The organism is Myroides sp. N17-2 (genome assembly GCF_002286775.1).
GTDB lineage: Bacteria > Bacteroidota > Bacteroidia > Flavobacteriales > Flavobacteriaceae > Flavobacterium.
In genome coordinates this window covers 1-57671 of sequence record NZ_NSGJ01000001.1, presented here as the reverse complement: position 1 = coordinate 57671, position 57671 = coordinate 1, and the positions used below count along the sequence as shown (strand labels likewise).

Below are 57671 nucleotides of genomic sequence, written 5' to 3'. Positions count from 1 at the left end.
GGAATACTTTTAGCCCTTCCTCTTCTAACTTATCAAGAGCGTCTAAGTTTACGTTTTCTATCTCGATAGTCAAGGTGTCAACTGTCTTACCAAAGCGATAAACAGTCTCAAAATCCATTAAATCCCCTTGAAAGAATTGGTGCGCACCATATTGTGCAGGTGCATCTTTGCTAGGATCTAATACATTAGTCGCGATGTCAAATTTGCGAGTGTCAGATAGGAGCATCTTTCCTAATTGACCTCCTCCTAATATTCCCAAACGGAAATCAGTAGAAAAGTAATTCATTGTGTAGTTGTATTGTTATTGAGCAAAGATAAATTAAAAATATAAAAGAGGCTGTTTAAAATTTACTCACCAAAAGGTTTGCTTTTTTATTGTGAAAATAGCTCTTGAATACAGTGAGTTTTACTATTTGTATAAGTTTGAGAAAGGAAATAAAAGATGAACAGTAAAATTGTAGAGATAAGATTAGAATCTAAGTAATAAATAATTTTATGTTAAGTTGTTGGTTTTTAGGGTTTTTGAGTGGTAAAAATACAGTGGTCGCATAATGGTCGCATAGTGGTCGCATAATGGTCACATAGTTTTGGCACTTTTTGATGCGACCATTATGCCATCAAACTTCTATCATTGTGCTATCAGTATATTTTGATATGTGGTGTGGTGCATTGTGATTACTGTGTGGACGTGGATGGTACGGATTACTCTATCACCACGCCGCCTGTCCCATTTACTAAAAGCATCTACTAGATGTTTTCTTAACGATCTGTCCTGCGCTAGCGCAAGGTTTGTGGATGTAGATTGTGGCAACTGTGTAGAGTCTTATGTGAGAGGTTTCATTCTTCAATATGAAATGGAATGTGGCGATAGTATTTCCGCTTGCTATGTTCTCCTGACGTAAGAAAGGATCTCATTATACGTGATAAGTATTACTCAATGTATTGTGAATATAATCGCTATATATTGGCGTTTGTTTTGTATGGGAAGGTGAATAGGAAGTTTAAAAACCTTTTGTTTTAAGACAGTAATTGTCAATGTGTTATTGCTTATAAAAATAAATGAGAAATTGTGGTTGTTTGATTTTTGATAATTATTTGAGGGGTTCTTTGTTTTTGCGACATTTGTTGTTTTTATTTTATAATTAATGTGAATTATTGATATTAAGTTTAATTTAGTGTGTTTTGTTTGGTTTTTGCTTAGTTGTTATTTGTAAAGTTTTATTAAATAAATATTTTTAAGTTAAAAAAATTAACTTATATTTGAAACAACAAGCGAGTTAAAGAAGGACTCGTTTGAAATTGGAAATTACGTTTTAAGTAGTGAAAATAATCTCAACAATGAAACTATAAACTTTGGTTTTAGAGTTAGATTGAATTAGTTTGTTTTAGGCGTAGCGTTTTTTAAAACGCTACGTTTTTTTTATTTCAAAAACGGAATAGTACAAATGGTTAATAACTTGATTATAGATACGTGTTTTTTTAATTTTAGAGGTAATTCCTTTGCATAGAAACGAATAAAGCTGTATTCTTTTTGTATATTTGCAAATTACGAACAACTTCAACACAATGGAAATACAAGTATTAGATAAAGTGTTCGTTCCTTTTATATCAGCGGAACGAATCGATACTAGATTGCGTGAAATCGCAAAACAGATAGAAGCGGATATGAATGGTGATGTTCCTGTATTCATAGGGGTTCTGAACGGATCGTTTATGGTTGTTTCTGATTTAGTGAAGTATTATGAAGGAGCCTGTGAGATGAGCTTTATTAAAATGGCTTCTTATATTGGGACACAATCGACTAACCAAGTTAATCAATTACTAGGACTTGATATTGATGTTACTGATAGACGCATAATTATTTTAGAAGATATCGTGGATACAGGTAATACTTTAGTAGCGCTTAAGAAGTTATTTGATCAACATCGTCCAAAAGAAATACGTATTTTTACACTATGTCTTAAACCAGAAGCGTATAAAAAGGATATTCCTTTAGATTATGTAGCGTTTGAGATTGAGAATAAGTTTATCGTAGGATATGGAATGGATTACGATAAGCATGGTAGAAACCTACCAGAGATATACCAAATTAAAGAATAAAGATTAGACTAACAGAATAAACAGTAGATAATGATTGCAATAGTTTTATTTGGAAAACCAGGGGCTGGGAAAGGTACACAAGCTGAGTTTTTAAAAGAAAAATACAATTTAACACATATCTCTACAGGAGATGTTTTTCGTTATAATTTAAAGAATGGTACGGATTTAGGTAAACAGGCTCAGGTATATATGTCAGAGGCTAAGTTAGTTCCAGATGAAATAACGATCAATATGCTAGCTAATGAAGTGGAAAAGAATATGGATAAAGATGGTTTTTTATTCGATGGTTTTCCACGTACAATAAAACAAGCAGAAGCATTAGAGGCATTACTTAAAGAAAAAAATATTAGACTTGCTGGTACTGTAGCACTAGAGGCTAATGATGATATCTTGGTAGCACGTATCTTAGAAAGAGGAAAGACTAGCGGTAGAGCAGATGATCAAGATGAAGCTAAGATAAGATATCGTTATACAGAGTATAATGAAAATACAGCACCATTAATAAAGTATTACCAAGATAAGAATGTATTTCACGCTGTAGATGGTATCGGTAGTATCGAAGAAATTACAGGACGATTAAGTAAAGTTATAGATACTTTAATATAACGTACTCTATTACATTAATTAAAAAATATTACCTTTGCCGCCCGATTCCGATTGTATGGGATAGTTTAGGGTTAAAAAATTATAGGAAATGACTGAAGGGAATTTTGTCGATTACGTAAAGATATATGTGGCTTCTGGTAAGGGAGGTAAGGGGTCTATGCACTTACACAGAGAAAAGTTTATAGAAAAAGGAGGACCTGATGGAGGTGATGGTGGTCGTGGTGGTCACGTTTATATTGTAGGAAACGAAGGTCTATGGACGTTATTTCACCTTAAATTTGCTCGTCATATTAAGGCGGGACACGGTGGAGATGGTGGAAGTTCTCGTAGTACGGGATCTGATGGTGACGATAGGATTATCGAAGTGCCATTAGGAACTGTAGTAAAGGACAAAGAAACAGGAGAAGTATTATTCGAAATAACTGAGCACGGTGAGAAGAGAATCGTGGTAGCAGGTGGTAAAGGAGGGTTAGGTAACTGGCACTTTAGATCATCTACTAACCAGACTCCTCGTTATTCGCAGCCAGGGATGCCTATTAATGAAATGGACGTCGTATTAGAATTAAAAGTATTAGCTGATGTAGGATTAGTAGGATTCCCAAATGCAGGTAAATCTACTCTGTTATCAGTACTTACTTCTGCAAAACCAAAGATAGCTGATTACCCTTTCACAACGTTAAAACCGAATTTAGGTATCGTATCTTATAGAGATTTTAAATCTTTTGTTATAGCTGATATTCCTGGTATTATCGAGGGAGCGGCTGAAGGAAAAGGTTTAGGTCACTACTTCTTAAGACACATTGAAAGAAACTCAACATTACTGTTTATGGTACCTGCTGATGCAGAAGATATCGCCAAAGAGTATGAGATTTTAGTTGATGAACTTAGAAGATATAATCCAGAGATGCTGGATAAAGACCGTCTTTTAGTAATTACGAAATGTGATATGCTAGACGACGAGTTACAAGGAGAGTTAAAAGAGCAGTTAGATGCTGAATTAAACGAAGTACCATATATGTTTATTTCTTCTGTTGCTCAACAAGGGTTGACAGAGCTAAAGGATAAATTATGGGAAATGTTGAATAGATAATATTTTATTAAGAGAATAGTCTTCTATTCTCTAATAAGGAGACTAAGGGTGAGAAAAATGTATTGGTAATTATTGTATTACTGATGGTTAGACGTTAATTTCTGTTTTTTTTTGTATATATTTACGACAAACTGAAAATATATATTTAGAGAAATAAAAAAAATATGCTAACATTACTTTTTCTCACTTTTGTTCTTGCTTTTGTAGTACTATTTCTAAAAAAGTTCGTACAAAGTAAATTTGTTGCATTAATATCCCTACTTCCATTTTCAATTTTTTTATATCTATTATCTTTTTTACGTTCTGTAAAAGATGGAGTGAATAGTGTGCTATATACATCTGAGTGGGTACCGTCATTAGGTATCAATTTAGATTTTAAGATAGATGGATTATCGCTGTTATTTGGATTATTGATTTCAGGAATTGGAACGCTGGTATATTTATATGCATCTTCTTATTTAAGAGGGCATCCTCTGCTACATCGATTTATTTGTTACCTCACTATCTTTATGGGGGCGATGTTAGGAGTGGTTACTTCTGATAACCTTATAACCTTATTTGTTTTTTGGGAACTTACTAGTATAAGTTCGTTCTTCTTAATTGGATTCAACAATGAAGAAGAAGAGTCTAGAGCTAGTGCTCTATGGGCTTTAGCAATAACTGGATTAGGAGGTTTCTTTTTACTGACATTTGGTGTAATATTAGGGACTGTATCAGGTACCTACACGATAAGTGAATTACTTACACAAGGTGACGTATTAAAAGAGAATCCATACTATTTATTCATAATCATTCTTTTATTCGTAGCTGCCTTTACGAAGTCAGCGCAGTTTCCATTTCACTTTTGGTTACCAGGAGCGATGAAAGCACCTACTCCAGTATCGGCCTATTTGCACTCAGCGACTATGGTGAAAGCAGGGGTTTACTTACTAGCTAGATTTACTCCAATCTTAGGAGGGACTATGGAATGGAGTACGATATTATTAGTCGTAGGTGGAGTGACGATGACTTTCGGAGCTTTTCACAGTGTGTTTAGAAAGGATATGAAAGGTATATTAGCCTATTCTACTATTTCCGCATTAGGACTATTAGTATTCTTATTAGGGATAGGTACGGAATTAGCATTATATGCTGTGTCTGTATTTGTATTAGCACACGCTTTATACAAAGCAGCTTTCTTCTTAATTACGGGAATTATAGATCACGCATTACATACTCGAGATATTACTGAGTTAGGTGGATTGCGTAAATACTTTCCTCTGCTAGCAGTAGCAGGTGGGGTAGCTGCATTATCGTGTGCAGGTATACCTTTAACTTTTGGATTTATTGGAAAGGAGTTAATCTACGAAAGTGGATTACATTATCATGATTATAATCTTTCTTTAGTATTAGTAGGAGCATTGTTCTTTACTAATGTTTTCTTGACAGGTTCAGGGTTTTTAATAGGTATTAAACCATTCTTTGGCAAACCAGTTAAAGAGTTCTGTGTTTCACATAAGCCAGATTGGCGATTGTTAGCACCACCTATTGTATTAGGATTCTTTACCCTGTTATTAGGGATATTACCTGTGATAGCTTACAAAGAGATTATTCTTGCAACGTTTAGTGCTATCAATGGTAGTATGGTGGAAATGCCACTAGCGATATGGCATGGAGTAAATACAAGTTTGCTTTTAAGTGGATGTACTATTGTTTTAGGAACAGGAGTGTACTTCGCTTTCAAATGCTGGAAAAACTCAATGAGTGTTGTTGAGCGATTTGAAGTAGTATCACCTAAGCATATTTTCTCTATTATCATTGAGTTCTTTAGAATCTTAGCTTATCGATATACTTGGATTTTTCACAATGGATATTTGAGATCGTATCTAGCAGTGATTATTGTATTCTTTATAGGGTTAGTAGGATATAAACTTTTTACAGATGTACCATTAGCTGTTAATACAGTTGGGTTATCCGAATTTAGGGTATATGAACTAGTCGTGTTTTTGATTACGGTGGCAGCTGTATTATTTGCAATCAATACATCCTCTCGTTTAACGGCTATCGCAGCTACAGGAGTAGTGGGATATTGTATCTGTTTAATATTTGTGTTCTATGGAGCACCTGATTTAGGGATGACACAGTTCGCCATAGATACATTGACAACAGTATTGTTCCTACTTGTGATGTTTAAACTTCCAGCATTCTTAAAGCTTGGAAATAGCAAGATACAGTTTAGGGATGCTATTATAGCAATCTCTTTTGGTACACTGATTTCGATTATTACATTACAAGCATTAGTATCACCAGCGGATAAAGATATTAGTCGTTTCTATGCAGAAAATGCTTATGTATTAGCGAAAGGTAAAAATGTGGTTAATGTCATATTAGTAGACTTCAGAGGATTTGATACGATGATAGAAGGTATTGTATTATCTATCGCCGCTTTGGGAGTGTTCAGTATGCTAAAATATAAGGAAGATGAAGATTAAACCAAAACACGACGTTAGAAAGTTAAATTCGACTATTCTTAGAACAGCGACGAATTACTTGTTACCACTGTTATTATTGTTTTCTCTTTTTGTATTATTAAGAGGGCATTACCTATCAGGTGGAGGATTTGTGGGTGGACTTATAGCATCTATTGCTTTTGTATTACATTCATTAGCTTATACCACTCGATTAACATTGCGATTGTTCCAAGTACCTCCGCGTACTTTAATTCCTATAGGGTTGACATTATCTTTTATTAGTGGGTTCTTACCTGTAGTATTAGGGAAGTCATTTATGACAGGAGTGTGGTTTGCAGATAAAGTAGCGGTTATCGGTTCTGTAGGAACTGCTTTGTTTTTTGATATAGGAGTTTATTTAGTAGTAATCGGAGTAGTCTTGACGATATTGTTGACTATTTCAGAAGATGAATAAAAGATAGAATTATGGAGTTACTTTTAGTAGTATTAGTAGGGGTCTTATATTCTGCAGGTATATATTTGATTTTACGTAGAAGTATGGTCAAATTATTATTAGGGTTTATGATGTTAGGTAATGGAGCTAATATTCTTATCTTCTTAATGGGGGAGCTTACTAAAGGTAAGGCACCTATTATAAATGGTGAGAGTACAAACTTCACAGATGCTTATGCAGACCCTGTACCACAAGCATTAATATTGACAGCTATTGTAATTAGTTTTGGGTTAACTGCCTTCGCGATTATATTGTTGAAGAAAGTACACGAGACTACAGGAACAGACGATTTGGACTCACTTAATATACAAGATTTAGATATATGATTTCGAACTTTATATTAGCTCCCATATTCGTACATATGTTGACGGCGATCGTATTGTTATTCTTTTGGAAGAATGTACGTGCGCAAAAAACGATTAGTGTAATAGGTAACGTTATCGGCTTCTTTATAAGCTGGAGATTGTTTGCCTTGATTTGGGAGAATGGAAATATAACAATGCAAATGGGAGGTTGGCAAGCTCCATTTGGAATAACATTCGTAGGCGATACTCTTAGTGCAACTATGGTAATGCTTACAGCTATCGTCTCATTAGCGGTGGGAGTTTATTCAACGGCAGGTATAAATACAAGTCGTATACGCTATGGGTACTTTTTTATCTATCACTTCCTGATTATGGGATTGATGGGAGCTTTCTTAACTGGAGATATCTTTAACCTATATGTATGGTTTGAGGTAGTGATTATCTCTTCATTTGTCTTATTGACATTGGGAGGTAAAAAGAGACAGATGGAAGGAGCTGTAAAATATGTAACGATGAATATGTTAGCGTCAGCTATATTTCTGACAGCTATCGGTATATTATATGGTATCACAGGAAGTTTGAATATTGCCGACTTACCAGAGCACGTAGCAGCAGTAGAGAATAGAGGCCTTGTCACTGTGACAGCACTATTATTCTTTGTTGGGTTTGGTATTAAGTCAGCGGTATTTCCTATGTACTTTTGGTTGCCATCATCTTATCATACCCCGCCATCAGCTATCGGAGCAGTGTTCGGTGGATTGTTGACTAAGATGGGTGTGTATTCTATGATTAGGGTATTCACAGTGGTATTTAAGCCAGATGATTTTATGTTGCAGGTATTTGTCGTAATAGCAATATTAACGATGATAAGTGGTGCTTTAGGAGTAATCAATAAGCGTAATATTAGAAGGATTCTTTCTTATTTTATCGTTTGTCATATTGGTTATTTAATAGCAGGGATAGGGATGTATACAGAACTAGCATTCGTTGGAGTTGTGTTCTATTTAATCCACGACGTAATCGTTAAGAGTAATTTCTTTATGATGAATGGTCTGATACAAAAGATTCGTGAGACACAAGATATCTATCGTTTAGGAGGGTTTTATAAAGACTATCCTAAGTTGTCTATTGTGTTTGCTATCATCTTGTTTTCTTTAGCAGGTATTCCACCATTATCTGGGTTCTGGCCAAAGATTATGTTGTTTCAAGAAGCGTTCAAACAAGAGCATTATGTATTATTAGCGACGATGATCTTCGCTAGTTTTATCACTTTGTTTATTGTGGCTCGTATTTGGGCAGAAGTGTTTTGGAAAGATTTGCCTAAACCAAATGCAGAGGAAGTGGATCATTTTGCTCCATTTCACAAGAAAGGGCAATGGGCATTAGTAGTTCCTGTGGTGGGACTTGCAGTAGTATCATTGCTAATAGGATTTAAGGCATCATTTGTTTTTGAAGTAGCTCAACGAGTAGCTTATGAATTGATGAACCCATCAATCTATATTGATTCTGTAATGCATCATTTAAAATAGAAGAGTTATGCTAAAGTATTTTTTACTTAATTTATTACTGATGTTTGTCTGGGTAGCATTAACTGGACAACTGAATTACTCCAACTTTATCTTTGGTAGTGTCGCAGGTTTCTTCATTCTATGGATGTTGACACGCCGTTCTAAAGATGTGGATAAGCAGTACTTCTATCGCGTGCCTAAGATATTGATCTTTATCTTATACTTTTTGTATGATATGATGGAGGCGAACTTAAGAGTAGCGATAGATGTAATGACCCCTAAATATCATACTACACCTGGTATTATCAAATATCACTTAGATGCTAAGACTGATTTTGAGATTACAATGTTGACCAATATTATCGCATTGACACCTGGAACGATGGTAATCGATATAGCTGAAGATAAGAGTTATGTGTATATACATACAATGTATCTAACAGATAAAAAGAAGTTCATCAAGAACTTAAAGAAAAGAACAGAAACTAAACTATTAGAGATATTACGATGACAGTAGAAGAGTATTTTATATATGTGATAATGCCCATATTAAGTTTGTCTTTAGTCCTTATATTTATTCGTTTTTTAAAAGGACCTACTGTAGCAGATAGAGTAGTAGCATTGGATTTGCTGATTACTGTAGGAGTTGGTGTTATCGGTGTATTTAGTTTGATAGCAGATGATCCTGTGTTTTTAGACGTAGCGATGATTCTTGCACTGATTGCCTTTTTGAGTACAGTAGCTTTTTCTAATTACTTAATAAAGAGAAATAGAGATGATTGATATGTTTATTATGATATTAAGCACTGTAGGAGCAGTGTTTGTATTGATAGCTTCTATCGGAATAGTGAGGATGCCTGATTTTTATACAAGACTATCGATTACGATTAAAGCAGCTACATTAGGTATAGGTTGTATTTTAACAGGAGCAGCAATACACTTTGCAGAGTTCTCTACGACAACTAAAGTACTTGCGATCGTTTTCTTCTTGTTTATTACTTCACCTGTTGCGGCATTCTTGATTGCAAGGAGTGCATATATAACAGGGATAAAGTTGTGGAAAAGGTCTGTTGTAGATGAATTGCAAGACAAATATGACAATAGAAATAATATTCCGCGTAGCTGTCCTAAAGACGAAAGTGAGGAATAAGTGACATAATTTGAATAATTACCCTAATAGAAGACGAAATTGTTGAATAACATTTATCTTCGCATTTCTAACATACTAATTAATATGAAAAAAATAATTTTATTTTTAACTGCATTTATCCTAGCGATACCTACAACGGTAAAGGCTGATGAGGGAATGTGGTTCTTGATGTTTATAGAGCGCTTGAATCAGCGTGATATGCAAAAGATGGGACTTAAGTTAACGTCTGAAGAGATTTATAGTATTAATAATCATTCATTAAAAGATGCTATAGTTCAATTCGATGGAGGATGTACTGCTGAGATTATTTCTAATCAAGGTTTAGTGTTGACTAATCACCACTGTGGATATGATAAGATCGCTAATCTATCAACTCCGGAGGATGATATCTTAACAAATGGTTTCTGGGCAAAAGACAAAGCAACTGAGCGTCAAGCAAAGGGATTGTCAGTTCGTTTCTTCGTTAGAATGGATGACGTTTCTAAACGTATCTTAAGTGTTGTTAATGATAAAATGACAGAGTTAGAAAGAGAGAAAGCTATCAATCAAGAAATAGCTAAGATTCAAAAAGAGAATGATGGAGATGGTAAATATACTGTGTCTGTAAAATCTTTCTTTCAAGGGAATGAGTTTTATTACTTCGTATACCAAGATTACAATGATGTACGTTTAGTAGGAACACCTCCTAATAGCATCGGTAAATTCGGTGGAGATACTGATAACTGGGAGTGGCCACGTCACACTGGAGATTTCTCTTTATTCCGTGTTTACACAGATAAGAATGGTAACCCAGCAGAGTATTCTGCTAATAACGTACCGATGGTACCTAAACACCATTTACCAGTATCTATCACAGGTATTCAAGAGGGTGATTTCTCTATGATCTTAGGATATCCAGGAAGAACAAACAGATGGATGCCAGCTCAAGGTGTAGAACAAAATATCAAATATGCTTATCCAGCTTGGGTAGAAGGATCTAAACTAGGAATGGATGTAATGAAGAAATATATGGCTTCTAATGATGCTGTACGTCTTAATTATGCATCTAAATATGCTGGTGTAGCTAACTACTGGAAAAACCGTCAAGGGATGATTGATGCTTTAACGCAACATCAAACTGTAGCGACTAAAACGAAAGCAGAGGAAGAGTTCCAAAAATGGGCTTCTAAGAAAGAGAATGTTGCTAAGTATGGTAATGTAATCGGTGATATCAATGCGTGGTATAAAGCTACTAATGAGAAATCAAGACACGATAATTACTTAATGACTATGATGCGTACTTCTGGATTAGTGTCTGCTCCATACAGATTAGCTGGAGGAATGGATGCTTATGTAGCTGCTGATGAGAAGAAGAGAGCAGAGATGTTACCAGAATTTAAAGAGTATATTAATAGTATTTATGATGGTAAATATGAGCCTTTAGAAAGAGAAATGCTAGCAAAGCAATTAGCTTTATATGCTACAAAATCTACAGGTTATGAGATAGCTCCTTTTGTAACTCAAATCAATACTGAGTACAATGGTGATTTCGAAAGATATGTGGATGAGATTTTCGAGAAGAGTGTATTTGCTGATATCGAATCTATCGATGCGTTCTTAGCTAATCCTAAAGGTGTAGCTATCTCTCGTGATCCAATGTTCAAATTGTCTCTAGCTATTATGGAGTACAATAGAGCGAAGTCTGATGAATTAGCTGCTTTAGAAGATAAGTTCCAAAAAGCATATAGACTATTCGTAGATGGTGTTCAGAAAAGTAACCCAACAGGTAAATACTATCCAGATGCTAACTCTACATTGCGTTTAACATATGGAACAGTAAAAGATCTTCCTAGAGGAAATAAAGTTAACGATGCTAAAGAGAACTGGTTTACTACCTTAAAAGGAACTATCGCTAAACACAAAGCTGGTGATGAAGAGTTCGCAGTACCTCAAAAGTTAATCGACTTATACAAAGCAAAAGACTATGGTGTGTATGCTGATAAAGCAGGACATATGCCAGTTAACTTCTTAACTAACCACGATATTACAGGAGGTAACTCAGGTTCTCCAGTATTAAATGGAAAAGGAGAGTTGATCGGTCTTGCATTCGATGGTAATATTGAGGCTATGGCTGGAGATGTTATCTATGACCCAAAATTACAACGTACTATAAACGTAGATATACGTTATGTATTATTCATCATAGACAAGTTCGCTGATGCTAAACATATCGTAGATGAGATGACTGTTATTAAATAGTCAACTATGTTAAAATTCAAAACGCCTAATTTATTTAGGCGTTTTTTTTTGTTCATATCTGAACCGTAGTTTAAGTTTACAGTATGAAAAAGTATGTGTTATTTCTATGCCTTTTGCTAGTAGTAGGCTGTGGTTTTAAGAAAGACAATCAAGTAGATACGAAGTTGTCTTTTTACTATTGGCGAACGAATTTTCAACTTGATTCATTAGAACGATCTACTCTAAAAGACTTAGAAGTAGAGAGGTTGTATATCCGCTATTTTGATATTGGACTAAAGGTGGATAATACAATACCTATTCGCCCTATCCAGTTTAAAGATTCTGTTCCTAATCTAGAGATAATACCTGTTGTTTATATTAAGAATGATGTGTTGTTAAACGGAAGAGTGGATCGTGGATTAGCGAAGAAAATTATAGATTATATCAATCAGATTAATAAGCATAATCATATCGTGACAGATGAGATACAACTTGACTGCGACTGGAGTCTAAAGAGTAAAGATTCATTCTTCGAATTGATTGAACAAATAAAGAAAGAGAGCAACTGGGAAGTGTCGTCTACTATCCGATTACACCAAGTGAAATATGCTAGCAAGACTGGTATTCCGAAAGTGAATTATGGAGTACTGATGTATTATAATATGGGAACTATTGCTTCAGACACACTTAACTCTATTTACGATAGAAATATAGGGAAGAAGTATATAGGAGCTCTAGCTGATTATCCATTAGAACTGAAGTATGCTTTACCGATATACGCTTGGGCGATACATACCCGAGAGAATAAAGTGTTGCGTATGATCAGTAGGGTTAGAACAAGTGATGTGGAGAAGATAGCTGCTTTTAAGAAAATGGATAGTATTAGGTATGTCGTAGAAGAAGAAGGGGTGTACTTCGGTCAGCTATTCTTGGTAGGGGATCAGATTAAAGTTGAAACGACAACTAGTGAGCAGTTATTAGAAATGAAACAAGATCTTCAGAAGGCAAGTGGGAAATGTCCATCTGAGATTATATTATATGATTTAAATTCAAGAAATATTCCTTATTATGAAAAAGAAGTTTGGAAAGAGATTATTATATGTAAGTAGTTTATCACTGCTATTGGGAGCAGGGGTTTACTCTTATGGATGTGCTGATGGATGGTGGAGTTATTCGTCTCTATCTAGTTTTACACCAGAAGCGTTTGTAGATAAGTCATACAAGCCTTTATTTTTTGCACCTAGTGAGCGTTTTTACGATGGTGCATATATGTTTAATACAGGGATGTATAATGATGATATAGTAAGTGATTGGGTAAAGTATTTAGGCAATGCTATTCCTGAGGCTGTAGTAAAAGAATGTTTAGTCTCAAACGAGTTTGAGATAGGGACAATGCACACTATTTACAGTGAACTTAAAAAAGGGAAAAAGAGAAGTAGCATCTATGACTTAGATTTAAAGAATAAGAAAGTAGAGAACTTTATTAACTTTTTAAACTTCGCTAAAACAATAGAACAATACTCTGCACAAGACTTTGAATATTGGAATTATGAAAAGCAATTAAGAGATCAATTGCCAAATGATTATGTAGCCAAAGTTCAGAGTTTCTATGAGAAGATGGATAAGAAAGATACTTTCTATATGAACAGAATGTGGTTTCAGGTGATGAAAGCGAAGTTCTATTCAGCAGATAAGGGAAGTGCTATATCTTACTTTGAAACTACAGCGAGTAGCCAACCTCACAATACACTATACTATAGAGCGATGTCTTATGTAGCAGGAGCTCATTATGAGAAGGCAGACTTTATGAAGTCTAATGTGCTATATGCAACGGTATTTGACAAGGAACCTTCTATGCGTCAAGTAGCCTTATATAACTTTAAGCCATTAGATAAACCTACGATGACTAAGATAGTTAATAGTACTTCTGATAAAGAAGTAAAAGCAGCTATTTGGGCGATTATGGGATACTATGGAGATTTAGGAGAATCAATGAAGAATGCTTATGAAGTGAATCCGAAAAGTCCGCATATAGATTATGTATTGACTAGATGGGTGAACCTTCAGGAGCAAGAAGTAAATGTGTTTACAGAGAGTAGTTTTAAATCTCGTGATGAGTACTTCAAAGCTATTAAGAAGAAAATAGATCAGAATACACTGAAGTGGGTTAAGACTATAGCTGATAAACCTCAAGATGTTGCTAACCCTGTACTTTGGAAATTAGCAGCAGGATATATGGATATCTTCCAAGGTGATTATAAAAGTGCTACGAAACAAATCGAAGAAGCAAGTGCTTATGTAAAGAAAGGTGATAAACTACTTGAAGAGCAAGTGAGATTATTTGCACTTATTAATACTGTGTCTCAAATCAAGAAGTTGGATAAGAGTACAGAAGAGAAGTTGCTACCTGAATTAAAATGGGTATATGTTGATTTAGTTAAGAATGACTATAGTGATCCTTTTAGATATGAATATGCAGCAGGATGGATACGTCAGTTTCTGTCTGTGGTATATAAGGAACAAGGTAATGCTATTATGTCTGAGATACTAAATTCAAAAGGAGTAGAGTATTATAAAGACGGCAAGCAGTCAGTGGCTATGGAGAACTTCCTATTGCGTACTAATCATTCTGGGATAGAGTCATTGTTTGCATCACTATATCAGTTTAACTTAAGTGATATATATGAGAGTCGCGCTATTCACCTATTCTATGAAGATAAGATAGATGAGGCAATCGTTGAAATGAAAAAGGCAAAGCCAGTTAAGAAGAAAAATATGTATGATGATGACTATACAGAGATGACGTATAGTTCTAGTCAGCTATATGGCAATCCGTTTAATGGTAAGATTAAGGACTGTAATGACTGTGACCACGCTGCTAAGCAGACTACAGTATATACTAAGTTATCGTTCTTAGAGAAACTAAAAGAGATGGAGAGCAATGTAGCTAATGGTGTAGATGTCTTTAATAATGCAATGCTAGTAGGGAACGCATTCTATAATGTTACATATTTTGGTAACGGACGTAGTTTTTACTATAATAGTATCTGGGATGAGTATGGAAGTAATACAATCAGTACAGGTAACCGTTCTAATATTCTAAATATGCGCAATGCTCGTAAGTATTATGACATCGCTAAAAAGAATACAACAACTAAAGAACAGAAAGCTAAGTTAGCCTACTTCGAAGCTAAATTAGAACGAAATGATTTCTATACTTTGACATACCACAGTGGTGATTACTACAGTGGTGGATGGGGAGATGCTGTTATGTTTAAGAAGTGGAAAGGATTCGTAGACTTAAAGAATAATTATAGTGATACGAAGTATTACCAGGAGGTAATCAAGGAATGTGGTTACTTTAGAAAATATTTAGGAATAGAATAAAATACAACCCATAAAAAAAGCTCAAGGTGACTTGAGCTTTTTTTTATGGGTTGTATTTTGATAAAAGCCTATAGTATTACCAACGGTAAAAAGGCTATTAAAAAGAATATACTTATGAGGATGATATCAATAGTGATCAATACTCTACTAGTCCATCGGTATGGAAGTAATGAAATCAGTATTCTACTTATCCAACAGTATAAGAAAAACAAAAATATCTTTATACTATAAGGATTGATAAGATATGTAGTATTACCTCTGTTGTGAAGTATAGAGATAAAGTCTCTAGTAAGTCCTCTGCTTTTACATAAGTATTCAGGTAAGCTTTCGCAAGATGATTTGATCCGCAATTCGTTAATATCTAAACTATCTATAAAGTATAGATATAGAAACATTACGGAGAGTAATACTGCAAAACTTACATTGATGATAAAATACGGAGAACTCTTCTTCACTGATAACTATTGGTTAGTATCTTGTGCAGTAGTATCAGTATCTTCAGTAAATATTTCTACATCAGTATCCTCAGCTTCCTCTTCTTGATAATAAGGCTCTTCTATAGAATCAGTAGTATCATAATAATCGTGATTATTAAGATCTTTTTGTAGTTGACTAGTAAAACCACCTAATAGAATTCCCCAAAACAGACCAATTAATAAGGCAACACCTCCAATGGCTAAACCTGCAATAGCAAGACCTTTTGGTTCTCCTGTTTTTTTAGCTTGAACTAATACCACAATAGAAGCAATTATAGGGACTAGTGCAATAAAAATAGCGAAGTACCCAAAACAAGGTATGAATGAGACAACTAGTGCTATTATAGCGAATACTAATGATATGATTCCTAATACAGATGTTTGCTGTGTTGGAGCAGGAGGAGGGTAATTATTGTTTTGCATAGTTTTTTTTGATAAAGATATTAATATTCTTTTAACAGTCAAGGTGGATTGATGAAAATCAGTAATAAGATATTTAAATCAAAAGAGTGTTAAATGTAATAAAGTCGTATTTTTACGTATTGAATTAGAATACTAAAAGTCAAAAGAAATATATAATGCGTATACATTTTATCGCAATTGGAGGAAGTGCAATGCACAACCTAGCTTTAGCTTTACATGCTAAAGGAGATATAGTGACAGGTAGTGATGATACTATCTTCGAACCTTCTAAATCTAGATTAGCTGCTAAAGGATTATTGCCTAAAGAAGAAGGATGGTATCCAGAGAAGATAACAAATGATATAGATGTTATTATACTTGGTATGCACGCTAAAGGTGATAACCCTGAGTTATTAAAAGCGAAAGAATTAGGACTGACTATATACTCTTACCCAGAGTTTATCTATGAGCATTCTAAGAATAAGACTCGTGTAGTTATCGGTGGTTCACACGGAAAGACTACCATTACTTCTATGATATTACACGTGATGCACTATCATAATGTAGAGGTAGACTATCTAGTAGGAGCACAGTTAGAAGGATTTGACCGTATGGTTAATCTTACTTCTGATAATGAGTTTATGTTGATCGAGGGGGATGAGTATTTATCATCAGCTCTAGATCTTAGACCTAAGTTTCACATCTACCAACCGAATATAGCGTTATTAAGTGGTATCGCTTGGGATCATATTAATGTGTTTCCTACGTTTGATAACTACGTAGAACAATTCAAGATTTTTATTGATAAGATAGTTAACGGAGGTATTCTTGTATATAATGAGGAAGATCCTATCGTAGCGAAGTTAGCAGAAGAGACTGTTAATCCTATCAGAAGAATACCTTATACTACTCCTTCATATTCCATAGAGAATGAACAGACTTACTTAGATACTAATGATGGACCTATGCCATTAGAAGTATTCGGTAAGCATAACTTGAGTAATATCAGTGGTGCGAAGTGGATTTGTCAGAATATGGGAATAGATGAAGAGGATTTTTATGAGGCGATAGCATCATTTAAAGGAGCGTCTAAGCGATTAGAAAAACTTGTAGAAACAGATAATACTGTTATCTATAAAGATTTTGCTCATTCACCTAGTAAAGTGAAAGCAACTACTGAGGCTGTGAAAGCGCAATATCCAAGTAAGAAAGTTATAGCATGTCTTGAATTGCATACTTATAGTAGTCTTAACTCTGCATTCTTATCTCAGTATGAGGGTGCATTAGACAAGGCAGATGAAGCTGTTGTGTTCTACTCATTAGATGCATTAAAGATTAAGAATATGCCAGAGATTTCTCAAGAACAAATGCAAGCCGCGTTTAAACGAGAAGGACTAGCAACTTATACAAATGCAAGTGATTTTAAGAGTTACTTAGATCAACTAGATTTAGCTAACTCAGTATTGTTATTTATGAGTTCAGGTAACTATGGCGGGCTAGATATGCAAGCTTTTAGTGATAACGTAAAGAATAAGTAATAGAGATATCTGTTACGATAATAGATGATGAAAGTCACCAATTACTCCTGTAGTTGGTGACTTTTTTATTGGGAATCAAGTAGATGGAATGTATAGTTTAACCCGGAATACGCGATAGACCTATTAACGAGAATGAATTATACAAAACAGCTCTGAATTTATGAAAAAAGCATACTATAGTATGGTTTTAGAAGAAATGAAAGAGATGTAAAGTAGAATTTGTTCGTAGTATAGGTCGAATGCGGATTCTGGGTTTAAGCTACTCAAAAGATAAAGTAAACATCTTGAATCCTTATCTTTTAGTACAGCCACTTCAACACTTCTTCAACATTACCACAACATTGTTCTATTATAAGTCCTTTTTGTTGAAGGATTCTTGAGCCATTCTGGATGAGCTCTTGTCTCAAATAAATTGCTTAATCCCTAATTTTTAATGTTGATTATAGAATGTTAGCTATGTATGTAATTATTTGAATAGTGGTAGTAATTTTACAATTCCTTTATATCATTTTAATATCCAAGGCTTAGTTTTTGATTCGATTTACTGTTCAAAACTATTGATTATGGAGAACCAAAAGATTACGATAAAACAGTGGGCAGAAGATGATAGACCACGTGAGAAACTAATGTTAAAGGGCAAGACTATTCTAAGTGATGCGGAGTTATTAGCGATACTGATAGGGTCAGGACATAAAGATGAGTCTGCTGTAGATTTATGCAAAAGGATATTGGCAACTTATAATAATAATTTAAGTGTATTAGCTAAGCAGAGTATCTCTAAACTTACTGCATTTAAAGGAATAGGAGAAGCGAAAGCAATTTCTATTATAGCTGCTCTTGAGATAGGACAACGCAGGAGATTAAGTGAGCGAATAGAAGATCCGATGATTAACTCAAGTAGTGATGTATTCGAAATTATGAATCCTGTGATAGGTGATTTAGATCATGAAGAGTTTTGGGTACTTTATCTCAATAATTCGAATAAGGTTAGGTCTAAATTCCCGTTGAGTAAAGGAGGGATAACAGGTACGGTAGTAGATGTACGACTTTTATTTCAAACGGCATTAGAGCAGAAAGCTGTAGGAATTATCTTAGTACATAATCATCCTAGTGGTAAGGTGAAACCTAGTGATGCAGATATTCAAATTACCAAGAAGATAAAGGAAGGAGGAAAGATTATGGATATTCACCTTTTAGATCATTTGATCATCACAGAATATAGTTACTACAGTTTTGCCGATGAAGGAATTTTATAAGTACTTTTGCTATTCAAATAAAAGATTATAAAAATGGGAGTAAAAAGCTTAACAAGTAAGACAGATATCTTCTTTGATCTAGATCATACCCTTTGGGACTTTGAGAAGAATTCTGCTTTAGCTTTTAATGATGTTATTGAGGAGTTGAAATTACCGTTTAGCACAGAGTTATTCTTAAGTCACTATGTTGAGATTAACAATATGTATTGGGATAAATACAGTTTAAACCAAGTGACAAAAGAAGAGTTGCGCATTGGTAGAATTAGAGATACATTTGCTAAATTAGGATATCAGTCTACGAGAGAAGAAATGTTAAAGATGGGAGATGATTATTTAAAAGCAATGCCTAATCACAACTACCTTTTCGATGGTACTATAGAAGTATTAGATTATCTGAAAGAGAAGTATAAGCTTCATATCATCACTAATGGATTTGATGAAGTGCAGACTAAGAAGCTAGATCGTTCAGGTATATCAGGATACTTTAAGACAGTGACTAATTCTGAAATGGCAGGAGTGAGTAAACCTAATCCTGAGATATTTAACTATGCTTTAGATAAGGCAAAGGTTAAAGTAGGAGAATCTGTAATGATAGGAGATAATTTCCTAGCAGATATAGAGGGTGCATTAGGAGTGGGAATGGATGCTATCTATTACAGTCAATCAAAAGATAAGGTAACACCACAGATTTATCACGTACAGAAATTAATAGAATTAAAAGACCTGCTATAGCAGGTCTTTTTGATTTATATCGGACTATATTAATAGTTATATTTAAACTGCCATCTGTTGCGAAGAAATTCTCGAGTACCATTCTCTCTACTATTAGTACCAGGTTCATAGAGAACCGTTCCTTGTATTTCATCTGGTAGAAACTCTTGTTCTACGAAGTTGTTTGTATAGTCATGAGAGTATAGGTATTCTTGTCCATAACCTAGTTCTTTCATTAGTTTAGTTGGTGCATTTCTAAGGTGAATAGGTACAGATAGATCTCCTGTTTGCTTCACTAATTGCTGAGCTTGACCTATAGCTAAATAGGTGGAGTTGCTCTTAGGAGAGGTTGCTAAATAGATGGCGCATTGGCTAAGTAGTATTCTGCTTTCAGGATATCCAATAAAAGAGACTGCCTGAAAGGTGTTGTTTGCCATAATTAAAGCAGTTGGATTAGCATTACCGATATCTTCTGATGCCGCGATAAGTAATCTACGAGCGATAAACTTAACATCTTCACCACCTTCTATCATTCTGGCTAACCAATAGACAGCTCCATTAGGATCACTCCCTCTGATAGACTTAATAAAAGCAGAGACAATATCATAGTGTTGCTCACCAGTCTTGTCATATAGGACAGTATTCTTCTGAACGATCTGCATTACTCTATCATTCGTGATGACTATTTCATCCTCATTGGTAGAGTTAATGATAAGCTCAAAAGTATTCAAGAGTTTACGTCCATCACCTCCAGACATTCTAAATAGTGCTTCTGTCTCAGATAGTGTGATGTTCTTTTTCTTTAATATAGAGTCTTTACTGATCGCACGATCTAGTAGCTGCTGTAAGTCCTCTTTAGTAAAAGCATTTAATGTATAGACTTGACATCTTGATAATAGCGCAGGTATAACCTCGAAGCTTGGGTTTTCTGTAGTAGCACCTATAAGAGTTACCCACCCACGTTCAACAGCAGCGAGAAGAGAATCTTGTTGAGATTTGCTAAAGCGATGTATCTCATCAATGAATAAGATGGGGTTTCTAGGAGTGAATAAACCTCCACTCGACTTTGCTTTCTCTATGACTTCACGGATATCTTTTACACCTGAGTTAATTGCACTAAGCGCATAGAATGGACGCTCGCTTTCCTTAGCTATAATCTCTGCCAAGGTAGTTTTACCTGTACCAGGAGGTCCCCAAAAAATTAAAGAAGGGATAAAACCTATTTTAAGTTGATTGGTTAATATTCCGTTCTCTCCCACTAAATGATCTTGACTTACATAGTCACTTAATGTTTGAGGGCGTACGCGTTCTGCTAAAGGTGCTTCCATGATGGTGATTAAATGTCTTCTTACAAAAATACAATCTCTTTTTCACAATACGATGTTTTTCTACCTCTTCTATACAATTACATCTAGGATGTGAAAGGACTTAAAAGAAGGATATGCTAAAATGGTGTGAACGGAAAAACAATCAACAGCAAAATACAGTATATTTATAGTAGTAAAGGAATTTAATTATGAGTAAAGAAAAATTACCTCCTTTATCTATTAACCTACTATTACTCCCAATATTCTTTATTGTATTGATATGGGGAGTATATTGGGTAGATTGGAATAACTTTTATGAGCTACATGAGTATGGAGTACGGCCTCGTAGAATAGAAGGATTGAAAGGAATTATCTTTAGCCCTTTTATCCATGGAGGACTAAAGCACTTGTATAATAACTCGGTTGCTTTGTTCGTCTTGTTATTGATGTTGCAATATTTCTATAAGAAACAAGCATTAGTAGTTTTAGTCTTTGGAATATTATTATCAGGATTAGGAACATGGATTATAGGTAGAGATAGTTATCATATAGGGGCAAGTGGATTAGTATATGTTTTAGTGAGTTTTATGTTCTTTAAGGGAGTGCAGACACGATATTACAGACTAATGGCTTTATCTCTATTAATAGTTATCTTATACGGAAGTACGATTTGGTATATGTTTCCTGATGTAGAAGAGGGTATTTCGTGGGAGGGACACTTGAGTGGATTTGTTACAGGACTATTCTTAAGTTTTATAGTGGCATCTCCTGATCACATTGAGAAAGGATATAAGTATGAGTGGCAAGATCCTAACTTTGATCCGCAGTCAGATCCTTTTATGAGGTGCTTCGATGAGAATGGCAACTTTATTGTTATTCCAAAAGTTGTAATAGATAAAGATCCTTACAGAAAGACACTACCTGTCTTAGTAAGTTATTATAGTGAGGATAGAGTAAAAACTATAAAAGCACCTTAGAAGGTGCTTTTATAGTTTTTGATTGTAAATTCAATTGCTGTTTCCAGTACTTCCCCCATCGTATTACAGTACTTGAATGCTTTTTCGTGTACATACTCATATAGGTCAGTTTTGAGTTGATCTACATGCTCTTCAGGAGCGATGGTGTCATGCTTCATAACATTAAGAAGATCATCTAGTCGTTCCTTGTTACTTAGCACTCTTCTGACTAATACTGATCGTATCTCTTTTCTGTATTGTTCTATCGAAGTATCTTTAAACTTCTCTAAGACAAGTTGAACGATAGTACTATTCTCTTTAAAGAACTGTGGTAGATAAAACTTTAGGTTACCTTCATAACACTGCTGATCAAAGTCAATAGGGCGTATGCGATATACTACATGATCAAAATCATGTGTAGGAATAATCACATAGTTATAAGAACGCATGTCACCTAAAAGTCCGATTAGGCAACGCTCATTGAACTTTACATATTCTTTTGCTATTTGGGACTTCTCTAATTCACTGCATAGAGCCAGGTGTTCTTTTATAAAGACATCACCGGGAATTCCCATGATATGTTCTTCTATTAATGTATCCTTATGTACAATGTAATTCATTGTATAAGGAGATAGCATTTCTTCTAATTCTAAGCCATAGATACGAGACGCATCGGCTTTTTTAATATAGAAATTAGTATAGATATCATTTAGCTTATTTCTTACTTTAACACGGAATGGCTGCGAGTTACCAAAAGAACAAAAGTCTATAGAGTCAACGGTCAGGTGCTGTAAGGTATCCACATCTCCATCTGAGTGAAGTAGGGTGTATATCTTAGTTAAGCTTGCCTCGATCTCTGTATATTCGTGTTCTGGATAGTAAACTCTTAACCACAGTGTATCATTACCATATTTATCTTCGACACTAATACAACCACTGAACCTTAGTAAATCTTCATATAATATACTCGTTTTAGTTACACGTTTATATTTAGTAAGATAACTAGCTAGTTCTACCGAGACTGGGTAGCTCGGTTTTTTTTGTTGTCTCTTAGTGTCTTTTTCCATGATGATTATCTTCTTTGACGGATAGCTTCATATAAGAAAGCTCCACAAGCAACAGATACATTTAAAGATTCAATCCCTCCAAACATAGGTAGCTTAGCTTTCTCATCGATAATCTTTAATACTGATGGATTGATCCCTTTGTCTTCACTACCCATAATGATAGCTAAAGGCACATTAAGTTCTGCATCATATATTTCTTTTTCTGCTTTCTCCGTAGCACCTAGAGTGATTACACCAGATCCTTGAAGATAGAATACAGCATCTTTAATATGATCTACTTTACAGATAGGAATATTAAATACAGCACCAGCTGAAGTTTTAACTGTATCTCCATTTACAGGAGCTGCACCATTCTTAGAAACAATGATACCGTCAGCACCACAGCATACTGCAGTACGTATGATAGCTCCGAAGTTTCGCGCATCTGATATTTGATCAAGAATAACGAATAGAGGTTTCTCTTTAGCTTCTAATACACCTTCTACTAATGTCTCTAAAGAAACAAAAGAGATAGGAGATATATTAGCCACAGCACCTTGGTGGTTCTTGTTTGTAAGTTTATTAAGCTTTTCGATAGGCACGTACGAAAAGTTAATGTTGTTCTTCTTTAAGCTTTTTAATAAAGAATTCATTAAGTCTCCAGAAGCATCTTTCTGAATGAATACTTTATCAATATCTTTTCCTGCTTCTACGGCTTCGATTATCGCGCGAATACCAAATATTTGATTGTCCTGTTCCATGGGGCAAAGTTAGTTATAATATATTTCTAAAAAACGCGCAAAGATAGATTAATGTAATAGAGCATGTTTAAAATTAGTGTGTATATTTTGTTAATGCCTTTTTTTGACTATGTCTAGGGCCATCTTGTTTTAAAAGATGGTCATGTTATTTAATAAGTAAAAGGATTTTAAAAGCCTAAGTAAAGGCTATAATAATGGAACAGGTTTAAATAGTTTTTTTTGGTAAGATTGAATTTTGATGTGATATATATTATAGGTGAAATTCTTTTTAGTGAGTTGACTAATAATCCTGGCATTAGATAGCTAGAAATCTATTCTACACTAAGAATAATGAAGCTATTGGGATAGTCAAATTACTTTTAGTAAGCTTCTGAGTATATATGTATACTAGTTATAAAACAAATTAGGCTCTAATCCTTTGTTTTTCGAGTTGCTTTTGCTTAGAATGTCTATTTGGTTTAAGATTTCAGTAAAAGAAGGTGTATGTGTAAATGAGTTTACTGATTAAATATCATCATGAATTTCCTATGAATAAAAGGATCCTTCGATAAAATGGTTTGGTAATAGCTTTAAAAACGTGATATTAGTAGAGGTCGGACTGTTTTTTGTAGAAGAAATAATCTTTAACTGTTTTTTAGGGCTATTATGAATTGAATTGTAGCTATTTAAATGTGCTGAATTGATAAAGAATCGTAGATATAATTGTTGATAACTTTTTTGAAATAGTTGAAAAGGAAAGAAAAAGTTATTGAGAGCAGTATTTAGGATTAAAAAAATTAATTATGTTGAAAATTAATGCTTTGTGATTTGAATAATTGAAAAATAGTTATACATTTGCAACCCCGTATATAGTGCGGAATAATATATTGTAGAAATTATTAATAAACATTATGCCAACAATTCAACAATTAGTAAGAACAGGGAGAACCCAATTGACTAAGAAGAGTAAATCGGTTGCTTTGGATTCTTGTCCTCAAAGAAGAGGGGTTTGTACGCGTGTTTATACTACTACACCAAAAAAACCTAACTCTGCAATGCGTAAAGTTGCAAGGGTACGTTTAACAAATGGTAATGAAGTAAACGCATACATCCCAGGTGAAGGACACAATTTACAAGAGCACTCGATAGTATTAGTTAGAGGTGGAAGGGTAAAAGATTTGCCAGGTGTTAGATACCACATTGTACGTGGTGCTTTGGATACTGCAGGAGTAAGCGGTAGAACTCAAAGAAGATCTAAGTACGGAGCAAAACGTCCTAAAGACAAAAAATAATCGTTTAAACGTTTAAGAAGAAGACATGAGAAAAAGACAGGCGAAAAAGAGACCTCTTTTACCAGATCCAAAATTTAATGATCAATTAGTGACGCGTTTTGTGAACAACTTAATGTGGGACGGTAAGAAATCAACGGCTTTTAAAGTATTTTATGATGCTTTAGCAATCGTTGAAGAGAAAAAACAAGATGAAGAAAAAACTTCATTAGAAATCTGGAAAGAAGCGTTAACTAACGTTATGCCACACGTAGAGGTTCGTTCTCGTCGTGTTGGAGGAGCTACATTCCAAATTCCAATGCAAATTCGTCCAGATAGAAAAATCTCTATGGCGATGAAATGGATGATTTTGTATGCTAGAAGAAGAAATGAGAAATCTATGGCTGGAAAATTAGCGTCTGAAATCTTAGCTGCTGCTAAAGAAGAAGGAGCTGCTGTTAAAAAGAGAATGGATACTCATAAAATGGCTGAAGCTAATAAAGCATTCTCTCACTTTAGATTTTAATCCATACAGAAACTATATACAATGGCAAGAGATTTAAAATATACAAGAAACATTGGTATCGCTGCACACATCGATGCTGGTAAGACTACAACTACTGAACGTATTTTGTTCTACACTGGTAAAAACCATAAAATGGGAGAGACTCACGAAGGATCTTCTACTATGGACTGGATGGAGCAAGAGGCTGAAAGAGGGATTACTATTACATCAGCAGCTACTACTTGTACTTGGAATTTCCCAACAACTCAAGGAGCTGTAATACCTGAGTCTATGGAGTACCACTTCAATATTATTGATACTCCTGGACACGTTGACTTTACTGTAGAGGTAAACCGTTCTTTACGTGTATTAGATGGATTAGTATTCTTATTTAGTGCAGTTGATGGTGTTGAGCCTCAATCTGAAACTAACTGGAGATTAGCTGATAACTATAAAGTTCCACGTATGGGATTCGTTAACAAGATGGACCGTCAAGGATCTAACTTCTTAATGGTTTGTCAGCAAGTAAAAGATATGTTGAAATCAAACGCAGTGCCAATCGTTTTACCTATTGGTGATGAAGCAGATTTCAGAGGTATCGTTGACTTAGTTAAAAACCGTGCGATTGTATGGCATGATGAGAATCATGGTTCTACTTTTGACGTGGTAGCTATCCCAGAAGATATGTTGGCTGAAGTAAAACAATACAGAGGTCAGTTAATCGAAGAGATTGCTGCTTATGATGAGAATCTTCTTGAGAAATATATGGAAGATGAGAATTCAATCACAGAGGATGAAATTCACGTTGCTTTACGTGCTGCTACTCTTGATATGAGTATCATCCCTATGACTTGTGGATCATCATTCAAAAATAAAGGAGTTCAGTTCATGTTAGATGCTGTTTGTCGTTATTTACCTTCTCCAATGGATAAGGAAGCTATCGAAGGTACAGATCCTGATACTGAAGAGCCAATTATGCGTAGACCAGCTGTTACTGAGCCTTTCGCTGCATTAGCATTTAAAATCGCTACTGACCCATTCGTAGGTCGTTTAGCTTTCTTTAGAGCTTATTCAGGACACTTAGACGCTGGATCATATGTGTTAAATACTCGTTCTGGTAATAAAGAGCGTATTTCTCGTATCTACCAAATGCACGCTAACAAACAAAACCCAGTAGAATATATTGAAGCTGGAGATATTGGAGCTGCTGTTGGATTTAAAGATATCAAAACTGGAGATACTTTATGTGATGAAAAACATCCTATCGTATTAGAAAGTATGGTATTCCCTGATCCAGTAATCGGTATCGCTATTGAACCAAAAACAAAAGCGGATATGGATAAAATGGGTACTGCTTTAGCTAAATTAGCTGAGGAAGATCCAACTTTTACAGTTAAGACTGACAAAGCGTCTGGACAAACTGTAATCTCTGGAATGGGAGAGTTACACTTAGACGTGTTAATCGACCGTATGAGACGTGAGTTTAAAGTTGAAGTTAATCAAGGAGAACCACAAGTTGAGTACAAAGAAGCTCTTACACGCGATGCACAACATAGAGAAGCTTATAAAAAGCAATCTGGTGGACGTGGTAAATTTGCTGATATTGTTTTCAAAATGGGACCTGCTGATGACGTTGATGGAAAACCATTCGTTGGATTACAGTTCGTAAATGAAGTTAAAGGTGGTAACGTTCCTAAAGAATATATCCCTTCTGTAGAGAAAGGATTTAGAGAGGCGATGAAACAAGGACCTTTAGCTGGATTCGAAATGGATTCAATGAAAGTAACTTTAACTGATGGTTCTTACCACGCGGTTGACTCGGATGCATTATCATTCGAATTAGCAGCTAAAATGGGATATAAAGCTGCTGCTAAAGCTGCTGGAGCGATCATTTTAGAGCCTATCATGAAGTTAGAAGTATTGACTCCTGAAGAGAACATGGGTGATATCGTTGGAGATTTGAACCGTCGTCGTGGACAAATCAACAGTATGGATGACAGAAATGGTGCTAAAGTTGTTAAGGCTTCTGTTCCATTATCAGAGATGTTTGGTTATGTAACTACATTAAGAACATTATCATCTGGTAGAGCTACTTCTACAATGGAGTTCTCTCACTACTCTGAAACACCATCAAACATTTCAGAGGCAGTAATCACTAAAGCAAAAGGAAACGCTTAATTTTAGAGTAAAATGAGTCAAAAAATCAGAATAAAATTAAAATCTTACGATCATATGTTGGTTGATAAATCAGCTGAGAAAATCGTAAAAACTGTAAAAAGTACAGGAGCAGTAGTAACTGGACCTATTCCATTACCTACTCATAAAAAAATCTTTACTGTTCTTCGTTCTCCTCACGTGAACAAGAAAGCTAGAGAGCAGTTTGAATTAAGTTCATACAAAAGATTGTTAGATATCTATTCTTCATCTTCTAAAACTATTGATGCTCTAATGAAATTAGAGTTACCTAGTGGAGTTGAAGTAGAGATCAAAGTGTGATAATTACACGCTAACAGAAAAATCTATAACTAAGTATTAAGATTGTATAGAGGTCTTAATACTTAGTCCCTTTAGAAAAATAAAAGAATTTATAATTAATAATTAATATTATGTCTGGGTTAATTGGTAAAAAAATCGGCATGACAAGTATTTTCGACGAAAATGGAAAAAACATTCCATGTACAGTAATCGAATTAGGTCCAAATGTCGTTACCCAAGTCAGAACCATTGAGGTTGACGGGTATGAAGCGTTACAACTAGGTTTCGATGACAAGACAGAGAAACATGCTACTAAAGCTGAGTTAGGTCACTTTAAGAAAGCTGGAACATCTGCTAAAAGAAAAGTCGTTGAAATTAAGGAATTCGCTGGAGAGTATAAATTAGGTGATGTTATCACTGCTGATTTATTCAACGAAGGAGAGTTTGTAGACGTACAAGGTATTTCAAAAGGTAAAGGTTTCCAAGGGGTAGTTAAACGCCACGGATTTGGTGGAGTTGGACAAGTTACTCACGGACAAAAAAACCGTTTAAGAGCACCTGGATCAGTAGGAGCTTCTTCTTATCCTTCTAGAGTATTCAAAGGAATGCGTATGGCAGGAAGAATGGGAGGAGTAAATGTAACAGTACAAAATCTTAGAGTTTTAAAAGTAGTAGGTGATAAAAATCTACTTGTTGTTAAAGGAGCAATTCCAGGACACAAAAACTCTTACGTAATCGTTCAGAAGTAATGGAAGTAAAAGTTTTAGATATCACAGGAAAAGATACTGGTAGAAAGGTTGAACTTTTAGATTCAGTATTCGGTATAGAACCAAACAATCACGCAGTATATCTTGATGTTAAACAATATTTAGCAAATCAAAGACAAGGTACTCATAAAGCTAAAGAAAGAGCTGAGATATCTGGAAGTACTCGTAAGATTAAAAAACAAAAAGGAACAGGAACTGCGAGAGCAGGAAGTATTAAATCTCCAGTGTTCCGTGGAGGAGGTAGAGTTTTCGGTCCAAGACCAAGAAGTTACTCTTTCAAATTGAACAAAGGTTTAAAACGTTTAGCGAGAAAATCTGCTTTTTCTATCAAAGTAAAAGAATCAAATTTAATCGTTGTTGAGAACTTTAATTTCGAAGCACCAAGTACTAAAGATTTCATCAAAGTATTAAGTGGTTTAGGATTAGAAAATAAAAAATCTCTATTTGTGTTTGGTGAATCAAATAAAAATGTATATTTGTCATCACGCAATTTAGGGAAGGCTGCTGTTGTAACTAACTCTGAATTAAGTACTTACGGTATTTTAAATGCTGGAAGTTTAGTGTTAACTGAGGGTTCTGTAGCAGGAATAGTAGAAAATTTAAGTAAATAATAGGAATATGAGAGTTTTAATTAAGCCTATAATTACAGAAAAAGTAACTAAAGACGGCGAAATATTCGGACGTTTTGCGTTCGTTGTTGATAGAAAAGCAAACAAAATTGAAATTAAAAAAGCGGTTGAGGCTGCTTATGGAGTTTCAGTTGTTAACGTTAATACTATGAACTATGCTGCGAAGCGTTCTGTTAAGTTCACGAAAAGTGGTATGATCAACGCTAAAACTAATGCTTTTAAGAAAGCAATAGTTGAATTGAAAGAAGGAGATAATATAGACTTTTATTCAAATATCTAATAAATAATGTCAGTTAGAAAATTAAAACCTATTACCCCAGGTCAGCGTTTTAGAGTTGTAAATAGTTTTGACGCTATAACAACTGATAAGCCGGAGCGTAGTTTACTAGCACCGAAAAAAAAATCTGGAGGTAGAAATAGTCAAGGAAAAATGACCATGCGCTACATGGGTGGTGGTCATAAACAAAGATACCGTTTAGTTGATTTTAAAAGAACTAAAGTTGGTATCCCAGCTACTGTTAAATCAATCGAGTATGATCCAAACCGTACTGCATTTATCGCGTTAATCGCTTATGTAGATGGAGCTAAGTCATACATCATTGCTCAAAGCGGTATGCAAGTAGGACAAACTGTAGTTTCAGGAGCAGATGTATCACCAGAAGTTGGTAATGCAATGCCTTTAAGCAAAATTCCTTTAGGAACTGTTATATCTTGTATCGAATTACGTCCTGGACAAGGAGCTGTTATCGCTCGTTCAGCTGGTACTTTCGCTCAGTTAGTTGCTAGAGATGGTAAATATGCTACTATCAAAATGCCATCTGGAGAGATCCGTTTGATTTTGTTAGAATGTATGGCTACTATCGGAGCAGTATCTAATCACGATCACCAATTAATCGTTTCTGGTAAAGCTGGTAGATCAAGATGGTTAGGTAGAAGACCTAGAACTAGACCAGTAGCAATGAACCCAGTAGATCACCCAATGGGAGGTGGAGAAGGTCGCTCATCAGGAGGACACCCACGTTCTAGAAACGGGATGCCTGCTAAAGGGTACAGAACTCGTTCTAAAGTTAAGTCGAGTAATAAGTATATCGTTGAACGTAGAAAGAAATAAAAGATTAAGACATGGCACGTTCGTTAAAAAAAGGACCTTATGTTCACTTTAAGTTAGAGAAAAAAGTTCAAGTAAACGTAGAAAGTGGAAAAACTGGAGTAATCAAGACTTGGTCTAGAGCTTCAATGATTACACCAGACTTCGTTGGACAAACTATCGCAGTACATAATGGTCGTCAGTTTGTTCCTGTTTATGTAACAGAGAACATGGTAGGACACAAATTAGGGGAGTTTTCACCAACTAGATCTTTTAGAGGTCACGCTGGTGCAAAGAATAAAGGTAAAAAATAATAAGAAGCTATGGGAGTTCGTAAAAGAGAAAGAGCTGAGCAGATAAAAGAAGCTAACAAACAAGTTGCTTTTGCAAAGCTAAACAATTGCCCTACTTCTCCTAGAAAAATGCGTTTAGTAGCGGATTTAGTAAGAGGACAGAAAGTAGAAAAAGCTCTAAATATATTAAAATTCAGTTCAAAAGAAGCTTCTCGTAATTTAGAGAAATTACTTTTGTCTGCAATTGCTAACTGGCAAGCGAAAAACAGCGAAGCAAATATTGAAGAAGCTGGATTGATCGTGAAAGAAATCAGAGTAGATGGAGGAATGATGTTAAAAAGACTTCGTCCTGCACCTCAAGGTAGAGCACACAGAATCAGAAAACGTTCTAACCACGTTACAATCGTGTTAGGATCTAGTAATAACACACAAAGCAATTAATAAGCAGTATGGGACAAAAGACTAATCCAATCGGGAATCGCCTTGGTATTATCAGAGGATGGGACTCAAACTGGTATGGTGGAAATGACTACGGTGATAAAATCGCTGAAGATCACAAGATCAGAAAGTACATCCATGCTCGTTTATCAAAAGCTAGTGTATCAAAAGTAATCATCGAGAGAACTTTGAAACTTGTAACCGTTACTATCACTACAGCTAGACCTGGTATCATTATCGGAAAAGGTGGACAAGAGGTAGACAAGTTAAAAGAGGAATTGAAAAAGATTACTGATAAGGAAGTTCAAATCAATATCTTTGAAATCAAACGTCCTGAATTAGACGGATATTTAGTGGCTGCTAGTATCGCTCGTCAAATTGAAAGCAGAATTTCTTACCGTAGAGCAATCCGTATGGCTATTGCTGCAGCGATGAGAATGAATGCAGAAGGAATCAAAGTTATGATTTCTGGTCGTTTAAACGGTGCTGAAATGGCTCGTTCTGAGACTTTCAAAGATGGTAGAATTCCGTTGTCAACTTTCAGAGCAGACATCGATTATGCACTTGCAGAAGCTCACACTACTTATGGTAGAATGGGAATCAAAGTGTGGATCATGAAAGGTGAGGTTTACGGTAAAAGAGATCTTTCTCCGTTAGCTGGAATGGATAAAAAACAATCTAAGTCAGCAGGATCTCCAAAAGGAAAACCAAACCCACGCAAAAGAAAGTAATTTTTAAACTGAAGAAAAATGTTACAGCCTAAAAGAACAAAATACCGTAAGGTACAGAAAGGTAAAATGAAAGGGATTTCTCAAAGAGGGCATGAACTTTCAAATGGTATGTTTGGAATCAAATCTATGGACTCTGCATTTATAACTTCACGTCAAATCGAGGCAGCACGTATTGCTGCTACTCGTTTCATGAAACGTGAAGGGCAGTTATGGATCAAAATATTTCCAGACAAACCTATTACTAAGAAGCCTCTAGAAGTACGTATGGGTAAAGGAAAAGGTGCAGTAGAATACTGGGTTGCTGTAGTTAAACCAGGAAAAATTATGTTCGAAGTTGGTGGAGTGCCAATTTCAGTAGCAAAAGAAGCATTACGCTTAGCTGCTCAAAAACTTCCTGTAAAAACTAAATTTGTAATTGCTAGAGATTTCGAAGCATAATAAAATTTTTATCATGAAACAATCAGAAATAGTAAATCTATCTGTAGCTGAATTACAAGAGCAACTTACGCAGTTGACTAGCACATATAATAACTTAAGATCTGCTCACGCAATTTCTCCAATCGAGAATCCATTACAACTAAGAGATGTAAGAAGAAGTATTGCGAGAGTGAATACAGAGTTAAGTAAAAGAGAGTTACAATAATTGTATTCTGCCGAAAGATGGAAAATAGAAAATTAAGAAAAGAGAGAATAGGTGTTGTTACTAGCAACAAAATGGAGAAATCTATTGTTGTGTCTGAAACAAAGAGAGTAAAGCACCCATTATATGGTAAGTTCGTGTTGAAAACTAAGAAATACGTTGCACACGACGAAACAAATGATTGCAACATTGGTGATACTGTAAAGATTATGGAGACACGTCCATTATCTAAATCAAAATGTTGGAGATTAGTTGAAATCATTGAAAGAGCGAAATAATTATGGTACAACAAGAATCTAGACTTAAAGTAGCAGATAATACGGGAGCAAAAGAAGTTTTGACTATCCGTGTTTTAGGAGGAACGAAACGTCGTTATGCCTCTGTAGGTGATAAAATTGTAGTTTCAATTAAAGAAGCAACTCCAAACGGAAGCGTGAAAAAAGGTAGCGTTTCGACAGCAGTTGTAGTTCGTACTAAAAAAGAAGTGAGAAGAGCTGATGGATCTTATATCAGATTTGACGATAACGCATGTGTATTGTTAAATGCTGCAGGTGAGATGAAAGGAACTCGTGTTTTTGGTCCGGTTGCAAGAGAGCTTCGTGAAAGACAATTCATGAAAATTGTATCATTAGCACCTGAGGTGTTATAATTCGTTCTAAACATGATTAAGCTAAAGATAAAAACAGGAGATACTGTACGCGTTATCGCAGGTGACTACAAAGGAACTGAAGGTAAAGTTGTACGTATTTTACGTGAAAAAAACAAAGCTATTGTTGAAGGGGTGAATATTGTTTCAAAACACGTGAAGCCAAGTGCTTCAAACCCTCAAGGTGGAATTGTTAAAAAAGAGGCTCCTATCCAAATCTCTAACTTAGCGATCGTAGATCCTAAGACAAATGATATTACGAAAGTAACTATCAAAAATGAGAATGGAAAAAATGTAAGAGTTTCTAAAAAATCAAATCAAGTATTATAGTTATGGCTTATATACCAAGACTTAAAGAAGAATATAAAAGCAGAGTTATCTCTGCTCTTACTGAGGAATTCGGTTATAAAAACGTGATGCAAGTTCCAAAACTTGAGAAAATCGTTGTGAGCCGTGGAGTTGGTGCTGCTGTTTCTGATAAAAAATTAGTTGATTACGCTGTTGAGGAATTAACTAAGATTACAGGACAAAAAGCAGTTGCTACTATCTCAAAGAAAGACGTTGCTACTTTTAAATTAAGAAAAGGAATGCCAATTGGTGCAAAAGTAACGTTACGCGGAGAGAGAATGTATGAATTTTTAGATCGTTTAGTAACTTCTGCTTTACCACGAGTAAGAGACTTTTCAGGTATTAAATCTGATGGTTTTGATGGAAGAGGAAATTATAACTTAGGTGTTACTGAGCAAATCATTTTCCCTGAAATCAATATCGATAAAGTTAACAAAATCGCTGGTTTTGATATCACTTTCGTTACATCTGCTAACACAGATAAAGAAGCGAAATCTTTACTTGCTGAATTAGGATTACCTTTTAAAAAGAATTAAGTATGGCTAAAGAATCAATGAAAGCCCGTGAGGTTAAAAGACAAGCATTAGTTGACAAATATGCAGCTAAAAGAACAGCTCTTTTAGAAGCTGGTGATTACGAAGGATTACAAAAGTTACCTAAAAATGCTTCTCCAGTACGTTTACACAATAGATGTAAATTAACAGGAAGACCTAGAGGGTATATGCGTCAATTCGGTATTTCTCGTGTTACTTTCCGTGAGATGGCAAATAACGGTTTGATACCTGGAGTAAAAAAGGCAAGTTGGTAATTAAGATTTAAAGGTAAAAACATGTATACAGATCCAATAGCAGATTTCCTTACAAGAATTAGAAATGCTGTGAGAGCTAACCATAAAGTGGTTGAGATTCCAGCATCGAATTTCAAAAAAGAAATCACAAAAATATTATTCGATCAAGGATATATCTTAAGCTATAAGTTTGATGATAGTTCAGTTCAAGGAACAATCAAAATAGCTTTGAAATATGACAAAGACACAAAAGAGTCTGTGATTAGAGATATCCAAAGAATTAGTAAACCAGGTTTGCGTAAATACGCTTCTGCATCAGATCTTCCAAGAATCTTAAATGGTTTAGGAATCGCTATCGTGTCAACATCTAAAGGGTTGATGACAGGTAAACAAGCGAAACAATTGAATGTTGGTGGAGAGGTTGTTTGTTACGTATACTAATTTAAAAAGACTACGAGATGTCAAGAATAGGTAAAAGTCCAATAGCGATCCCTGCAGGAGTAACGGTAGACGTTAAAGAAGGAGAGGTTGTTGTAAAAGGTAAATTAGGAGAGCTTTCTCAAAAGTTTGATACAATCAGTATTAAAATTGAAGAAGACCAGGTAATTGTTGAGCGTTCTTCGGATGATAAAATTGAAAGAGCAAAACACGGATTATACCGTAGTTTAATCAACAATATGGTTAAAGGAGTTTCAGAAGGATTTACTATCAGTTTGGAATTGGTTGGGGTAGGATATCGTGCTGCTAACCAAGGACAAAAGTTAGATTTAGCTTTAGGTTTCTCTCATAATATCGTGATGGATATTGCAACAGAAGTTACAGTGGAAACTATATCTGAAAAAGGTAAGAATCCAATTATTAAGTTGACTTCATTTGACAAACAATTAGTTGGTCAGGTAGCAGCAAAAATCCGTTCATTCCGTAAACCAGAACCTTACAAAGGAAAAGGTATCAAGTTTGTGGGTGAAGAGTTAAGAAGAAAAGCAGGTAAATCAGCTTAAAAATTAAGACTATGTCATTAACAAAATCTGAAAGAAGACAACGTATTAAATTCAGAATTAGAAAGATTGTAAGCGGTACAGCTGCTAAACCAAGACTTTCTGTATTCAGAAGTAATAAAGAAATCTATGCACAAATCATAGATGACGTGAATGGAGTAACTTTAGCTGCAGCATCTTCAAGAGAAGCTGGTATAGCAAGAGGAACCAATATTGAAACTGCTGCATCGGTTGGGAAACTAATTGCAGAGAAAGCTTTGAAAGCTGGTGTAGAAACTGTATCTTTCGATAGAGGAGGTTATTTATACCACGGTCGTGTTAAATCATTAGCTGAAGGCGCTAGAGAAGCTGGATTAAAATTCTAATTAGTTATGTATCAAAATTATAAAAACGTAGAATTTGTAAAACCAACTGGTCTTGATCTTAAAGATCGTTTGGTTAGTGTAAACCGTGTTACTAAAGTTACTAAAGGTGGTAGAGCTTTCGGGTTCTCAGCTGTGGTAGTTGTAGGTGACGAAAACGGTGTAGTGGGTCATGGTTTGGGTAAGTCAAAAGACGTTTCTGAAGCAATCGCTAAAGCAGTAGAGGATGCAAAGAAAAACTTAGTTAGAGTTCCTTTAAATGGTCATACTATTCCTCACGAACAAAAAGGAAAATTCAGTGGAGCAAGAGTCTTATTGATGCCTGCATCATTAGGTACTGGAGTTATTGCTGGAGGTTCTGTGAGATCAGTTGTGGAATCTGTAGGGATTAAAGATTTATTATCTAAATCTCAAGGTTCTTCAAATCCTCACAACGTTGTGAAGGCTACTTTTGACGCTTTATTACGTTTAAGAAGTGCTTCTACAGTTGCAAAACAAAGAGGAATTTCTTTAGAAAAAGTATTTAAAGGTTAATTTGAGAGAATTATGTCAAAAATTAAAGTAAAACAAGTAAGAAGCCAAATCAATTGTCCTCTTGTACAAAAGAGAACATTAGAGGCTTTAGGACTTCGTAAGATTGGTCAAGTTGTAGAACATGATGCTACATCTGCAATCTTAGGAATGGTAAGTAAAGTTCAACACTTAGTTTCTGTAGAAGAGGCTAAATAATATTGTAGAGTATGAATTTAAGTAATTTACAACCAGCAAAAGGTTCAGTACACAATCAAAACAAACGTCTTGGTCGTGGTGAAGGGTCTGGTAAAGGAGGGACTTCTACAAAAGGACATAAAGGTGCTAAATCACGTTCAGGATATTCTAAAAAGATCGGATTTGAAGGAGGGCAAATGCCACTTCAAAGACGTGTTCCTAAATTTGGTTTCAAAAACATCAATAGAGTAGAGTATGATGTTATCAACTTAGAAAGATTACAATCTTTAGTTGATAGCGGAGTAGTTAAAGATACTGTTGATTTTGCTCTTTTAGTTGAGTTAGGATTAACTTCTAAGAATAGTTTAGTTAAGGTTTTAGGGCGTGGAGAGATTAAAGCAAAATTAAAAGTTTCTGCACACAAGTTTTCAGCATCTGCAATAGAGGCAATCGAAGCAGCTGGTGGAGAAATTGTAACGTTATAAAATCTTAATAGACAAGATGAAGAAGTTTTTTGAAACATTAGCCAGTATTTGGAAAATAGAAGAGTTAAAGAACAAAATCTTGATAACTTTAGGGTTATTGCTTGTGTACCGTTTTGGTACACAAGTTACCCTTCCAGGTATTGACGCAACGAAATTGCAAGCTTTAACTGACCAGACTGATCAAGGTATCGGTTGGTTAATAAATGTTTTTACAGGTGGTGCATTTGCGCAAGCATCTGTATTTGCATTAGGTATTATGCCTTATATTTCTGCTTCCATAGTAGTTCAGTTGATGGGAATGGCTGTTCCTTATTTACAAAAACTACAAAACGATGGTGAAAGCGGTAGAAAGAAGATGAACCAAATAACAAGATGGTTGACCATTGGTATTACTTTATTACAGGGGCCTAGTTACATCTATAACTTGTATGTGCAATTACCACCAGACGCATTTTTGTTAGGTTTCAACTCTTTCTCATTCTTGTTTTCTTCAGTAATTATACTAGTGACCGGAACTGTTTTTGCAATGTGGTTAGGTGAAAAAATTACTGATAAAGGTATCGGAAACGGAATTTCATTATTGATCATGGTCGGAATTATTGCTAGATTACCGATGTCTTTTATACAAGAATTCCAATCAAGAATGACTGGAACTAATGGAGGACCAATGTTGGTAGTTATAGAAGTAATTTTATGGTTGTTAATCATTGTTGCTTGTATCTATTTAACTCTTGCAGTGAGACGTATACCGGTTCAATATGCAAGAAGAAGTGCTTCAGGAACTTATGATCAATCTATGTTAGGCGGTAATCGTCAGTGGATTCCATTAAAGTTAAATGCATCAGGAGTTATGCCAATCATTTTTGCTCAGGCAATTATGTTTGTGCCAGCTGCAGTAGCTGGTTTATCAACTTCAGATACTGCTAAATCGATCAGTACAACATTTCATAATGTGTTCGGTTGGGAGTATAATGCACTTTTTGCTTTATTAATCATAATTTTTACGTACTTTTACACCGCAATTACAGTACCTACTAATAAGATGGCCGATGATCTAAAGAGAAGTGGTGGTTTTATACCAGGTATTAAACCAGGTAGTGAGACAGGCGATTTCTTAGATAGAATCATGTCTTTAATCACATTCCCAGGATCTCTTTACTTAGCTTTGATAGCAGTTTTTCCTGCAATCGTAGTTAGTTTATTAGGAGTTCAACAAGGTTGGGCAATGTTTTATGGAGGTACATCATTATTGATTATGGTTAGTGTTGTAATCGATACAATTCAACAAGTCAATGCTTATTTATTGAATAAACAATATGATAGCATGATGACAAGTGGTAAAAATAGAAGAGCAACAGCTTAGTTTTTATGGCAAAACAATCAGCAATAGAACAAGACGGAGCAATTATAGAAGCATTATCAAATGCTATGTTCCGTGTGGAATTAGAAAATGGACACGTAGTAATCGCACATATTTCTGGTAAGATGCGTATGCATTATATCAAATTATTACCTGGAGACAGAGTAAAATTAGAAATGAGCCCTTACGACTTGACCAAAGCAAGAATTACTTATAGATATTAAAGAGGCTATTAAAATGAAAGTAAGAGCATCAGTTAAAAAAAGAAGTGCCGAGTGCATTATAGTACGTAGAAAAGGTAGACTTTACGTTATTAATAAAAAGAATCCTAGATTTAAACAAAGACAAGGATAATTATGGCAAGAATCGCAGGGGTAGATATACCTAAACACAAGAGAGGAATTATTGCTTTAACTTATATCTTCGGAATTGGTTCAAGTAGAGCGAAAGAAATTCTAGAAAGAGCTAAAGTTAGCGAAGATAAGAAAGTTCAAGATTGGAATGACGAGGAGATCGGAGCAATCCGTGAGGCTGTAGGTCATTTCACAATTGAAGGTGAATTACGTTCAGAGATTTCATTAAACATCAAACGTTTAATGGATATCGGATGCTACAGAGGTATCCGTCATAGAGCTGGTCTTCCATTAAGAGGACAAAGAACTAAGAACAACTCTAGAACAAGAAAAGGTAAAAGAAAAACTGTTGCTAACAAGAAAAAAGCAACTAAATAATAAGTAGTAATATGGCTAAAGCGAATACAAAAAAACGTAAAGTACTTGTTGAGTCAACAGGTGAAGCTCATATTAATGCGACGTTTAACAATATCATCATTTCATTGACTAATAAAAAAGGTGAAGTGATATCTTGGTCATCAGCAGGTAAAATGGGATTCAGAGGTTCTAAAAAGAACACACCATACGCTGCTCAAATGGCTGCAGAAGATTGCGGTAAAGTTGCACTTGAGGCAGGATTGAAAAAAGTAAAAGTTTATGTAAAAGGACCTGGAAACGGAAGAGAATCTGCAATCAGATCTTTACATAACAATGGAATTGAAGTAACAGAGATTATCGATATTACTCCAATGCCACACAACGGATGTCGTCCTCCAAAGAGAAGAAGAGTTTAATTTATAGTATAACCAAAGGTAGGAATAGATTATCGGAGGAAAGTGACCTGAATTCATAATCCCTACCTTTTACAATTTTTTTAGAAATGGCAAGATATACTGGTCCACAAACAAAAATCGCACGTAGGTTCGGTGAAGCAATTTTCGGAGATGATAAATCTTTAGAAAAAAGAAATTACCCTCCAGGACAACATGGTTTAGCAAGAAAAAGAGGTAAGAAATCTGAATATGCTGTACAGTTGTTGGAGAAACAAAAAGCTAAATATACTTATGGTATTTTAGAAAAACAATTCAGTAACTTATTCAAAAAGGCTGCTGCAGCTCGTGGAGTTACTGGTGAGGTATTAATTCAATTATGTGAGTCTAGATTAGATAACGTAGTTTACAGAATGGGGATTGCTCCATCTCGTAGAGCTGCACGTCAAATCGTTTCTCATAGACATATTACTGTAAATGGGGAATTAGTTAATATTCCTTCATACCAATTAAAACCTGGTGATAAAGTTGCTGTTCGTGAAAAATCAAGATCTCTAGAGACTATCGAACGTTCATTATCTAATTCTAGTGCTGTTTATGAATGGATCACTTGGAATCCTGAGACATTAGAAGGAACATTTGTTGCTATACCTCAAAGACTTCAAGTTCCTGAAAATATCAAAGAACAGTTAATCGTAGAGTTGTACAACAAATAATAATTGACATTCAGTCGAAACAAATATGGCAATATTTAATTTTCAAAAGCCCGATAAAGTTATCATGATTGATTCGACCGATTTTAAAGGTAAATTCGAATTTAGACCTTTAGAACCGGGATATGGATTGACTATAGGTAATGCATTAAGAAGAGTTCTTCTTTCTTCACTTGAAGGATATGCTATTACTTCAGTTCGTATCGAAGGAGTAGATCATGAGTTTTCTACTATCGCTGGTGTAGTTGAGGATGTTACTGAAATCATTCTTAACCTAAAACAAGTTCGTTTTAAACGTCAAATCGAAGATGTTGATAATGAAACTGTTAGTATCTCTTTCTCAGGTAAAGAACAGTTGACTGCAGGTGATTTCCAGAAATTCATTTCTAGTTTCCAAATTCTGAACCCAGAATTAGTTATCTGTAATATGGATAGTAATGTAACTATTAATATGGATCTTACTATTGAGAAAGGAAGAGGTTACGTACCAGCTGAAGAGAATAGAAAACCTAATGCTCCTATTGGTACTATCTTTACTGACTCAATTTATACTCCAGTTAAGAACGTTAAGTATGCTATCGAAAACTATCGTGTTGAACAAAAAACTGACTATGAAAAGTTAGTGTTTGATATCATCACTGATGGTTCTATTCATCCAAAAGATGCATTAACTGAAGCTGCAAAAACATTAATACACCACTTTATGTTGTTCTCAGATGAGAGAATTACTTTAGAGGCAGATGAGATTGCACAAACTGAATCATATGACGAGGAATCATTACATATGAGACAGCTTCTAAAAACTAAATTAGTTGATTTAGATCTTTCAGTTAGAGCATTGAATTGTTTGAAAGCGGCTGAAGTAGATACATTAGGAGACTTAGTATCTTTTAACAAAAATGACTTAATGAAATTTAGAAACTTCGGTAAGAAGTCTTTATCTGAATTAGAAGAGTTAGTAGCTGTTAAGGGACTTAATTTCGGGATGGATCTATCAAAATACAAATTAGATAAAGAATAAACTAGACTGTGAAGTCTAAATTCTAGCAAGAAATGAGACACGGAAAGAAAATAAATCACTTAGGTAGAAAAGCTGGACATAGAAATTCTATGCTTGCTAATATGGCTTGTTCGTTAATCGAGCATAAGCGTATCAATACTACTGTTGCTAAAGCTAAAGCTTTAAAGCAGTTTATTGAGCCATTAGTTACTAAATCAAAAACTGACGATACTCATAACCGTCGTGTTGTGTTTTCTTATTTAAGAGACAAAGACGCTGTTACTGAACTTTTTAGAGAAGTTGCTCAAAAAGTTGGAGATCGCCCAGGTGGATATACTCGTATTATTAAATTAGGTAATCGTTTAGGAGATAACGCTGATATGGCAATGATTGAATTAGTTGATTTCAACGAAATTTACAATGTTGCTAAGAAAGACGCTAAAAAATCTTCTACTCGTAGAGGTAAAAAGAAGGCTGCTGATGCTCCTGCGACAGAAGTAACTTCTACTGAAGCTGAATCTAATGAATAGTATCAACAAAATTTATTTTGTTTATTTATAATATTAAGGACATCCTTTTAAGGATGTCCTTTTTTTTTTATTTTTGCAATAGTTTTAATACAACACAACAATTATAATGGAGTATATAGAAAGAAAGAAAGCGGTTATAGTCTTAAATGATGGAACTGTTTTTTTGGGTAAGTCAGTAGGTATTGAAGGTACTGCTGTCGGTGAAATTTGTTTTAATACAGGAATGACTGGATATCAGGAGATATTTACAGACCCTTCTTACTTTGGTCAGATTATGTTATCTACTACGGCTCATTTAGGAAACTATGGGGTTAATGTAGATGAAGTCGATTCTGATGGTATTAAAATAGCCGGTTTAGTATGTAAGAATTTTAGTTACTACCACTCAAGACCTGATTCTGAATCTGACTTATTAACTTATCTAGAGAAAGCGAATCTTATTGCAATCTCTGATGTAGATACACGTGCATTAACAGCTCATATTAGAGATAATGGTGCAATGAATGCTATTATATCAACAGATGGAAAAGGTATTGATGAGTTGAAGTCTATGTTAGCTTTAGTTCCGTCAATGGATGGATTAGAATTATCTTCTAAGGTGTCAACTAAAGAAGCTTATTTTTTTGGTAATCCAGATGCTAGTTTCAAAGTAGCAGCCATTGATTTTGGTATCAAGACTAATATCTTACGTTGTTTCGATGAAAGAGACTGTTATGTAAAGGTTTTTCCGTATAATGTTTCTTATGAACAATTAAAGGAATTTAGTGCAGATGGTTATTTCTTGTCTAATGGACCTGGTGATCCTTCTGCTTTAGCTAAATTAGGTGTATTAACTACTGTTAATGAGGTTTTAGATTCTGGTATACCTGTATTTGGTATTTGTTTAGGACATCAATTGATTGGTTTATCACAAGGTGTTAGTACTTTCAAGATGTTTAGTGGTCATAGAGGAGTTAATCATCCTGTTATGAATTTAGAGTCTACCCAAGGTGAAATTACTTCACAGAATCATGGTTTTGCTATTAATAAAGAAGAATTATCTAATCATAGTAATTTAGAATTAACTCATGTACATTTAAATGATGGAACTGTTGCAGGAATGAAGATGAAAGATAGAGATGTATTCTCTGTACAGTATCATCCTGAATCTAGTCCAGGACCACACGATTCACGATATTTATTTGATATTTTTGTTGAGAATATGAAAAAACAAAAGGGAACTACTAAGTAGTTCCTTTGCTATATATGTTAATTTTATTCCATCTGTTATTTATTTAGGTAGAATTAAAGTTGTAAATTTGTTATACTAAATTTTTAAGACACAATTTATGAGTACAATTATTAGTGTGCACGCACGTCAGATATTAGATTCGAGAGGTAACCCTACTGTAGAAGTGGATGTAATTACAGAAAATGGTGCATTAGGTCGTGCAGCTGTTCCGTCTGGAGCTTCAACTGGAGAACATGAGGCTGTTGAACTACGTGATGGTGGTAAAGCTTTCTTTGGAAAGGGAGTTTTAAAGGCTGTTGAGAATGTTAATAATATTATTTCTGAGCATGTAGTTGGTGTTAGTGTTTTTGAGCAAAATACTATAGATCAATTAATGATTGAATTAGATGGTACAAATAATAAAGGTAATTTAGGTGCTAATGCTATTTTAGGTGTTTCTTTAGCAGTAGCTAGAGCTGCAGCTGCAGAGCTTGGAATGCCATTATATCGTTATGTAGGTGGTGTTTCAGCAAATACATTGCCTGTGCCTATGATGAATATTATTAATGGTGGATCTCACTCAGATGCTCCTATTGCTTTCCAAGAGTTTATGATTATGCCTGTTAAGGCTATCACTTTTAGCCATGCAATGCAAATGGGTACAGAGATTTTTCACCATTTAAAGAAAGTTCTTCATGAGCGTGGTTTAAGTACTGCTGTTGGTGATGAAGGAGGATTTGCGCCTACTTTAAAAGGAACTGAAGATGCATTAGACTCTATTAAATTAGCAGTTGAAAATGCAGGATATAGATTTGGTGATGAGATTATGATTGCATTGGATTGTGCGGCATCTGAATTCTATGTAGATGGTAAATATGACTATACTAAGTTTGAAGGTGAACTAGGTAAAATACGTACATCTCAAGAGCAAGCTGATTATCTAGCAGATCTTGCTAGTAAGTATCCAATTATATCAATCGAAGATGGTATGTATGAAGATGATTGGGAAGGATGGAAGTACTTAACTGATAAGATTGGAGATAAGGTACAATTAGTTGGGGATGATTTATTTGTTACTAATGTTGCTAGATTAGAAAGAGGAGTAAACGAGGGAATCGCTAATTCTATTCTTATTAAGGTAAACCAAATTGGTACTTTAACTGAAACAATCGCTGCTGTAAATATGGCAAAGAATGCTGGATTTACATCTGTTATGTCGCATAGATCTGGTGAAACAGAGGATAGTACAATAGCTGATCTTGCTGTAGCATTAAATTGTGGGCAAATTAAAACGGGTTCTGCTTCTAGATCTGATCGTATGGCTAAGTATAACCAATTATTAAGAATTGAGGAAGAGTTAGGCGATATCGCTTACTATCCTCAAGGAAATGCATTCAAAATAAAAAGATAAGTATATCATTTAATATAAAAGCGGTAGATGTCAGTGATATCTACCGCTTTTTTTGTTGTATTAAGTTAAAAAGTGTAATCAAGAGGTTCTTCTATTGTTTTTATTGTATTTATGGTTATTGTTGTAATGTCTGTTATTTAACGTATTTTGTAATTATATGGTAATTTTAGATGTCATATTTTTTCATTCGTTTTGTCTGAATGCAAAAGGTGGTTTTTATGATTTTTTTTAATGTTTTGTTTTGATATATAACTTGTATGTATGCATATTAATTCCTATCTTTCCTACTGAAATGCTACTGATAATTTTAAACAAGTAGCATGTAAAACTTGTATAAAATAAAAAAAACAACAATATGTCTAAAACAGCTTATATAGAAGTTGACGGTGTAAGACACGAGTTTCCTGTGTTAGTTGGTACTGAGAATGAGGTAGCAATTGATATTTTAAAATTGCGTTCTTTAACTGGAGCTATTACATATGATCCAGGTTATAAAAATTCTGGTTCATGTAAAAGTGCAATTACATTCTTAGATGGAGAAGAAGGAATCTTAAGATATAGAGGATATTCTATTGAAGATTTAGCAGAAAATTCTAATTTCTTAGAAGTATCGTATCTAATTATTTTTGGTGAATTACCTACTCAAGAACAATTAGAGAAATTTGAAAATGATATTAGAAAATATTCATTAGTTAATGAAGAAATGAAGAATATCATTGATGGTTTCCCTAAAACGGCACACCCAATGGGTGTTCTAGCTTCTTTGACTAGTGCTTTAACTGCATTTAATCCTAAAGTTGTTGATGCTGATTGTCAAAAAGATTTATATGAGGCAGTATGTAAGACAATGAGTAAATTCTTAGTTATTGCTACTTGGACGTACAGAAAAGCTAAAGGTTTCCCTTTAAATTACTATGATAACACGAAGAGTTATGTAGATAATTTCTTAAGATTGATGTTTGCTTTGCCAACATCTCCTTATGAAATTGACCCTGTGATTAAAAATGCAATAGATAAGTTATTTATCCTACACGCAGATCATGAGCAAAACTGCTCTACTTCTACTGTACGTATAGTTGGTTCTTCTCATGCTGGTTTATTTGCTTCTATTTCTGCTGGTGTTTCTGCATTGTGGGGGCCATTACATGGTGGTGCTAATCAAGCAGTATTAGAGATGTTAGAAGCTATTCAAAATGATGGTGGTGATGTTGAAAAGTATTTAGATAAAGCTAAAGATAAGGATGATTCTTTCCGTTTAATGGGATTCGGACATAGAGTGTATAAAAACTTTGACCCTAGAGCACGTATTATTAAGAAAGCTGCTGATGAAGTACTTTGTAAATTAGGTGTTGATGATCCTGTATTAGACATCGCTAAAAAACTTGAAGAAGCTGCATTAAAAGATCCTTATTTCGTTGAAAGACACTTATATCCTAACGTAGATTTCTATTCAGGTATTATCTACAGAGCGTTAGGTATTCCAACAGAGATGTTTACTGTAATGTTTGCAATCGGACGTTTACCAGGATGGATTGCTCAATGGAAAGAAATGAGAATTAATAAAGAACCAATAGGACGTCCTAGACAGTTATATATAGGTGAAGGATTAAGAACTTTCGTTCCAATGAAAGATAGAAAATAGTATATTTTTATATAGAAAAGGCATCAGTAATTGATGCCTTTTTTTATTGTATTTAGGCAGTAGTTAGATTAGGAGTAATGAGTATTTTACTATATTTGTGGAAAATCACAAATTATGCTTAAGTTAAATGTAAATAACGAAACTTCAAGATTGCGGGCCGTGGTCCTTGGTACAGCTAATAGTATCGGACCCACACCTACAGTAGATGAAGCATACGATCCTAAATCATTAGAACACATTAAGGCAGGTACTTATCCTGTCGAGTCAGATATGATTATGGAAATGGATACTTTTAATAAAGTATTTGAAAAATACGATGTGCAGGTCTTTAGACCTAACTTAATTGAAGATTATAATCAAATCTTTACCCGCGATATTGGATTTGTTATTGAAGACAAATTTATTAAAGCTAATATTCTTCCAGATAGGGATCGCGAATTAGAAGCAATCCACTATGTCTTAGATCAGATCAATCCAAATTCTATTATATCAGCTCCTGAAGAAATACACTTTGAGGGTGGTGATGTTATGTTATGGAATGACTATATCTTAATTGGTACGTATAAACGTCCTGACTACAAAAATTATATTACAGCACGAACAAATCAACAAGGCGTTGATTTTATTAAAGAATTATTCCCAAATAAAACTGTACTTTCATTTGACTTAGTTAAATCTAAAACTGAGCCACGTGATAATGCTTTGCATTTAGATTGTTGTTTTCAACCTGTTGGAAATAACAAAGGAATTATATACAAAGGTGGTTTTTACGATGAGAAAGAGTACTACGGTTTAGTAGAGCTTTTTGGTAAAGACAATCTATTCCACATTGAAAGAGAAGAAATGTATCATATGTTTTCAAATGTTTTTTCGATAAGCCCTGAAGTTGTTGTTTCTGAACGAAACTTTACTAGACTGAATAATTGGTTAAGAGAAAATAATTTTACAGTAGAAGAAATACCTTACGCAGAAATTGCAAAACAAGAGGGGTTATTAAGATGTTCTACACTACCTTTGATACGTGATTAAAATATAAGATATGAATCAAACAACTAATACCATACTAATGATTCGCCCTGTGGCGTTTCGTATGAATGAACAAACAGCAGTTAATAATTTTTATCAAAAAGTTCTTGATAACACTACACCTGCTACAGTTAATGCTAAAGCACAACAAGAGTTTGATGCTTTCGTTGAAAAGCTTAGAGGAGTAGGAGTGAATGTTATTGTTGTTGAAGACACACTTAGTCCTGATACCCCAGATAGCATTTTTCCTAACAACTGGATCTCTTTTCACGAGTCAGGAGAAGTAGTTCTTTACCCTATGTTTGCAAAAAATCGCAGATTAGAGAGACGTGAAGATATATTTGAAATCTTAGAGAATGAAGGATTTGAGATAAATGATGATGTTTGGGATTATACTTCTGCAGAAGAGGACGAATTATTCTTAGAAGGTACAGGAAGTTTATTATTAGATAGAGCTAATGAGAAGACGTATTGTGCACTTTCACCTCGTGCAGACGAAGGTTTAGTAATTGAGTTCTGTGAGGATTTTGAAAATGACCCTGTTATTTTTGAAGCTTATCAAACTGTAGATGGTAAGAGAAAACATATTTATCACACTAATGTTATGATGTGTTTAGCTGAGACATTTGCTGTTATCTGTGCTGATTGTATCGATGATAAACAAGAAAGAAAGACTGTTTTAAATAGTTTAAAAAGTAGTGGAAAAGAAATTATTACCATTACAGAAGATCAGGTTAATAACTTTGCAGGGAATATGCTGCAAGTGAGAGGAGCTAATGATCAACGTTATTTAGTGATGTCTACTCAAGCTTATAATAGTCTGGATGCAAATCAAATTAAGGCTATTGAGAAGCATTGTCCTATACTACATAGTAGTTTAGATACTATCGAAGCTTGTGGTGGAGGTAGTGCTAGATGTATGATGGCAGAAGTTTTCTTACCAAAAAAATAGTGTATATTTGCACCCTTATCAAAAACGAAGCTTTGTCTTCGTTTTTTTATTTTTAAATATATTATTTAAATTGATTTTAAATAATATATTTATTTATATTTGCAATCAAGAATCTATCTAAATAAATATAACAGATAAATGAAGCGTAATAACATATTAGTACTTAGTGCTTTTTGTGTAATGCCTATGGCAACAATGGCGCAAGTACATGATACAATAACGCCACCCAATTCTAATTTGGGAGAAATCGTAATATCAGGGCAGTTTAGTCCACAGTCTATTAATAAAGCGGTTAATAATGTTACGGTTTTAAATAGACAACGGTTAGAGAATTTAGGAGCAGTAACATTAGCAGATGCTTTGAACCAAGTAATGAATATATCTATTCTACCTAATGCAGGTACAGGTAGGTCTTCAGTTAAGATGTTTGGTTTGGATGCACAGTATTTTACTATCCTAGTTGATAATGTTCCTATGATTTCTGATGAAGGTTTTGGTAATAATACTGATTTGACTCAGATCAACTTAGATGATATCGAACAAGTGGAGATTGTGGAAGGTGCTATGGGAGTTGACTATGGGGCTAATGCGGTTACGGGAATTATTAATATCATTACCAAGAAAAACAATCTTCATGATTGGAACGTTAATTTCTACACACAAGAAGAAACGGTAGGTAGTGAGTATAATCTAAAGAATAAAGGTAAGCATGTCCAAGGTTTAACTTTGGGACATAATATAAGTGATAATTTATACGCAAGTGTAAGTTATACACATAATGATTTTAAAGGTTGGTATAACGATAAGAAAGGGTTTACTTATTTCGGTGATGAGAATAAACGTGGACATGAGTGGTTGCCTAAAAACCAGAATAATGTAAAAGCTCTTTTAAACTACCATCATAAGTCATACAGAGTTTTTTATAAGTTCGAATATTTTGATGAAAGGATGAAGGACTATGCAAAAACTTTTGCACTGAATGAAGATCCTGTTTTTGAAACTATTGATCCTGTAGCGAAAGATAGATTAGTCAATACAAAACGTTGGGCTAATATTTTAAATACTTCAGGTAATCTAAAAGACATTCTTCGTTTTGATTTGTCTTTTACTTATCAGAAGCAAGAGCGTGATATTGATTTCTATCGTTACCGTATTAAGTACGATGAGAAGTTTGATAGGAATTCGTATAAAAGTGAGAGTAGAGAAGTATTTTTCTCTAGGGGAACTTTTAGCGATTTTATTAAATGGGAGAAAGCTAAGTTCCAAGTAGGTTATGAAGTCTCTAATAGCAAGGGATATTCGTTAATGAGTGAATCACTTGGTGAATCTCCTCAGAGTAAGTCTCTAGGTAGTTATGATTTTTATGCCTCTTCAGAGATTAATGTATTGCCTAACTTTATGATTAGACCTGGATATCGTTTGATAACATCTAATACATTTGATAGCCAGCACGCGATGAGTTTAATGCTAAAGTATGTCTTACCTAATGATTATGAGGTAAGAGCTACTGTTGGTACTTCTCCACGTCTACCTAATTATGAGGAACTATACACTTACTTCGTAGATGTTAATCACGACTTACAAGGTAATCCTAATCTAAACCCAGAAAGCGGGAAGACGTTCTTTTTGAATGTAAAGAAAACTTTTGTGTTTACTGATGACCTTGAGTTTAGTACTAACCTTACAGGACGTTATTTAAATATTCAAGATAAAATAGATCAAATACAGGTTATCGATCCCGATGGTTTAAAGTTTAAATACGAAAATGTGAACCGTTACCGTAACGTAGGGGTTACATTTTTAAATCAAATGCGCTGGAAGACATTAGATGTAGGCTTAGGATTTACTTATTCAGGTTCTGCTCAGCAGATATATGGAGCTCCTGGAGATACTGACAAATTCTTATATACTCCAGAGGTGACTGCTAACGTTAGTTATAAATTACCTTCTACGAGTACTACTTTTTCTTTGTATTATAAGTTTAATGGTGAGGAATCTAGATATAAAATGGAAAGTGATTTATTTGGTGAATATTATATTAAAGGTAAACAACAGAGTTATTCTTGGATGGATTTTACAGTACGACAACCTTTCTTTAAAAATATGTTATATGTAACAGCAGGTGTGCGTAATATGTTTGATGTATTATCACTCACTTCTACGACTAGCTCTGGTACAGCACATAGTTCTGGGAATGCTACACAGCAATTAGGTTACGGACGTAGTTTCTTTTTGAAATTACAGTATAAATTAGGTTTTTAATAATGATGAAGTATTTATTACAAGTAGGTTTAGTTCTTTCTTCTCTTTTCATGATGACTTCATGCGAAAAGGATTCTAAGAATGGTAATAATGTAGCAAAAGAGTTTATAGTAGCTTTTGACGAGCAGTCTATAAGCTATAGTGAGATAAAAGATAGTAAGGAACTAAAGATTGTGTTCTCTGAACCTGCCCTTTCAGATGGTAGTGTTGAGTTACGTCTTACTCCTACTAAAGCGATATATGATGTTGACTTTAGTACTGTGCCTAGTGCTAAGGAGAGTATTGTGACTGTACCTTTTATTAAAGGAGCTAAGGATGTGTCTTTTTTATTTAAGAACTTGATTTATCCTTATGACCGTACAGATAAGACGGTTCAGTTTGATATCGTTAAAGTAAATTACAGTGCTAAAGAAGCTAAAGTTCAAGGTTATAATGTTATGGTAGTTAGTTTCGATACTGCCATCGGAGGAGTACTAACACCTGAGATTGGAGGACCTAGTCAACCAAAACAAGTATATGTAGATCTAGGTGGTAAAGCGATGTATGCTATACAACGTGATTCTTGGGATTTAGCCTTCTACTCTGATAAGGATTTCCGTGTTAAGTTAAACGGATCTATTTATATGGCTACAGGTGTTGTATCATCTACAGATATTGATAAAGTAAGAGAGAGTGATGTTACTGATTTAAAAGCAAAAGTTCAAATAGGAACATTTGAAGCTAGTAATGTAGCTTATATAGATAATCCTGAAGGGAATATTGCATATACAGCTATTAATGAGATTAAACTAAATGATGCTGATAATAAAGTGTATTTAGTTAATCTAGGGTTTAGGCCAGGTAGTAATAATGTAGCTGCAGGTTCAGTGAGTGTAGCTGGAGAGTCTAGAGGATGGAAGAAGATAAGAGTATTACGTAAAGAGAATGGTTATTTGCTACAATATGCTAACCTTAATGATACTACTCATAAAGAAGTTTATATAGAGAAGAATCCAGTTTATAATTTTGCGTTCTTTAGTTTTGATAGTAACAGTATTGTTGATGTAGAACCAACTAAGAAAAAGTGGGATTTGAACTTTACTGTTTTTACCAATACTGTTGACCAACAAGGTGATCCTAAAGGATCGTATGGTTTCTCGGATTTTATAGTGAATAACCGTTACGGTGGTGTTACTGCATATAAGGTTACTATTCCTGCTAAAGATAAAACGATGTATAAGTCTTTTGCTTTAGCTGATGTAGATCAGTCACTGTTGTCTCTTGATTTGCGTACTATTGGTGGTACTTGGAGAGACGTTGCTAATGATAAGAAGTTATTTAATAATATCTTTTATGTAATTAAAGATGCTAAAGGGAACTTCTATAAAATGCGTGTCTTAAGCTTTATGAATGATAAAGGAGAGCGTGGATATCCAAAATTTGAATATAGTCTATTGAGATAGTTTATAATATTACATAACAATTTGTTGTCGCAAGTTATGTTTTGATTCAATGTAATCATCAGTACTTTCAGTATTTGTTGTTTATTGAGTTGTTAGTTTATTTTTGTTAGAAAACCCCGAGATTGTCGCTCTTGGGGTTTTTTTATTAACTTAGTTTTCTATAAAGACAATTGTATGTTTCTAAAGTCCCCATCTAATAAAATCTTTAACCCCATCTTCATCATTAGTTTAATACTATTAGTGTTGAACGATCTTTGGTTAAAGCAGTATTTCTCTAATGCTATAACAGGCAAATTATCTGACTTTGTTGGGTTATTTGTATTCCCTTTTTTTTGGTCTTATTTCTTTCCTCGATTTACTAAGGAGATACATATTTTTACTGCTATATTCTTCTTGTGGTTTAAGAGTGAGTGGTTTTCTCCTGTTTTAGATTGGTTACATTCTTTTGGCATATCAGTATATCGAGTAATTGATTATACTGACTATATAGCCCTAGTAAGTATTCCTCTATCTTATTATATTTTCTCTAGAGCAGAGTATTCCTATTCTAATAGATATTTAAAGTGCGGTATTACCTGTCTTTCTATTTTCTCTTTTATTGCTACTACTCAGCCGCCGAGCTATAGGGTTGTATATAAAGTTACTGATAGAGAGTATGTATTTAAGGCAACTCTATCTGAGACGGTAGCGAGTTTTAATGAAGTTGAGCAGGAGAGGATGGATAAAATGAACGAAGGGCGCAAAAAATATAATGATAAACCTATTGTTCTAGATAAGGAGAGTGGTGTGTTTTATGAATCACCATACGTCGCTAATAAGTACGGCGTATGGTTTAATGTCAATAATATTACAGCGGAGGATACTATTAGGTATTCATCTTATGCTGCTAGATTTTATATGATAACTGATCCTGATAACGAGAAGCATACTAAACTTGTGCTACAAGAACTATATGACTCTTTAGATGGGCATCCTCCTAATGATACATTAGATGTTGTTCTTAAAGAGTATCCCTCTACTGTACTTAGGTCTTTTGAGAAGATGTATATCCGTCCTATGAAGAAAAAACTGAATAAGAATAGTATTTTCTCTTTTTTATAAAGTGAAGTACATTATTGCTTTCTGTACAGAGCAGGCGTGATGTTATACATTCGTTTAAATGCTGTAGTGAAGTGTTGTACATGTTCATATCCACAGTAATTAGCTATTTCTTTTATAGGGATATCAGTATTTAAGAGCATCTTATGGGCATACTCCATTCTGAGTTGATACACATACCCAAATACTGTAGTATTATACTCCTCCTTAAATCCCTTCTTTAACTTATAATCATTTAACCCAACTCTTTTTGCTAGCTGTATTAAACTTAACGGATTTTGAAAGTTCTGTTCTATTATTTCTTTAGCTTCTATTAGTTTACTTTTATCTGTAATAGATATTTTAGTAGATGTAGACATCGTATTAGTGAGAATGTATTGTTCGATTTGAAGTAATAATAGCTCTTTAGATTTAATATCGAGATACATTTGTTTCATCACTCCTGTTCTATTTGTATTATACAGTTCCGTTATTAAGTTAGTCATTTCTCTAGTTACACTTGCATTGTGTCTGAATAACTGGTCTTTTCCTCGTCCTATGGAAGGTCTTAATGTTTGGTAGTTATCTAGCAATTGTTCTATATAGTCATTGTTAAAGATTACTTCTAGATATTCATTTGTGTTTTCATGTTGTTTGAAGTGTCCTTGTAGTTCTTTATATGCATATAGATTATGTTCATTTTTACTAAAATCGATCATAGTACTAGGTGAATTAAAGGCTGAATGTCCATTCATACAGAAGTGCATTTCATAGACAGGTTGCTCAGCATACATATCCACATAGATATCTTTCTTGATATCCATTGTCCCAAAGACGATAATAGAATCTTCATTATAGTATTCCACTACTTTATTATCTATCTCATCATTTTGGATATGTAATGTTCTACATTTTCCACTATCGATAGATACAGGAGAGCCAGATTGATACTTCTTCTCTAATAATATCTCTTTCGTTTTAGCATCCTTAATGATCATTTCCATAGTAATCCGTTTAGCGTAATGTTTACTCCTTTTGAAGTAATAGTTCTTTTGGTAGTTTCAGTGAAATTTGTACAAAGATAGTTATTGAGATTGATTCTAAATAATTATCTTTGGTCAAAATTTATATAATATGGAGCAACAGGATAATAATGAGCTGGCTAAGCAACTAAGATGTCCTACTGGAGATGATGGTGTTAAAGTTGGAAATACGATGTATGCATCTAATAGCAACATGATTTATAAAACCATTGACCGATTAAACATTAAGGCAGGGATGCAAGTTCTTGAATTAGGATTCGGTAATGGTCGTCACTTACCATATTTGTTTTCTAAAGAGAAGAATATTAATTATAGAGGTATAGAGTTGTCTGATGTGATGTTAAGTGAAGCTAGTGAGTTTAATAAGGAACTTATTAAGCAACACAAAGTCGTTTTTACACTTGGTGATGATTCCGGTAAAATTGCTTTTGATGACAAATCTATTGACAATTGTTTTTCTATTAATACGATATATTTTTGGGAAGAACCTAATAAGTATTTTCAGGAGGCTTATAGAATACTGAAATCTGAAGGGCAACTTACATTAGCTTTTATTCAAAAAGATTTTATTCAGAAACAATCTTTTGTTACTCCTGAAGTATTTCATTTTCATAAAACTGAATGGTTGATTAGACTATTGACTAACATTGGGTTTTATAACATTGAACAATGGCAATATATGGAGAACACCACTAATAAGGTAGGACAACACGTCGTTAGACCATTTGTCATCTTAAAAGCGACTAAGTTATAAGACTGTAATTTTGAAATCCTTGTTTATAATGTTTATCTGTGTGTACCATTAATTAACTCACTTATAAATATGGATAAACAAAAACAATTAATTTTAAACGGAAATTTGCCAACTGTAATGTGGCAGATGGCTTGGCCTGCCGTGGTAGCTATGGTGCTATTTGGACTTAATAATTTCTTAGATGGAGTATTCGTAGGGCACTTGATTAATGATCAAGCCCTTGCAGCAGTTGGGATTGCCTTTCCACTTGCTCAGATAGGACAGGCTATTGGTAGTCTGATAGGTACTGGTGCGGGGGCAGGTATCAGTATTTGGATAGGCGCTGAGAATACTGAGAAGTTAGCCAAGTGTCTAGGTACCGTTAATTATCTCAGTATACTTTTTTCTGCCTTATTTATGGTGCCTGCTTACATCTATGCAGATGACTTAATATATCTGATGGGTGGTAGAGGGGAGATTGCTGTATTAGCATCACAGTATTATAAGGTTATCGTGTTAGGTACTTTTTTTTGGGTACACGGACTAGCACTTAATATGATGATCAGGGCAGAGGGAAAGATGAAAGTTGCTGCTCTAATGATCGCTATTGGTTTGGTCATTGATATCGTGCTTAAGCCTGTTTTTATAGCTACTTTTGGTTGGGGAGTTATTGGTGCAGCTTGGGCTACTAATGTATCTATGTTAGTATATACTATACTAGGAGTCTTGTATTATCACCGTTCGAAGGCTTCATTTAAGACTAATATATGGTCATTACATAAAGATAGCGATATACAGAGGCTAGTGATTAAGCTCGGTATGCCCGCTATGATTATGATGGTTATGGTGGTGATTCAGAATATCGTTATTTTTAATGCATTATCGAAGTATGGCTCTGATAGTGATATTACATTCTTTACCGTAGTTAACCGTTTTTACTTGTTACTATGTACACCGATGTTCGGATTAATGCGTGCACTGCAGCCCGTTGCTGGAATGAACTATGGAGTACAGAATTATGTACGAACTAAAAAATCATATCTCTTATTTACCTGGACGGGTCTAGCTGTATTGATACCTTTTTGGTGTTTAGTGATGCTGTTTCCTCAAGACGTCTTGACTCTAATGATCCCTAATCAGTTGTTTACTGTAAATCAGTTAGTCAATTTTAGAGTCTATATGAGCGTTTTATTAGTTTTACCTGCTATTTTTATGGCTATGGTTTGGTTCCCTTCAGTTGAGAATGCTAGACCTGCCAGTATGATAGCTATATCTAGGCAGCTACTCTTATATGTACCGATTATGTTAGTTGTACCTATATATTATGGTATTGATGGGATATATTGGGCAAGTGCACTTATTGATTGGACGATTTTCATCGTGGTAGCTATCGCTTTAAAGAATACTTTCAACAAAATGAGATAAGTATTTTTGACCAATAATATAGGATAAGTAGATTATCCGTAAATTCGCTTGCAACTTTTGGAGGAGGGACTGACCTTCTTTTGACTTTATAATTATACAACACAACAAATATGGAATTATTAAAAGAACGAATTTTGCAAGATGGTAGATGTTTTGAAGGAGGAATACTAAAAGTAGATAGCTTTATTAATCATCAGATGGATCCAGTATTAATGAAGTCTATAGGTGTAGAATTCGTACGAAGATTTGCGGGGACTAATGTAAATAAGATTATGACTATTGAAGCAAGTGGTATTGCACCTGCTATTATGACTGGATATCTTCTAAATTTGCCTGTGGTCTTCGCAAAAAAGAAGATGCCTAGTACAATGGAGAATATGCTACACACCCAGATTCACTCTTTTACGAAAGATAGAACGTATGATGTGGTGATTAGTAGCGATTTCTTACAGCCTACAGACAATGTCTTATTTGTAGATGACTTCTTAGCTTACGGTAATGCTGCTGTAGGGGTGTTAGATTTAATCAAACAGTCTGGAGCTAATCTTGTAGGGATGGGCTTTATCATTGAGAAAGCTTTTCAGAATGGTCGAAAATTAATTGAGGAACAGGGTGTCCGTGTAGAATCCTTAGCAATAATAGAAGATTTATCTAATTGCATGATTACGATTAGATAGTTTTTTACTACAATATATAATCGAGAAGAACCCGAGGCATTCCGCTTCGGGTTTTTTTATGCACTTTAGCGAACAGCAGCCTCTTCAACACTGCGTCAAGTCTTCGTCAAGAATGCTTCAACAAAAGGTTCTTCTAGCAGAGCAATCTTGTGGTAATGTTGAAGAAGTGTTGAAGGAGAGGTTATTAAGGCTGATGTCTATTGACTTTAGAGAGGCTTTTGAAATAATCACAACAATATCATAAAAAAACACTAATGCTTGAATCATAATTAATTACAGTTAGAATCACTCAAAATGAGAGTGAAAAAAGGCTATCACTTTTTGTTCAAAAATAGAATAGAGGGCTAAAAGAGAGTAGATTAGCAGAGAAAAGTACCTGTAAACAATACAATAAAGCTATATATAAAGGAATAATGACAATCCAAAACAATAAAGTAAGGTACAAAGAATCAAAAACACGTTACATAAGGAGTATTCGCATTTACACCTATATATAGGTACAATGAATCAATATAAAATCTCAATAGTAGAATACAATAGGATATAGAGGGTATTATAGCCAAAGAACAGTATATGGTAGAAAACAATCAAAACAACTCTACTACATCTCACCTATATATAAGAGTACACTCATATATATAGTATAAAACACCAAAACTGCTACCAGAAGTACATCCACAAGAGAAAAACGGAAAAGCTTAAAAAAACTTTCACTTCTAAAATAGCTGATAATAACAAGTTAGAAAATACTTTCGAAAAAAGGCAATATAAAGTTTGCAAGTAAGGGAAAAGATGCTACTTTTGCATCCGCATTAGAGAAGTAGTTACCACGGTAACCACGAATCGAAAAGCAGACGATCATACAAAAATAGTGAAGCAAGTATTACTTAAAAACAAGCTTTAAAAATTTATAAAAATAAATTTGGATAAGTAGGAAATAAGGTAGTATCTTTGCAGTCCGCTTCAGTAAATACTCAGGGTTAGCAAAAAAAGAGAGAGTAAAATTTCTCAAAATAAATTTGGCTAATCAAGATAAGTTATTTACTTTTGCACTCGCTTTGAAACACAAGTGAAAAGAAATAGAAGAATACGTTCATAAACATATTGGATTGACAGCATACAAATAAGAGAGTAAGGCAAATCGCAAGATTTGGATTATAG

At 34.4% G+C, this 57671-nt stretch carries 67 protein-coding genes (1 of these 67 running past the window's edge); 61 read left to right on the top strand and 6 right to left on the bottom strand.

The features are described 5' to 3' along the window. On the bottom strand, positions 1-286 hold the 5' end (the start) of the coding sequence (locus tag CF599_RS00330) for a 5-(carboxyamino)imidazole ribonucleotide synthase (RefSeq protein WP_121964060.1). The gene continues 869 nt to the left of window position 1, outside the view; 286 of the gene's 1155 nt are visible here — the first part of the coding sequence; the start codon lies at positions 284-286; its stop codon lies off the left edge, out of view. 1280 nt (positions 287-1566) lie between these two features. Between CF599_RS00330 and hpt the strand changes: the two genes are divergently transcribed. From hpt to CF599_RS00265, 13 genes are all read left to right on the top strand, one after another. Then, positions 1567-2100, top strand: a complete 534-nt coding sequence (gene hpt, locus CF599_RS19760) for a hypoxanthine phosphoribosyltransferase (RefSeq protein ID WP_121964059.1) — start codon at positions 1567-1569, stop codon at positions 2098-2100. Between the two features lie 30 nt (positions 2101-2130). Then, positions 2131-2706 (top strand): adenylate kinase, encoded by a 576-nt coding sequence (locus CF599_RS19755; RefSeq protein ID WP_121964058.1) that lies wholly within the window; start codon positions 2131-2133, stop codon positions 2704-2706. 88 nt (positions 2707-2794) lie between these two features. Next, entirely contained in the window at positions 2795-3796 is a 1002-nt protein-coding gene (obgE, locus tag CF599_RS00315) for a GTPase ObgE (RefSeq protein ID WP_121964057.1), read from the top strand. Positions 3797-3960: 164 nt separating this feature from the next. Continuing rightward, on the top strand, positions 3961-6267 hold the full coding sequence (mbhE, locus tag CF599_RS00310; RefSeq protein WP_121964056.1) for a hydrogen gas-evolving membrane-bound hydrogenase subunit E: 2307 nt from the start codon (positions 3961-3963) through the stop codon (positions 6265-6267). Next, the gene (locus CF599_RS00305) at positions 6257-6700 is read left to right on the top strand and encodes a Na+/H+ antiporter subunit B (RefSeq protein ID WP_121964055.1); all 444 of its coding nucleotides are present in this window, start codon (positions 6257-6259) and stop codon (positions 6698-6700) included. Before mbhE ends, CF599_RS00305 begins: the two co-directional genes overlap by 11 nt. A gap of 11 nt (positions 6701-6711) precedes the next feature. Next, positions 6712-7065, top strand: a complete 354-nt coding sequence (locus CF599_RS00300) for a Na+/H+ antiporter subunit C (protein WP_121964054.1) — start codon at positions 6712-6714, stop codon at positions 7063-7065. Next, complete coding sequence (locus tag CF599_RS00295) at positions 7062-8573, top strand: proton-conducting transporter membrane subunit (protein WP_121964053.1); 1512 nt, start codon at positions 7062-7064, stop codon at positions 8571-8573. Before CF599_RS00300 ends, CF599_RS00295 begins: the two co-directional genes overlap by 4 nt. Positions 8574-8580: 7 nt before the next feature. After that, a complete protein-coding gene (locus tag CF599_RS00290; protein ID WP_121964052.1) occupies positions 8581-9063 on the top strand; it encodes a Na+/H+ antiporter subunit E in 483 nt (160 codons plus the stop codon). Then, positions 9060-9335 carry a cation:proton antiporter gene (locus tag CF599_RS00285; RefSeq protein WP_121964051.1) on the top strand — a complete coding sequence of 92 codons (276 nt, stop codon included), beginning with the start codon at positions 9060-9062 and terminating at the stop codon, positions 9333-9335. Before CF599_RS00290 ends, CF599_RS00285 begins: the two co-directional genes overlap by 4 nt. Further along, positions 9328-9702: a monovalent cation/H(+) antiporter subunit G gene (gene mnhG, locus CF599_RS00280; protein WP_121964050.1), complete on the top strand. Its 375-nt coding sequence runs from the start codon at positions 9328-9330 to the stop codon at positions 9700-9702. The genes CF599_RS00285 and mnhG overlap by 8 nt, the downstream gene beginning before the upstream one ends. 84 nt (positions 9703-9786) lie before the next feature. Continuing rightward, complete coding sequence (locus CF599_RS00275) at positions 9787-11940, top strand: S46 family peptidase (protein WP_121964049.1); 2154 nt, start codon at positions 9787-9789, stop codon at positions 11938-11940. A gap of 83 nt (positions 11941-12023) precedes the next feature. Further along, positions 12024-13028: a hypothetical protein gene (locus CF599_RS00270; RefSeq protein ID WP_121964048.1), complete on the top strand. Its 1005-nt coding sequence runs from the start codon at positions 12024-12026 to the stop codon at positions 13026-13028. Further along, positions 12988-15306: a hypothetical protein gene (locus CF599_RS00265; protein WP_121964047.1), complete on the top strand. Its 2319-nt coding sequence runs from the start codon at positions 12988-12990 to the stop codon at positions 15304-15306. Before CF599_RS00270 ends, CF599_RS00265 begins: the two co-directional genes overlap by 41 nt. A 461-nt stretch (positions 15307-15767) precedes the next feature. Here the strand turns inward: CF599_RS00265 and CF599_RS00260 are convergent, their stop codons facing one another. Then, positions 15768-16205, bottom strand: coding sequence for a DUF4190 domain-containing protein (locus CF599_RS00260; protein WP_121964046.1), 438 nt, complete (start codon positions 16203-16205; stop codon positions 15768-15770). Positions 16206-16360: 155 nt separating this feature from the next. Between CF599_RS00260 and murC the strand changes: the two genes are divergently transcribed. The 3 genes from murC (at position 16361) to CF599_RS00245 (ending at position 19710) form a co-directional block, all read left to right on the top strand. Then, positions 16361-17722 (top strand): UDP-N-acetylmuramate--L-alanine ligase, encoded by a 1362-nt coding sequence (gene murC / locus CF599_RS00255; RefSeq protein WP_121964045.1) that lies wholly within the window; start codon positions 16361-16363, stop codon positions 17720-17722. 563 nt (positions 17723-18285) lie between these two features. Then, positions 18286-18978 (top strand): DNA repair protein RadC, encoded by a 693-nt coding sequence (gene radC, locus CF599_RS00250; RefSeq protein ID WP_121964044.1) that lies wholly within the window; start codon positions 18286-18288, stop codon positions 18976-18978. A gap of 33 nt (positions 18979-19011) precedes the next feature. Then, entirely contained in the window at positions 19012-19710 is a 699-nt protein-coding gene (locus CF599_RS00245; protein WP_121964043.1) for a YjjG family noncanonical pyrimidine nucleotidase, read from the top strand. A 29-nt stretch (positions 19711-19739) separates the two neighbouring features. On the opposite strand, the gene CF599_RS00240 is transcribed toward CF599_RS00245, so the two are convergent. Then, positions 19740-21017 (bottom strand): replication-associated recombination protein A, encoded by a 1278-nt coding sequence (locus CF599_RS00240; RefSeq protein WP_121964042.1) that lies wholly within the window; start codon positions 21015-21017, stop codon positions 19740-19742. Between the two features lie 188 nt (positions 21018-21205). On the opposite strand from CF599_RS00240, the gene CF599_RS00235 reads away from it, so the two are divergent. Beyond that, positions 21206-21973 carry a rhomboid family intramembrane serine protease gene (locus tag CF599_RS00235; RefSeq protein ID WP_121964041.1) on the top strand — a complete coding sequence of 256 codons (768 nt, stop codon included), beginning with the start codon at positions 21206-21208 and terminating at the stop codon, positions 21971-21973. Here CF599_RS00235 and CF599_RS00230 read toward each other — a convergent pair. Further along, the gene (locus CF599_RS00230; protein WP_121964040.1) at positions 21970-23019 is read right to left on the bottom strand and encodes a hypothetical protein; all 1050 of its coding nucleotides are present in this window, start codon (positions 23017-23019) and stop codon (positions 21970-21972) included. The two genes, CF599_RS00235 and CF599_RS00230, sit on opposite strands and share 4 nt — an antisense overlap. 5 nt (positions 23020-23024) lie before the next feature. Continuing rightward, positions 23025-23759: a 23S rRNA (guanosine(2251)-2'-O)-methyltransferase RlmB gene (gene rlmB, locus CF599_RS00225; RefSeq protein ID WP_121964039.1), complete on the bottom strand. Its 735-nt coding sequence runs from the start codon at positions 23757-23759 to the stop codon at positions 23025-23027. Between the two features lie 890 nt (positions 23760-24649). On the opposite strand from rlmB, the gene rpsL reads away from it, so the two are divergent. From rpsL to CF599_RS00025, 40 genes are all read left to right on the top strand, one after another. Continuing rightward, a complete protein-coding gene (gene rpsL, locus CF599_RS00220) occupies positions 24650-25030 on the top strand; it encodes a 30S ribosomal protein S12 (protein ID WP_090410210.1) in 381 nt (126 codons plus the stop codon). A 25-nt stretch (positions 25031-25055) separates the two neighbouring features. Beyond that, positions 25056-25532: a 30S ribosomal protein S7 gene (gene rpsG, locus CF599_RS00215; RefSeq protein ID WP_121964038.1), complete on the top strand. Its 477-nt coding sequence runs from the start codon at positions 25056-25058 to the stop codon at positions 25530-25532. A gap of 21 nt (positions 25533-25553) precedes the next feature. Then, entirely contained in the window at positions 25554-27689 is a 2136-nt protein-coding gene (fusA, locus tag CF599_RS00210; protein ID WP_121964037.1) for an elongation factor G, read from the top strand. Between the two features lie 12 nt (positions 27690-27701). Then, positions 27702-28007 (top strand): 30S ribosomal protein S10, encoded by a 306-nt coding sequence (rpsJ, locus tag CF599_RS00205; protein WP_006259497.1) that lies wholly within the window; start codon positions 27702-27704, stop codon positions 28005-28007. 110 nt (positions 28008-28117) lie between these two features. Next, positions 28118-28735, top strand: coding sequence for a 50S ribosomal protein L3 (gene rplC, locus CF599_RS00200; protein WP_121964036.1), 618 nt, complete (start codon positions 28118-28120; stop codon positions 28733-28735). Further along, entirely contained in the window at positions 28735-29364 is a 630-nt protein-coding gene (rplD, locus tag CF599_RS00195) for a 50S ribosomal protein L4 (RefSeq protein WP_121964035.1), read from the top strand. The genes rplC and rplD overlap by 1 nt, the downstream gene beginning before the upstream one ends. A gap of 7 nt (positions 29365-29371) precedes the next feature. Continuing rightward, on the top strand, positions 29372-29662 hold the full coding sequence (gene rplW, locus CF599_RS00190; protein WP_121964034.1) for a 50S ribosomal protein L23: 291 nt from the start codon (positions 29372-29374) through the stop codon (positions 29660-29662). A gap of 6 nt (positions 29663-29668) precedes the next feature. Continuing rightward, positions 29669-30493, top strand: a complete 825-nt coding sequence (gene rplB, locus CF599_RS00185; RefSeq protein WP_121964033.1) for a 50S ribosomal protein L2 — start codon at positions 29669-29671, stop codon at positions 30491-30493. A gap of 11 nt (positions 30494-30504) precedes the next feature. Beyond that, entirely contained in the window at positions 30505-30783 is a 279-nt protein-coding gene (rpsS, locus tag CF599_RS00180; protein ID WP_121964032.1) for a 30S ribosomal protein S19, read from the top strand. A 9-nt stretch (positions 30784-30792) separates the two neighbouring features. Further along, positions 30793-31203, top strand: a complete 411-nt coding sequence (gene rplV, locus CF599_RS00175) for a 50S ribosomal protein L22 (RefSeq protein WP_121964031.1) — start codon at positions 30793-30795, stop codon at positions 31201-31203. 8 nt (positions 31204-31211) lie between these two features. After that, on the top strand, positions 31212-31931 hold the full coding sequence (rpsC, locus tag CF599_RS00170) for a 30S ribosomal protein S3 (RefSeq protein ID WP_121964030.1): 720 nt from the start codon (positions 31212-31214) through the stop codon (positions 31929-31931). A gap of 18 nt (positions 31932-31949) precedes the next feature. After that, positions 31950-32369 (top strand): 50S ribosomal protein L16, encoded by a 420-nt coding sequence (gene rplP, locus CF599_RS00165; RefSeq protein WP_006259489.1) that lies wholly within the window; start codon positions 31950-31952, stop codon positions 32367-32369. Positions 32370-32382: 13 nt separating this feature from the next. Beyond that, a complete protein-coding gene (gene rpmC / locus CF599_RS00160; RefSeq protein WP_121964029.1) occupies positions 32383-32574 on the top strand; it encodes a 50S ribosomal protein L29 in 192 nt (63 codons plus the stop codon). Between the two features lie 17 nt (positions 32575-32591). Next, positions 32592-32849 (top strand): 30S ribosomal protein S17, encoded by a 258-nt coding sequence (rpsQ, locus tag CF599_RS00155; RefSeq protein WP_121964028.1) that lies wholly within the window; start codon positions 32592-32594, stop codon positions 32847-32849. Positions 32850-32851: 2 nt separating this feature from the next. Beyond that, on the top strand, positions 32852-33220 hold the full coding sequence (gene rplN, locus CF599_RS00150) for a 50S ribosomal protein L14 (RefSeq protein ID WP_121964027.1): 369 nt from the start codon (positions 32852-32854) through the stop codon (positions 33218-33220). A gap of 12 nt (positions 33221-33232) precedes the next feature. Next, the gene (rplX, locus tag CF599_RS00145) at positions 33233-33547 is read left to right on the top strand and encodes a 50S ribosomal protein L24 (RefSeq protein WP_121964026.1); all 315 of its coding nucleotides are present in this window, start codon (positions 33233-33235) and stop codon (positions 33545-33547) included. A gap of 2 nt (positions 33548-33549) precedes the next feature. Continuing rightward, a complete protein-coding gene (gene rplE, locus CF599_RS00140) occupies positions 33550-34101 on the top strand; it encodes a 50S ribosomal protein L5 (protein WP_121964025.1) in 552 nt (183 codons plus the stop codon). 2 nt (positions 34102-34103) lie between these two features. Then, complete coding sequence (gene rpsN / locus CF599_RS00135; protein WP_006259483.1) at positions 34104-34373, top strand: 30S ribosomal protein S14; 270 nt, start codon at positions 34104-34106, stop codon at positions 34371-34373. Positions 34374-34394: 21 nt separating this feature from the next. Beyond that, positions 34395-34793, top strand: coding sequence for a 30S ribosomal protein S8 (rpsH, locus tag CF599_RS00130; protein ID WP_010251728.1), 399 nt, complete (start codon positions 34395-34397; stop codon positions 34791-34793). Between the two features lie 17 nt (positions 34794-34810). After that, complete coding sequence (rplF, locus tag CF599_RS00125; RefSeq protein WP_121964024.1) at positions 34811-35353, top strand: 50S ribosomal protein L6; 543 nt, start codon at positions 34811-34813, stop codon at positions 35351-35353. A gap of 11 nt (positions 35354-35364) precedes the next feature. Beyond that, on the top strand, positions 35365-35715 hold the full coding sequence (gene rplR, locus CF599_RS00120) for a 50S ribosomal protein L18 (protein WP_121964023.1): 351 nt from the start codon (positions 35365-35367) through the stop codon (positions 35713-35715). A gap of 6 nt (positions 35716-35721) precedes the next feature. Then, positions 35722-36246: a 30S ribosomal protein S5 gene (rpsE, locus tag CF599_RS00115; RefSeq protein ID WP_006259479.1), complete on the top strand. Its 525-nt coding sequence runs from the start codon at positions 35722-35724 to the stop codon at positions 36244-36246. Positions 36247-36258: 12 nt separating this feature from the next. After that, complete coding sequence (gene rpmD / locus CF599_RS00110; protein ID WP_006259478.1) at positions 36259-36441, top strand: 50S ribosomal protein L30; 183 nt, start codon at positions 36259-36261, stop codon at positions 36439-36441. A gap of 11 nt (positions 36442-36452) precedes the next feature. Further along, positions 36453-36905 (top strand): 50S ribosomal protein L15, encoded by a 453-nt coding sequence (rplO, locus tag CF599_RS00105; RefSeq protein WP_121964022.1) that lies wholly within the window; start codon positions 36453-36455, stop codon positions 36903-36905. Positions 36906-36921: 16 nt separating this feature from the next. Next, positions 36922-38268, top strand: a complete 1347-nt coding sequence (gene secY, locus CF599_RS00100) for a preprotein translocase subunit SecY (protein ID WP_121964021.1) — start codon at positions 36922-36924, stop codon at positions 38266-38268. 5 nt (positions 38269-38273) lie between these two features. After that, positions 38274-38489: a translation initiation factor IF-1 gene (gene infA / locus CF599_RS00095; RefSeq protein WP_002987492.1), complete on the top strand. Its 216-nt coding sequence runs from the start codon at positions 38274-38276 to the stop codon at positions 38487-38489. A gap of 13 nt (positions 38490-38502) precedes the next feature. Beyond that, positions 38503-38619: a type B 50S ribosomal protein L36 gene (ykgO, locus tag CF599_RS00090; RefSeq protein WP_002987490.1), complete on the top strand. Its 117-nt coding sequence runs from the start codon at positions 38503-38505 to the stop codon at positions 38617-38619. Between the two features lie 2 nt (positions 38620-38621). Continuing rightward, complete coding sequence (gene rpsM, locus CF599_RS00085; protein ID WP_121964020.1) at positions 38622-38996, top strand: 30S ribosomal protein S13; 375 nt, start codon at positions 38622-38624, stop codon at positions 38994-38996. 11 nt (positions 38997-39007) lie between these two features. Further along, the gene (gene rpsK, locus CF599_RS00080) at positions 39008-39391 is read left to right on the top strand and encodes a 30S ribosomal protein S11 (RefSeq protein ID WP_010251764.1); all 384 of its coding nucleotides are present in this window, start codon (positions 39008-39010) and stop codon (positions 39389-39391) included. A gap of 86 nt (positions 39392-39477) precedes the next feature. Further along, the gene (gene rpsD / locus CF599_RS00075) at positions 39478-40083 is read left to right on the top strand and encodes a 30S ribosomal protein S4 (RefSeq protein WP_121964019.1); all 606 of its coding nucleotides are present in this window, start codon (positions 39478-39480) and stop codon (positions 40081-40083) included. A 25-nt stretch (positions 40084-40108) separates the two neighbouring features. Beyond that, on the top strand, positions 40109-41101 hold the full coding sequence (locus CF599_RS00070; protein ID WP_006259471.1) for a DNA-directed RNA polymerase subunit alpha: 993 nt from the start codon (positions 40109-40111) through the stop codon (positions 41099-41101). 32 nt (positions 41102-41133) lie between these two features. Further along, positions 41134-41610: a 50S ribosomal protein L17 gene (gene rplQ / locus CF599_RS00065; RefSeq protein WP_121964018.1), complete on the top strand. Its 477-nt coding sequence runs from the start codon at positions 41134-41136 to the stop codon at positions 41608-41610. 106 nt (positions 41611-41716) lie between these two features. Then, complete coding sequence (gene carA, locus CF599_RS00060; protein ID WP_121964017.1) at positions 41717-42841, top strand: glutamine-hydrolyzing carbamoyl-phosphate synthase small subunit; 1125 nt, start codon at positions 41717-41719, stop codon at positions 42839-42841. Positions 42842-42938: 97 nt separating this feature from the next. Further along, a complete protein-coding gene (gene eno / locus CF599_RS00055; protein WP_121964016.1) occupies positions 42939-44231 on the top strand; it encodes a phosphopyruvate hydratase in 1293 nt (430 codons plus the stop codon). A gap of 355 nt (positions 44232-44586) precedes the next feature. Continuing rightward, complete coding sequence (locus tag CF599_RS00050) at positions 44587-45873, top strand: citrate synthase (protein WP_121964015.1); 1287 nt, start codon at positions 44587-44589, stop codon at positions 45871-45873. 114 nt (positions 45874-45987) lie between these two features. Then, the gene (locus CF599_RS00045; RefSeq protein WP_121964014.1) at positions 45988-46902 is read left to right on the top strand and encodes a dimethylarginine dimethylaminohydrolase family protein; all 915 of its coding nucleotides are present in this window, start codon (positions 45988-45990) and stop codon (positions 46900-46902) included. 10 nt (positions 46903-46912) lie between these two features. Beyond that, positions 46913-47851 carry a citrulline utilization hydrolase CtlX gene (gene ctlX / locus CF599_RS00040; RefSeq protein WP_121964013.1) on the top strand — a complete coding sequence of 313 codons (939 nt, stop codon included), beginning with the start codon at positions 46913-46915 and terminating at the stop codon, positions 47849-47851. A gap of 138 nt (positions 47852-47989) precedes the next feature. Continuing rightward, the gene (locus CF599_RS00035) at positions 47990-50113 is read left to right on the top strand and encodes a TonB-dependent siderophore receptor (protein ID WP_121964012.1); all 2124 of its coding nucleotides are present in this window, start codon (positions 47990-47992) and stop codon (positions 50111-50113) included. A 2-nt stretch (positions 50114-50115) separates the two neighbouring features. After that, entirely contained in the window at positions 50116-51555 is a 1440-nt protein-coding gene (locus CF599_RS00030; protein ID WP_254050211.1) for an HmuY family protein, read from the top strand. Between the two features lie 174 nt (positions 51556-51729). Further along, on the top strand, positions 51730-52656 hold the full coding sequence (locus CF599_RS00025) for a hypothetical protein (RefSeq protein ID WP_121964010.1): 927 nt from the start codon (positions 51730-51732) through the stop codon (positions 52654-52656). Between the two features lie 11 nt (positions 52657-52667). On the opposite strand, the gene CF599_RS00020 is transcribed toward CF599_RS00025, so the two are convergent. Beyond that, entirely contained in the window at positions 52668-53636 is a 969-nt protein-coding gene (locus tag CF599_RS00020; protein WP_121964009.1) for an AraC family transcriptional regulator, read from the bottom strand. 130 nt (positions 53637-53766) lie between these two features. Between CF599_RS00020 and CF599_RS00015 the strand changes: the two genes are divergently transcribed. The 4 genes from CF599_RS00015 (at position 53767) to CF599_RS20030 (ending at position 56754) form a co-directional block, all read left to right on the top strand. Beyond that, positions 53767-54429: a class I SAM-dependent methyltransferase gene (locus tag CF599_RS00015; RefSeq protein WP_121964008.1), complete on the top strand. Its 663-nt coding sequence runs from the start codon at positions 53767-53769 to the stop codon at positions 54427-54429. A gap of 69 nt (positions 54430-54498) precedes the next feature. Continuing rightward, complete coding sequence (locus CF599_RS00010) at positions 54499-55833, top strand: MATE family efflux transporter (RefSeq protein ID WP_121964007.1); 1335 nt, start codon at positions 54499-54501, stop codon at positions 55831-55833. Positions 55834-55943: 110 nt separating this feature from the next. Next, entirely contained in the window at positions 55944-56510 is a 567-nt protein-coding gene (gene xpt / locus CF599_RS00005; RefSeq protein WP_121964006.1) for a xanthine phosphoribosyltransferase, read from the top strand. A 112-nt stretch (positions 56511-56622) separates the two neighbouring features. Beyond that, the gene (locus CF599_RS20030; RefSeq protein WP_256383415.1) at positions 56623-56754 is read left to right on the top strand and encodes a hypothetical protein; all 132 of its coding nucleotides are present in this window, start codon (positions 56623-56625) and stop codon (positions 56752-56754) included. Positions 56755-57671: the final 917 nt, after the last annotated feature.

Bases quoted from the DNA above. Each gene is read 5' to 3' on its own strand.
- hpt (WP_121964059.1), top strand. From the start codon at position 1,567: ATGGAAATACAAGTATTAGATAAAGTGTTCGTTCCTTTTATATCAGCG.
- CF599_RS19755 (WP_121964058.1), top strand. From the start codon at position 2,131: ATGATTGCAATAGTTTTATTTGGAAAACCAGGGGCTGGGAAAGGTACA.
- obgE (WP_121964057.1), top strand. From the start codon at position 2,795: ATGACTGAAGGGAATTTTGTCGATTACGTAAAGATATATGTGGCTTCT.
- mbhE (WP_121964056.1), top strand. From the start codon at position 3,961: ATGCTAACATTACTTTTTCTCACTTTTGTTCTTGCTTTTGTAGTACTA.
- CF599_RS00305 (WP_121964055.1), top strand. From the start codon at position 6,257: ATGAAGATTAAACCAAAACACGACGTTAGAAAGTTAAATTCGACTATT.
- CF599_RS00300 (WP_121964054.1), top strand. From the start codon at position 6,712: ATGGAGTTACTTTTAGTAGTATTAGTAGGGGTCTTATATTCTGCAGGT.
- CF599_RS00295 (WP_121964053.1), top strand. From the start codon at position 7,062: ATGATTTCGAACTTTATATTAGCTCCCATATTCGTACATATGTTGACG.
- CF599_RS00290 (WP_121964052.1), top strand. From the start codon at position 8,581: ATGCTAAAGTATTTTTTACTTAATTTATTACTGATGTTTGTCTGGGTA.
- CF599_RS00285 (WP_121964051.1), top strand. From the start codon at position 9,060: ATGACAGTAGAAGAGTATTTTATATATGTGATAATGCCCATATTAAGT.
- mnhG (WP_121964050.1), top strand. From the start codon at position 9,328: ATGATTGATATGTTTATTATGATATTAAGCACTGTAGGAGCAGTGTTT.
- CF599_RS00275 (WP_121964049.1), top strand. From the start codon at position 9,787: ATGAAAAAAATAATTTTATTTTTAACTGCATTTATCCTAGCGATACCT.
- CF599_RS00270 (WP_121964048.1), top strand. From the start codon at position 12,024: ATGAAAAAGTATGTGTTATTTCTATGCCTTTTGCTAGTAGTAGGCTGT.
- CF599_RS00265 (WP_121964047.1), top strand. From the start codon at position 12,988: ATGAAAAAGAAGTTTGGAAAGAGATTATTATATGTAAGTAGTTTATCA.
- CF599_RS00260 (WP_121964046.1), bottom strand. From the start codon at position 16,205: ATGCAAAACAATAATTACCCTCCTCCTGCTCCAACACAGCAAACATCT.
- murC (WP_121964045.1), top strand. From the start codon at position 16,361: ATGCGTATACATTTTATCGCAATTGGAGGAAGTGCAATGCACAACCTA.
- radC (WP_121964044.1), top strand. From the start codon at position 18,286: ATGGAGAACCAAAAGATTACGATAAAACAGTGGGCAGAAGATGATAGA.
- CF599_RS00245 (WP_121964043.1), top strand. From the start codon at position 19,012: ATGGGAGTAAAAAGCTTAACAAGTAAGACAGATATCTTCTTTGATCTA.
- CF599_RS00240 (WP_121964042.1), bottom strand. From the start codon at position 21,017: ATGGAAGCACCTTTAGCAGAACGCGTACGCCCTCAAACATTAAGTGAC.
- CF599_RS00235 (WP_121964041.1), top strand. From the start codon at position 21,206: ATGAGTAAAGAAAAATTACCTCCTTTATCTATTAACCTACTATTACTC.
- CF599_RS00230 (WP_121964040.1), bottom strand. From the start codon at position 23,019: ATGGAAAAAGACACTAAGAGACAACAAAAAAAACCGAGCTACCCAGTC.
- rlmB (WP_121964039.1), bottom strand. From the start codon at position 23,759: ATGGAACAGGACAATCAAATATTTGGTATTCGCGCGATAATCGAAGCC.
- rpsL (WP_090410210.1), top strand. From the start codon at position 24,650: ATGCCAACAATTCAACAATTAGTAAGAACAGGGAGAACCCAATTGACT.
- rpsG (WP_121964038.1), top strand. From the start codon at position 25,056: ATGAGAAAAAGACAGGCGAAAAAGAGACCTCTTTTACCAGATCCAAAA.
- fusA (WP_121964037.1), top strand. From the start codon at position 25,554: ATGGCAAGAGATTTAAAATATACAAGAAACATTGGTATCGCTGCACAC.
- rpsJ (WP_006259497.1), top strand. From the start codon at position 27,702: ATGAGTCAAAAAATCAGAATAAAATTAAAATCTTACGATCATATGTTG.
- rplC (WP_121964036.1), top strand. From the start codon at position 28,118: ATGTCTGGGTTAATTGGTAAAAAAATCGGCATGACAAGTATTTTCGAC.
- rplD (WP_121964035.1), top strand. From the start codon at position 28,735: ATGGAAGTAAAAGTTTTAGATATCACAGGAAAAGATACTGGTAGAAAG.
- rplW (WP_121964034.1), top strand. From the start codon at position 29,372: ATGAGAGTTTTAATTAAGCCTATAATTACAGAAAAAGTAACTAAAGAC.
- rplB (WP_121964033.1), top strand. From the start codon at position 29,669: ATGTCAGTTAGAAAATTAAAACCTATTACCCCAGGTCAGCGTTTTAGA.
- rpsS (WP_121964032.1), top strand. From the start codon at position 30,505: ATGGCACGTTCGTTAAAAAAAGGACCTTATGTTCACTTTAAGTTAGAG.
- rplV (WP_121964031.1), top strand. From the start codon at position 30,793: ATGGGAGTTCGTAAAAGAGAAAGAGCTGAGCAGATAAAAGAAGCTAAC.
- rpsC (WP_121964030.1), top strand. From the start codon at position 31,212: ATGGGACAAAAGACTAATCCAATCGGGAATCGCCTTGGTATTATCAGA.
- rplP (WP_006259489.1), top strand. From the start codon at position 31,950: ATGTTACAGCCTAAAAGAACAAAATACCGTAAGGTACAGAAAGGTAAA.
- rpmC (WP_121964029.1), top strand. From the start codon at position 32,383: ATGAAACAATCAGAAATAGTAAATCTATCTGTAGCTGAATTACAAGAG.
- rpsQ (WP_121964028.1), top strand. From the start codon at position 32,592: ATGGAAAATAGAAAATTAAGAAAAGAGAGAATAGGTGTTGTTACTAGC.
- rplN (WP_121964027.1), top strand. From the start codon at position 32,852: ATGGTACAACAAGAATCTAGACTTAAAGTAGCAGATAATACGGGAGCA.
- rplX (WP_121964026.1), top strand. From the start codon at position 33,233: ATGATTAAGCTAAAGATAAAAACAGGAGATACTGTACGCGTTATCGCA.
- rplE (WP_121964025.1), top strand. From the start codon at position 33,550: ATGGCTTATATACCAAGACTTAAAGAAGAATATAAAAGCAGAGTTATC.
- rpsN (WP_006259483.1), top strand. From the start codon at position 34,104: ATGGCTAAAGAATCAATGAAAGCCCGTGAGGTTAAAAGACAAGCATTA.
- rpsH (WP_010251728.1), top strand. From the start codon at position 34,395: ATGTATACAGATCCAATAGCAGATTTCCTTACAAGAATTAGAAATGCT.
- rplF (WP_121964024.1), top strand. From the start codon at position 34,811: ATGTCAAGAATAGGTAAAAGTCCAATAGCGATCCCTGCAGGAGTAACG.
- rplR (WP_121964023.1), top strand. From the start codon at position 35,365: ATGTCATTAACAAAATCTGAAAGAAGACAACGTATTAAATTCAGAATT.
- rpsE (WP_006259479.1), top strand. From the start codon at position 35,722: ATGTATCAAAATTATAAAAACGTAGAATTTGTAAAACCAACTGGTCTT.
- rpmD (WP_006259478.1), top strand. From the start codon at position 36,259: ATGTCAAAAATTAAAGTAAAACAAGTAAGAAGCCAAATCAATTGTCCT.
- rplO (WP_121964022.1), top strand. From the start codon at position 36,453: ATGAATTTAAGTAATTTACAACCAGCAAAAGGTTCAGTACACAATCAA.
- secY (WP_121964021.1), top strand. From the start codon at position 36,922: ATGAAGAAGTTTTTTGAAACATTAGCCAGTATTTGGAAAATAGAAGAG.
- infA (WP_002987492.1), top strand. From the start codon at position 38,274: ATGGCAAAACAATCAGCAATAGAACAAGACGGAGCAATTATAGAAGCA.
- ykgO (WP_002987490.1), top strand. From the start codon at position 38,503: ATGAAAGTAAGAGCATCAGTTAAAAAAAGAAGTGCCGAGTGCATTATA.
- rpsM (WP_121964020.1), top strand. From the start codon at position 38,622: ATGGCAAGAATCGCAGGGGTAGATATACCTAAACACAAGAGAGGAATT.
- rpsK (WP_010251764.1), top strand. From the start codon at position 39,008: ATGGCTAAAGCGAATACAAAAAAACGTAAAGTACTTGTTGAGTCAACA.
- rpsD (WP_121964019.1), top strand. From the start codon at position 39,478: ATGGCAAGATATACTGGTCCACAAACAAAAATCGCACGTAGGTTCGGT.
- CF599_RS00070 (WP_006259471.1), top strand. From the start codon at position 40,109: ATGGCAATATTTAATTTTCAAAAGCCCGATAAAGTTATCATGATTGAT.
- rplQ (WP_121964018.1), top strand. From the start codon at position 41,134: ATGAGACACGGAAAGAAAATAAATCACTTAGGTAGAAAAGCTGGACAT.
- carA (WP_121964017.1), top strand. From the start codon at position 41,717: ATGGAGTATATAGAAAGAAAGAAAGCGGTTATAGTCTTAAATGATGGA.
- eno (WP_121964016.1), top strand. From the start codon at position 42,939: ATGAGTACAATTATTAGTGTGCACGCACGTCAGATATTAGATTCGAGA.
- CF599_RS00050 (WP_121964015.1), top strand. From the start codon at position 44,587: ATGTCTAAAACAGCTTATATAGAAGTTGACGGTGTAAGACACGAGTTT.
- CF599_RS00045 (WP_121964014.1), top strand. From the start codon at position 45,988: ATGCTTAAGTTAAATGTAAATAACGAAACTTCAAGATTGCGGGCCGTG.
- ctlX (WP_121964013.1), top strand. From the start codon at position 46,913: ATGAATCAAACAACTAATACCATACTAATGATTCGCCCTGTGGCGTTT.
- CF599_RS00035 (WP_121964012.1), top strand. From the start codon at position 47,990: ATGAAGCGTAATAACATATTAGTACTTAGTGCTTTTTGTGTAATGCCT.
- CF599_RS00030 (WP_254050211.1), top strand. From the start codon at position 50,116: ATGATGAAGTATTTATTACAAGTAGGTTTAGTTCTTTCTTCTCTTTTC.
- CF599_RS00025 (WP_121964010.1), top strand. From the start codon at position 51,730: ATGTTTCTAAAGTCCCCATCTAATAAAATCTTTAACCCCATCTTCATC.
- CF599_RS00020 (WP_121964009.1), bottom strand. From the start codon at position 53,636: ATGGAAATGATCATTAAGGATGCTAAAACGAAAGAGATATTATTAGAG.
- CF599_RS00015 (WP_121964008.1), top strand. From the start codon at position 53,767: ATGGAGCAACAGGATAATAATGAGCTGGCTAAGCAACTAAGATGTCCT.
- CF599_RS00010 (WP_121964007.1), top strand. From the start codon at position 54,499: ATGGATAAACAAAAACAATTAATTTTAAACGGAAATTTGCCAACTGTA.
- xpt (WP_121964006.1), top strand. From the start codon at position 55,944: ATGGAATTATTAAAAGAACGAATTTTGCAAGATGGTAGATGTTTTGAA.
- CF599_RS20030 (WP_256383415.1), top strand. From the start codon at position 56,623: ATGCTTCAACAAAAGGTTCTTCTAGCAGAGCAATCTTGTGGTAATGTT.